This window comes from Bacillus sp. AY3-1, from assembly GCF_008368785.1.
GTDB lineage: Bacteria > Bacillota > Bacilli > Bacillales > Bacillaceae_G > Bacillus_A > Bacillus_A wiedmannii.
Window position 1 is genome coordinate 115,344 of the sequence record NZ_QORZ01000019.1, and the last position, 57,671, is coordinate 173,014.

General features: G+C 35.9%; 52 protein-coding genes, 5 pseudogenes and 1 riboswitch (2 of these 58 cut by a window edge). Of the genes and pseudogenes, 48 read left to right on the forward strand and 9 right to left on the reverse strand.

Going from position 1 to position 57,671, the window contains the following annotated elements:
• The 17 genes from fdhF to DN389_RS20680 all read left to right on the forward strand — a co-directional run.
• Positions 1 to 1,421, forward strand: partial view of a formate dehydrogenase subunit alpha gene (fdhF, locus tag DN389_RS20600; protein WP_098191196.1) — the end only. It extends 1,519 nt beyond the left edge of the window; 1,421 of the gene's 2,940 nt are visible here — the last part of the coding sequence; its start codon lies beyond the left edge, outside the window; the stop codon is at positions 1,419 to 1,421.
• A gap of 12 nt (positions 1,422 to 1,433) precedes the next feature.
• Entirely contained in the window at positions 1,434 to 1,916 is a 483-nt protein-coding gene (locus tag DN389_RS20605) for a helical membrane plugin domain-containing protein (protein WP_087981472.1), read from the forward strand.
• Positions 1,917 to 2,034: 118 nt separating this feature from the next.
• Positions 2,035 to 2,379, forward strand: coding sequence for a Na-translocating system protein MpsC family protein (locus tag DN389_RS20610; RefSeq protein ID WP_000039582.1), 345 nt, complete (start codon positions 2,035 to 2,037; stop codon positions 2,377 to 2,379).
• A 16-nt stretch (positions 2,380 to 2,395) separates the two neighbouring features.
• Positions 2,396 to 3,193: a formate dehydrogenase accessory sulfurtransferase FdhD gene (gene fdhD, locus DN389_RS20615; protein ID WP_097917346.1), complete on the forward strand. Its 798-nt coding sequence runs from the start codon at positions 2,396 to 2,398 to the stop codon at positions 3,191 to 3,193.
• Between the two features lie 20 nt (positions 3,194 to 3,213).
• Positions 3,214 to 4,230 (forward strand): GTP 3',8-cyclase MoaA, encoded by a 1,017-nt coding sequence (gene moaA / locus DN389_RS20620; RefSeq protein ID WP_218943860.1) that lies wholly within the window; start codon positions 3,214 to 3,216, stop codon positions 4,228 to 4,230.
• A 200-nt stretch (positions 4,231 to 4,430) separates the two neighbouring features.
• Positions 4,431 to 5,210, forward strand: a complete 780-nt coding sequence (locus tag DN389_RS20625; RefSeq protein ID WP_033662741.1) for a formate channel — start codon at positions 4,431 to 4,433, stop codon at positions 5,208 to 5,210.
• A 24-nt stretch (positions 5,211 to 5,234) separates the two neighbouring features.
• Positions 5,235 to 6,251: a molybdopterin-synthase adenylyltransferase MoeB gene (locus DN389_RS20630; protein ID WP_149237529.1), complete on the forward strand. Its 1,017-nt coding sequence runs from the start codon at positions 5,235 to 5,237 to the stop codon at positions 6,249 to 6,251.
• 18 nt (positions 6,252 to 6,269) lie between these two features.
• Positions 6,270 to 7,577, forward strand: coding sequence for a molybdopterin molybdotransferase MoeA (gene moeA, locus DN389_RS20635; protein ID WP_149237530.1), 1,308 nt, complete (start codon positions 6,270 to 6,272; stop codon positions 7,575 to 7,577).
• Positions 7,558 to 8,022, forward strand: coding sequence for a molybdopterin synthase catalytic subunit MoaE (moaE, locus tag DN389_RS20640; RefSeq protein ID WP_149237531.1), 465 nt, complete (start codon positions 7,558 to 7,560; stop codon positions 8,020 to 8,022). Before moeA ends, moaE begins: the two co-directional genes overlap by 20 nt.
• Positions 8,023 to 8,026: 4 nt before the next feature.
• The gene (gene moaD / locus DN389_RS20645) at positions 8,027 to 8,263 is read left to right on the forward strand and encodes a molybdopterin converting factor subunit 1 (protein WP_000628496.1); all 237 of its coding nucleotides are present in this window, start codon (positions 8,027 to 8,029) and stop codon (positions 8,261 to 8,263) included.
• 60 nt (positions 8,264 to 8,323) lie between these two features.
• Positions 8,324 to 9,373 carry a P-loop NTPase gene (locus DN389_RS20650; protein ID WP_149237532.1) on the forward strand — a complete coding sequence of 350 codons (1,050 nt, stop codon included), beginning with the start codon at positions 8,324 to 8,326 and terminating at the stop codon, positions 9,371 to 9,373.
• 15 nt (positions 9,374 to 9,388) lie between these two features.
• Positions 9,389 to 9,613: a group-specific protein gene (locus DN389_RS20655; RefSeq protein ID WP_098191202.1), complete on the forward strand. Its 225-nt coding sequence runs from the start codon at positions 9,389 to 9,391 to the stop codon at positions 9,611 to 9,613.
• Between the two features lie 42 nt (positions 9,614 to 9,655).
• A complete protein-coding gene (locus tag DN389_RS20660; RefSeq protein ID WP_060487358.1) occupies positions 9,656 to 10,054 on the forward strand; it encodes a nucleoside triphosphate pyrophosphohydrolase family protein in 399 nt (132 codons plus the stop codon).
• 158 nt (positions 10,055 to 10,212) lie between these two features.
• On the forward strand, positions 10,213 to 10,461 hold the full coding sequence (locus DN389_RS20665; protein WP_000871331.1) for a DUF1294 domain-containing protein: 249 nt from the start codon (positions 10,213 to 10,215) through the stop codon (positions 10,459 to 10,461).
• 91 nt (positions 10,462 to 10,552) lie between these two features.
• Positions 10,553 to 11,494 (forward strand): EamA family transporter RarD, encoded by a 942-nt coding sequence (gene rarD, locus DN389_RS20670; protein WP_000535553.1) that lies wholly within the window; start codon positions 10,553 to 10,555, stop codon positions 11,492 to 11,494.
• A gap of 78 nt (positions 11,495 to 11,572) precedes the next feature.
• Positions 11,573 to 11,998: a divergent PAP2 family protein gene (locus tag DN389_RS20675; RefSeq protein ID WP_000447816.1), complete on the forward strand. Its 426-nt coding sequence runs from the start codon at positions 11,573 to 11,575 to the stop codon at positions 11,996 to 11,998.
• A 99-nt stretch (positions 11,999 to 12,097) separates the two neighbouring features.
• Positions 12,098 to 13,951, forward strand: coding sequence for a terpene cyclase/mutase family protein (locus DN389_RS20680; RefSeq protein WP_075311542.1), 1,854 nt, complete (start codon positions 12,098 to 12,100; stop codon positions 13,949 to 13,951).
• A gap of 73 nt (positions 13,952 to 14,024) precedes the next feature.
• Here DN389_RS20680 and DN389_RS20685 read toward each other — a convergent pair whose 3' ends face one another.
• Positions 14,025 to 14,174, reverse strand: coding sequence for a YfhD family protein (locus tag DN389_RS20685; RefSeq protein WP_060487356.1), 150 nt, complete (start codon positions 14,172 to 14,174; stop codon positions 14,025 to 14,027).
• A gap of 133 nt (positions 14,175 to 14,307) precedes the next feature.
• On the opposite strand from DN389_RS20685, the gene fabG reads away from it, so the two are divergent.
• The gene (fabG, locus tag DN389_RS20690; RefSeq protein WP_000395032.1) at positions 14,308 to 15,048 is read left to right on the forward strand and encodes a 3-oxoacyl-ACP reductase FabG; all 741 of its coding nucleotides are present in this window, start codon (positions 14,308 to 14,310) and stop codon (positions 15,046 to 15,048) included.
• A 51-nt stretch (positions 15,049 to 15,099) separates the two neighbouring features.
• On the opposite strand, the gene dhaS is transcribed toward fabG, so the two are convergent.
• Complete coding sequence (dhaS, locus tag DN389_RS20695) at positions 15,100 to 16,584, reverse strand: aldehyde dehydrogenase DhaS (protein WP_149237533.1); 1,485 nt, start codon at positions 16,582 to 16,584, stop codon at positions 15,100 to 15,102.
• Positions 16,585 to 16,856: 272 nt separating this feature from the next.
• Between dhaS and DN389_RS20700 the strand changes: the two genes are divergently transcribed.
• From DN389_RS20700 to DN389_RS20725, 6 genes are all read left to right on the forward strand, one after another.
• Positions 16,857 to 17,135 carry a YhdT family protein gene (locus DN389_RS20700; RefSeq protein ID WP_000800722.1) on the forward strand — a complete coding sequence of 93 codons (279 nt, stop codon included), beginning with the start codon at positions 16,857 to 16,859 and terminating at the stop codon, positions 17,133 to 17,135.
• A 3-nt stretch (positions 17,136 to 17,138) separates the two neighbouring features.
• On the forward strand, positions 17,139 to 18,578 hold the full coding sequence (gene panF / locus DN389_RS20705; protein WP_097858310.1) for a sodium/pantothenate symporter: 1,440 nt from the start codon (positions 17,139 to 17,141) through the stop codon (positions 18,576 to 18,578).
• A gap of 119 nt (positions 18,579 to 18,697) precedes the next feature.
• Positions 18,698 to 19,630 carry a nucleoside hydrolase gene (locus DN389_RS20710; protein ID WP_000756440.1) on the forward strand — a complete coding sequence of 311 codons (933 nt, stop codon included), beginning with the start codon at positions 18,698 to 18,700 and terminating at the stop codon, positions 19,628 to 19,630.
• A gap of 117 nt (positions 19,631 to 19,747) precedes the next feature.
• The gene (locus tag DN389_RS20715) at positions 19,748 to 20,857 is read left to right on the forward strand and encodes a serine hydrolase (RefSeq protein WP_149237534.1); all 1,110 of its coding nucleotides are present in this window, start codon (positions 19,748 to 19,750) and stop codon (positions 20,855 to 20,857) included.
• A gap of 252 nt (positions 20,858 to 21,109) precedes the next feature.
• Complete coding sequence (gene argH, locus DN389_RS20720; protein WP_149237535.1) at positions 21,110 to 22,618, forward strand: argininosuccinate lyase; 1,509 nt, start codon at positions 21,110 to 21,112, stop codon at positions 22,616 to 22,618.
• A gap of 66 nt (positions 22,619 to 22,684) precedes the next feature.
• Positions 22,685 to 23,518: a GNAT family N-acetyltransferase gene (locus tag DN389_RS20725; protein WP_098803015.1), complete on the forward strand. Its 834-nt coding sequence runs from the start codon at positions 22,685 to 22,687 to the stop codon at positions 23,516 to 23,518.
• Positions 23,519 to 23,553: 35 nt separating this feature from the next.
• On the opposite strand, the gene DN389_RS20730 is transcribed toward DN389_RS20725, so the two are convergent.
• On the reverse strand, positions 23,554 to 24,303 hold the full coding sequence (locus DN389_RS20730; RefSeq protein ID WP_149237536.1) for a (S)-benzoin forming benzil reductase: 750 nt from the start codon (positions 24,301 to 24,303) through the stop codon (positions 23,554 to 23,556).
• A 116-nt stretch (positions 24,304 to 24,419) separates the two neighbouring features.
• Between DN389_RS20730 and DN389_RS20735 the strand changes: the two genes are divergently transcribed.
• Both DN389_RS20735 and DN389_RS20745 read left to right on the forward strand, forming a co-directional pair.
• The gene (locus tag DN389_RS20735; protein ID WP_149237537.1) at positions 24,420 to 31,892 is read left to right on the forward strand and encodes a DUF7507 domain-containing protein; all 7,473 of its coding nucleotides are present in this window, start codon (positions 24,420 to 24,422) and stop codon (positions 31,890 to 31,892) included.
• 74 nt (positions 31,893 to 31,966) lie between these two features.
• Positions 31,967 to 33,320 (forward strand): annotated as a pseudogene (locus DN389_RS20745) (IS3 family transposase).
• Between the two features lie 68 nt (positions 33,321 to 33,388).
• Here DN389_RS20745 and DN389_RS20750 read toward each other — a convergent pair.
• On the reverse strand, positions 33,389 to 33,946 hold the full coding sequence (locus tag DN389_RS20750) for a CatB-related O-acetyltransferase (protein WP_000898177.1): 558 nt from the start codon (positions 33,944 to 33,946) through the stop codon (positions 33,389 to 33,391).
• Positions 33,947 to 34,081: 135 nt separating this feature from the next.
• Between DN389_RS20750 and DN389_RS20755 the strand changes: the two genes are divergently transcribed.
• The 9 genes from DN389_RS20755 to DN389_RS20790 all read left to right on the forward strand — a co-directional run bounded on the left by DN389_RS20755 (position 34,082) and on the right by DN389_RS20790 (position 39,208).
• Positions 34,082 to 34,423, forward strand: coding sequence for an ASCH domain-containing protein (locus DN389_RS20755; RefSeq protein ID WP_088081830.1), 342 nt, complete (start codon positions 34,082 to 34,084; stop codon positions 34,421 to 34,423).
• Positions 34,420 to 34,815: an NUDIX hydrolase gene (locus DN389_RS20760; RefSeq protein ID WP_098191208.1), complete on the forward strand. Its 396-nt coding sequence runs from the start codon at positions 34,420 to 34,422 to the stop codon at positions 34,813 to 34,815. Before DN389_RS20755 ends, DN389_RS20760 begins: the two co-directional genes overlap by 4 nt.
• A gap of 86 nt (positions 34,816 to 34,901) precedes the next feature.
• Positions 34,902 to 35,522 (forward strand): acetate uptake transporter, encoded by a 621-nt coding sequence (locus DN389_RS20765; protein ID WP_000070936.1) that lies wholly within the window; start codon positions 34,902 to 34,904, stop codon positions 35,520 to 35,522.
• Positions 35,523 to 35,661: 139 nt separating this feature from the next.
• On the forward strand, positions 35,662 to 36,105 hold the full coding sequence (locus DN389_RS20770; RefSeq protein ID WP_001062763.1) for a flavodoxin: 444 nt from the start codon (positions 35,662 to 35,664) through the stop codon (positions 36,103 to 36,105).
• 16 nt (positions 36,106 to 36,121) lie between these two features.
• Positions 36,122 to 37,021, forward strand: coding sequence for a WD40/YVTN/BNR-like repeat-containing protein (locus DN389_RS20775; protein ID WP_000449522.1), 900 nt, complete (start codon positions 36,122 to 36,124; stop codon positions 37,019 to 37,021).
• Positions 37,022 to 37,237: 216 nt separating this feature from the next.
• Entirely contained in the window at positions 37,238 to 37,438 is a 201-nt protein-coding gene (cspB, locus tag DN389_RS20780; protein WP_001179147.1) for a cold shock-like protein CspB, read from the forward strand.
• Positions 37,439 to 37,630: 192 nt separating this feature from the next.
• Positions 37,631 to 38,476, forward strand: a complete 846-nt coding sequence (locus DN389_RS20785) for an exonuclease (protein WP_000426513.1) — start codon at positions 37,631 to 37,633, stop codon at positions 38,474 to 38,476.
• Positions 38,477 to 38,668: 192 nt separating this feature from the next.
• The gene (locus DN389_RS28500) at positions 38,669 to 38,830 is read left to right on the forward strand and encodes a hypothetical protein (RefSeq protein ID WP_088122787.1); all 162 of its coding nucleotides are present in this window, start codon (positions 38,669 to 38,671) and stop codon (positions 38,828 to 38,830) included.
• 30 nt (positions 38,831 to 38,860) lie between these two features.
• A complete protein-coding gene (locus DN389_RS20790; protein WP_142343681.1) occupies positions 38,861 to 39,208 on the forward strand; it encodes a hypothetical protein in 348 nt (115 codons plus the stop codon).
• A 239-nt stretch (positions 39,209 to 39,447) separates the two neighbouring features.
• On the opposite strand, the gene DN389_RS20795 is transcribed toward DN389_RS20790, so the two are convergent.
• Both DN389_RS20795 and DN389_RS20800 read right to left on the reverse strand, forming a co-directional pair.
• On the reverse strand, positions 39,448 to 40,539 hold the full coding sequence (locus tag DN389_RS20795) for a DUF3900 domain-containing protein (protein WP_000345047.1): 1,092 nt from the start codon (positions 40,537 to 40,539) through the stop codon (positions 39,448 to 39,450).
• A gap of 117 nt (positions 40,540 to 40,656) precedes the next feature.
• Positions 40,657 to 40,998 (reverse strand): hypothetical protein, encoded by a 342-nt coding sequence (locus DN389_RS20800; protein ID WP_116300170.1) that lies wholly within the window; start codon positions 40,996 to 40,998, stop codon positions 40,657 to 40,659.
• Positions 40,999 to 41,360: 362 nt separating this feature from the next.
• On the opposite strand from DN389_RS20800, the gene DN389_RS20805 reads away from it, so the two are divergent.
• The 5 genes from DN389_RS20805 to DN389_RS20825 all read left to right on the forward strand — a co-directional run bounded on the left by DN389_RS20805 (position 41,361) and on the right by DN389_RS20825 (position 45,911).
• On the forward strand, positions 41,361 to 42,272 hold the full coding sequence (locus DN389_RS20805) for a VanW family protein (RefSeq protein ID WP_097858319.1): 912 nt from the start codon (positions 41,361 to 41,363) through the stop codon (positions 42,270 to 42,272).
• A gap of 227 nt (positions 42,273 to 42,499) precedes the next feature.
• Positions 42,500 to 42,606, forward strand: a riboswitch (SAM riboswitch).
• Between the two features lie 69 nt (positions 42,607 to 42,675).
• On the forward strand, positions 42,676 to 43,344 hold the full coding sequence (locus DN389_RS20810) for an amino acid ABC transporter permease (protein WP_098191209.1): 669 nt from the start codon (positions 42,676 to 42,678) through the stop codon (positions 43,342 to 43,344).
• A 19-nt stretch (positions 43,345 to 43,363) separates the two neighbouring features.
• Entirely contained in the window at positions 43,364 to 44,125 is a 762-nt protein-coding gene (locus DN389_RS20815) for an amino acid ABC transporter ATP-binding protein (RefSeq protein WP_179955902.1), read from the forward strand.
• Positions 44,126 to 44,136: 11 nt separating this feature from the next.
• Positions 44,137 to 44,928, forward strand: coding sequence for an amino acid ABC transporter substrate-binding protein (locus tag DN389_RS20820; protein WP_016718186.1), 792 nt, complete (start codon positions 44,137 to 44,139; stop codon positions 44,926 to 44,928).
• Positions 44,929 to 45,002: 74 nt separating this feature from the next.
• Positions 45,003 to 45,911, forward strand: a complete 909-nt coding sequence (locus DN389_RS20825; RefSeq protein WP_098191211.1) for a VOC family protein — start codon at positions 45,003 to 45,005, stop codon at positions 45,909 to 45,911.
• A 21-nt stretch (positions 45,912 to 45,932) separates the two neighbouring features.
• On the opposite strand, the pseudogene DN389_RS29205 reads toward DN389_RS20825, so the two are convergent.
• Positions 45,933 to 46,971 (reverse strand): annotated as a pseudogene (locus DN389_RS29205) (GNAT family acetyltransferase).
• Positions 46,968 to 47,486 (reverse strand): GNAT family N-acetyltransferase, encoded by a 519-nt coding sequence (locus DN389_RS20840; protein WP_098090590.1) that lies wholly within the window; start codon positions 47,484 to 47,486, stop codon positions 46,968 to 46,970. Before DN389_RS20840 ends, DN389_RS29205 begins: the two are co-directional and overlap by 4 nt.
• A gap of 273 nt (positions 47,487 to 47,759) precedes the next feature.
• On the opposite strand from DN389_RS20840, the pseudogene DN389_RS28885 reads away from it, so the two are divergent.
• The 5 genes and pseudogenes from DN389_RS28885 to colA form a co-directional block, all read left to right on the forward strand.
• A pseudogene (locus tag DN389_RS28885) lies at positions 47,760 to 47,924 on the forward strand (MgtC/SapB family protein); the annotation flags it as partial.
• A gap of 132 nt (positions 47,925 to 48,056) precedes the next feature.
• Positions 48,057 to 48,461 (forward strand): annotated as a pseudogene (tnpA, locus tag DN389_RS20850) (IS200/IS605 family transposase).
• A gap of 3 nt (positions 48,462 to 48,464) precedes the next feature.
• Positions 48,465 to 49,553, forward strand: coding sequence for an IS200/IS605 family element RNA-guided endonuclease TnpB (gene tnpB / locus DN389_RS20855; RefSeq protein ID WP_149237540.1), 1,089 nt, complete (start codon positions 48,465 to 48,467; stop codon positions 49,551 to 49,553).
• A 126-nt stretch (positions 49,554 to 49,679) separates the two neighbouring features.
• Positions 49,680 to 49,943: pseudogene (locus tag DN389_RS20860) on the forward strand (MgtC/SapB family protein); the annotation flags it as partial.
• Positions 49,944 to 50,147: 204 nt separating this feature from the next.
• Entirely contained in the window at positions 50,148 to 53,063 is a 2,916-nt protein-coding gene (colA, locus tag DN389_RS20865; protein ID WP_098191138.1) for a collagenase ColA, read from the forward strand.
• A gap of 458 nt (positions 53,064 to 53,521) precedes the next feature.
• Here colA and DN389_RS20870 read toward each other — a convergent pair whose 3' ends face one another.
• Entirely contained in the window at positions 53,522 to 54,775 is a 1,254-nt protein-coding gene (locus DN389_RS20870; RefSeq protein WP_149237541.1) for a sensor histidine kinase, read from the reverse strand.
• Positions 54,776 to 55,557: 782 nt separating this feature from the next.
• On the opposite strand from DN389_RS20870, the gene DN389_RS20875 reads away from it, so the two are divergent.
• From DN389_RS20875 to DN389_RS20885, 3 genes are all read left to right on the forward strand, one after another.
• Entirely contained in the window at positions 55,558 to 55,998 is a 441-nt protein-coding gene (locus tag DN389_RS20875; RefSeq protein WP_098191137.1) for a hypothetical protein, read from the forward strand.
• A gap of 440 nt (positions 55,999 to 56,438) precedes the next feature.
• Entirely contained in the window at positions 56,439 to 56,732 is a 294-nt protein-coding gene (locus DN389_RS20880; RefSeq protein WP_098191136.1) for an ArsR/SmtB family transcription factor, read from the forward strand.
• A 438-nt stretch (positions 56,733 to 57,170) separates the two neighbouring features.
• Positions 57,171 to 57,671, forward strand: partial view of an N-acetylmuramoyl-L-alanine amidase gene (locus DN389_RS20885; RefSeq protein ID WP_149237542.1) — the start only. It continues 738 nt past the right edge of the window; only the first 501 of its 1,239 coding nucleotides appear in the window; it begins with the start codon at positions 57,171 to 57,173; its stop codon lies off the right edge, out of view.

The following is a 57,671-nucleotide window of genomic DNA, read 5'->3' on the forward strand; positions in this document are numbered from 1 at the left end:
TTGAAGATTTTAAAGAGAGTCTTACAGAATATACACTTGAATATGCAGAAGAAATGACTGGTATTTCAAAAGAAATACTTATTCAAATGGCTGAAATGATTCGTGATGCAGATGGTACATGTATCCTTTGGGGTATGGGAGTAACGCAAAATACAGGTGGATCGGATACTTCCGCTGCGATTTCAAACTTACTGCTTGCAACAGGTAATTATCGTCGTCCAGGTGCTGGTGCATATCCACTTCGAGGTCATAATAACGTACAAGGTGCTTGTGATATGGGTACTTTACCAGGATGGCTTCCTGGATATCAGCACGTTACTAACGATATGGAACGTGCGAAATTTGAAATGGCTTACGGAGTGAAAATTAATAGTGAACCAGGTCTTAATAATATTGAAATGCTTCAAGCAATTGATGAAGGGAAAATGAAAGCTATGTATCTTGTCGGAGAGGATATGGCTCTTGTAGACTCTAATGCGAACCACGTACATGAAGTGTTATCAAGCCTTGATTTCTTCGTTGTACAAGACGTTTTCTTATCTAAAACTGCTCAATATGCAGATGTTGTATTACCGGCAGCACCGTCTCTTGAGAAAGAAGGTACTTTCACAAATACAGAGCGTCGTGTACAAAGATTGTATCAAGTTCTTCCTACGCTTGGAGATGCGAAGCCAGATTGGTGGATTGTGCAGGAGATTGCGAATAAATTAGGTGCAAACTGGAATTATAGCCATCCAAGTGAAATTTTTGCTGAAATGGCAAGTTTATCACCACTATTCTCACAAGCAAACTATGAAGTACTTGAAGGGTGGAATAGTTTCCATTGGGGAAGTTTTGATGGAACGAATACACCACTTCTGTTCCAAGATGGATTTAACTTCCCAGATAAAAGAGCTCGTTTTGCGATTGCTGACTGGGTACGTCCAGCTGAATTCCCAGCGGAGTTCGATCTTCACATTAATAACGGTCGTATGCTTGAGCATTTCCATGAAGGGAATATGACAAATAAATCAACAGGTATTCAAACGAAAGTACCTGGTGTGTTTGTAGAAGTTTCTCCAGCACTTGCAAAAGAACGTGGAGTGAAAACAGGTTCATTAGTTCGTCTTGTTTCTCCTTTTGGAGCATTAAAATTACGTGCACTTGTAACAGACCGTGTAAAAGCGAATGAGTTATATTTACCGATGAACTCTACAGATAATGAAACAGCAATTAATTTCTTAACAGGTCCTGCTGTGGACGTACGTACGAACACACCTGCTTATAAACAAACGAAAGTGCGTATGGAAGTGCTAGAAGTTGATGGCGCAAATCCGATGCCAAAAGCGAACCCGCGTAACAAAAAACGTCATCCTCAAGCTGGTATTGAGGTAAATCGTAAGTGGGCACGTCCAGGGTATGTGCATTTAACGGATAAGTAGGAGGAGAAAAATATGGCTGCACCTATAAAAGTGATTCAAAAACAAGAATTAACTGAGGAAGAAATAAAACAGCAAAAATTGGATGATTTAAAAGAGCTTCTAGCTAATAATGAAGAGGCTTTAAATCAAATGTTTAATATTGTTGGGGAATTAAATGACATCGGAATGCTAGAAGCTGCAAATTCTATGTTAAAGGCGAAAGAACCGATCGCAAAGATTGTACTTGGCCAAGTGACTCGTGAGCCTGTTACGAATTTAATTAATAATATGATGGGTGCTGCGGGTGCTTTAACAGAACTTGATCCAGAACTTACGAAAAAGCTTATAGGTAGCTTATTAGTAGGGTTAGAAGAAGGTAATGAACATCTAGAGAGTAATAAAAAAGTAGGGGTATTTGACCTTATGAAAGTATTGAAAGACCCAGATATTAACCGTGCTATCGGGTTTGGGCTTCATTTCTTAAAAGGTATGGGTAAAGGGTTAAAAGACGAATAATCTTCATGAAGTGAATCTTTTCGCCCAAATGTTTGTACGAAATATTTTGGGCGGAAGAGGGTCATTTTGGTAAAATATATAATAAAGTAAAATGAGGATTTTTGGGAGGTATAATTGTATGTCAAAAAAAGTACATGAATTTAATGATATGATACGAAAACTTCGAAAGGAACTTTTCGGAAAAGGACCAGAACGAATTCATACTGTTTTTGCTGAAAATATGGCGATTGCGACCCTTTACGGAAACTTAACACCTACTGAAAAATTCATTTCAAGTACGATGGACGGTGCGGAAATGGTTCATATGGCTAGAACGAAAATGATTCAAGAAGTGTATGCTGCGAATTCCCGTGAACATTTGGAGGAACTTGTAGGTGCGAAATTAGTGAATTTATTTTCAGATATGAAAGTAGAAGAAGATATTGCAGTTTCGGTATTTGTTTTTGATAAAAATATAACGTGAGAGAAGGATACTGATCGTGAAACCGATACAGGTAGAAAGAGAAATCTTTCGTTATGAACAAGGGGCGTTTAAACATATAGAGGACAGTATTGTAACAGAGTTTCCTGTCACGATTAAAATGAACGGACAGGAGTTTGTTACAATGGTTAGTACTCCAGAATATATAGAAGATATGGTAATCGGGTTCTTGGCATCTGAAGGGATTATTCGGAAGTATGAAGATATTGATGACATATGGGTACAAGAGAAAGAAGGATTTGTACATGTCACAACGAAAAAGGTGAATCCGTATTACGAACAAATGCAAAATAAACGTTATATTACTTCATGCTGTGGTATGAGTAGACAAGGGTTTGTTTTTGCAAATGATGCACTAAGCGCTAAAAAAATGAATGGTGTCCATGTACAGGTTGCTGCAGAAGACTGCTTTCGATTAATGAAAGAAATGCAGCAATCTGCAGAGACATTTCAACATACAGGTGGCGTTCATAATGCATCTTTGTGTGATGTGAATGGCATTATTTTAAGCCGAATGGATATCGGTAGACATAATGCATTAGATAAAATTTACGGTTATTGTTTAAAAAATAATATTTCTATAAAAGATAAAATTATTGTTTTTAGTGGTCGTATTTCTTCGGAAATATTATTGAAAGTTGCAAAGATCGGTTGTGAAATTATATTGTCAAAATCAGCTCCAACCGAGTTGGCTTTGCAGCTAGCAGAAGAATTAGGTATTACTACGATAGGGTTTATTCGGAATCAATCCTTAAATGTATATACGCATCCAGAGCGTGTTATAAATATAAAATAAGTAAAAGCGAGGCAATAAATATGAAATCTGTCACATTAGACAAACTACAACGCCCTTTAAAGGATTTACGTATTTCTGTTACTGATCGCTGTAATTTTCGCTGTCGCTATTGTATGCCAGAAGAAATATTTGGTCCGGATTATTCGTTTTTGTCTAATGATAAAATTTTATCTTTTGATGAGATTGAAAGGATAACACGTATTTTTGTTTCTTTAGGTGTAAGAAAGTTACGAATTACGGGCGGAGAACCGTTACTTCGAAGAGGTCTTCCGCAGCTTATTGAGCGCCTTAATAAAATAGATGGTGTGGAGGATATCGGTTTAACAACCAATGGATCACTACTGAAAAAGTTTGCTCCTGATTTATATAAGGCGGGTTTATCACGTGTGACAGTTAGTTTAGATTCCTTAGAAGAAGAGCGATTTTTCTATTTGAATGGTAATAGAAGCAAAGTGCAAAGGGTTCTGGAAGGAATACAGGCTGCAGCTGAAGTTGGTATGAAAATTAAAATAAACATGGTCGTTCAAAAAGGAAAAAATGAACAAGATATTTTGCAGATGGCGCAATACTTTAAGGGAAATAAACATATTCTTCGTTTTATTGAGTATATGGACGTTGGGAATTATAACGGTTGGGAATTAAAAGAGGTCGTCTCGAAACAAGAGATAGTAGATGCCATTCATCAAGTTATGCCATTAGAACGGATAGAAGCGAATTATGCAGGTGAAGTTGCTACTCGCTATCGTTATATTGGAAGTGATGAAGAAATAGGTATTATTTCATCAGTAACAGATTCCTTCTGTTCATCATGTACGAGAGCACGTATTTCTGCAGAAGGAAAATTATATACTTGTTTGTTCGCTTCTAAAGGAAATGACTTGAGAGAACTACTTCGATCTGGATACACTGACGAGGAAATAACATATATCGTACGTGATATATGGAACAACCGAGAAGATCGTTATTCAGATGAACGCTTAAATAATACAAGTAAAAAAAGAATACCTAAAATTGAAATGTCACATATTGGTGGTTGATATATATAAGTGACGCTATGAGGAAGTATATACAAAATGGAAAGTATGCAACGTTTGTAGATTTTCTATTTTATAGTAAAAGTGATGATTGATATCTCTGTAAAAGATGTGCAGAGATATTAAGCAGCATTCAAAAACCTTTATTTTGAGGAGGTTTTTTGAAGCTGCTTTTTTATTTGGAGAAAATGGAGGAATTAGTAATGGCATTTCATAAACCGGAACAAATTGCTGAACTCGTAATTGAGGCCGGTGTTCAAAAAGTAAGTCAGACGTTGCCAGCAATGCTTATTCTCGGTTTTTTAGGAGGAGCGTTTATTTCGCTCGGTTTTTTGCTTAACATTCGTGTTTTAGGTAATTTACCTGAGCGCTGGGGGAGTTTAGTCAATGTATTAGGAGGAGCAGTTTTTCCTGTTGGACTAATGCTCGTCGTATTAGCGGGAGGAGAATTAATTACTGGAAATATGATGTCACTTTCTATGGCGCTATATGCAAAGAAAATTACATTGGTAAGTGTACTAAATAATTGGGTTTGGATTACTTTCATGAATTTCGTGGGAGCTATTTTTGTTGCGTATTGTTTCGGTCATCTTGGCGGATTAACAGAGGGAGATTATTTAAATAAAACGGTAGCGATAGCGGAAGGGAAATTACATGAATCATTTGGGAGAACTTTAATTTTAGCGATTGGATGTAATTGGCTCGTTTGTCTTGCGCTTTGGCTCGCTTATGGGACGAGTGATTTGGTCGGAAAGATAATCGGAATTTGGATCCCGATTATGGCATTTGTAGTGATTGGATTTCAGCAAGTGGTAGCAAATATGTTTGTCATCTCGGCAGTTATTTTTGCAGGTCATCTGACGTGGATGGATCTTGCTAGAAATTTTGTTCCTGTCTTTATCGGAAATGTAATTGGAGGAGCTGGATTTGTTGGATTTGCTTACTTTGCTTGTTATCAAAAACAACATTCTAATATGAAATAGAGTTCTTGAGAGGAAGGGTATGTAATGGCTGAGCGGTATTCACGACAACAGTTGTTCAAACCGATTGGGAGTAGAGGGCAAGAAAAAATTCGAAATAAACATGTGTTAATTGTAGGAGCAGGCGCATTAGGAAGTGCAAGTGCCGAAAGTTTCGTACGTGCAGGTATTGGCAAGTTGACGATTATTGATCGTGACTACGTTGAATGGAGTAATTTACAAAGGCAACAATTGTACTCTGAACAAGATGCGAGAGAGAAAATACCGAAAGCAATTGCTGCTAAAAATCGGCTAGAACAAATTAATTCGGAAGTACAAATACATGCTTTCGTAATGGATGCAGTTGCAGAAAATATGGAAGACCTATTAAAAAATGTAGATGTAATAATTGATGCAACAGATAATTTCGATATTCGATTTGTAATAAATGATTTATCACAAAAACATAATATTCCTTGGATATATGGTTCTTGCGTTGGATCGTACGGTATGAGTTATATGGTTATTCCGCAAGAGACACCGTGTTTACATTGTGTGCTGAAGAACGTTCCTGTTACAGGTGTGACATGTGATACAGCTGGAATTATTAGCCCGACTGTTCAAGTTGTCGCAGCATATCAAGTGGCGGAAGCATTCAAAATTTTAGTAGGAGATTTCTCAGCAATTAGAAAAACATTTTGCATGTTTGATATATGGAGTAATCAAAACCATTTTATAAAACTAGGGAAAATCAAAACAGACGATTGCCCTTCGTGCGGTTCGCATCGAACTTATCCTTATTTATCATACGAAAACCAAACGAAGGTAGCTGCTTTATGCGGAAGAAATACAGTGCAAATTAGGCCGGTAGAAAATAGGAAGTACGATTTTGACGATATAGAAAAAGTATTAAACAAACTAGGGAAAGTAGATCGGAATCCGTATTTACTATCTTGCCAACTAAATGATTACCGCGTCGTTATTTTTCGAGATGGTCGTGTTTTCATTCATGGTACAAATGATATTTCGAAAGCGAAACAATTATATTATCGCGTATTCGGTTAATAGAAAGGGTTGTCAATAATGGAAAGAAGAGTACCAATTACGGTTGAAGAAGCTGTTCGTAAAGTAATGGGATTTGCTAATGAGGGATTAAAGGAGTTACTACCTATTGAATTAGCTTACGGACGTATATTAGCGGAGGATTTAATAGCTGACCATGATGTACCTTCATTCAATCGTTCACCGTATGACGGATTTGCTATTAGAGCAGAAGATACGAATTTAGCGGGTTATGAAACGCCAATTGTGTTTGAAGTAGTTGGTGAAATTGGTGCGGGATCAATATTCCACGAGAAAGTAGGTCCGTTTCAAGCGGTTCGAATTATGACGGGAGCACAAATTCCGAATGGGTGTGATGCGGTTGTTATGTTAGAGCTGACTCGTCAATATGAGGAAGCTGGCAACAATTATATGGAAGTGAAGCGATCATTCAAAATGGGCGACAATATTTCTTTTCAAGGTGAAGATGCTCGTAAAGGAACGGTTCTTGCAAAAAAAGGATCATACATTCATCCAGGGATTTCAGCTCTTCTTGCTACGTTCGGATATAGTGAGGTACCAGTGGCGAGAAAGCCTGTAATTGGATTGTTAGCGACTGGTAGTGAATTACTGGATGTAAATGATTCATTACAGCCAGGGGAAATCCGAAATAGTAATACGTATATGATATTGTCTCAAATTCGAAGAGCGGGCGGAAGAGTAAAATATTTTGGTAAGTTTAGCGATGATTTTCATACATGTTTCACAGCTGTAAAAGAAGCGTTAAGCCAAGTGGATATGCTCATTACAACAGGCGGTGTATCAGTGGGGGATTACGATTATTTACCAGCTATTTACGAAAAGTTAGGTGCATCGGTTCTTTTCAATAAAGTTGCAATGCGGCCAGGAAGTGTTACGACTGTAGCGCAATTAAATGGCAAGTTATTATTTGGTTTATCAGGAAATCCATCTGCTTGTTACGTAGGATTTGAATTATTTGTAAGACCGTGTATTCGGACGTATATGTTTAGTGAAAAAGCACATGTAAAAAGAGAAAAAGCGTTATTAGGAGAAGATTTTTTAAAACCAAATCCATTTACTAGATTTGTGCGAGCAAAACTGACATATAACGAAGGGCAATTAATCGCTTATCCGTCAGGGTTTGATAAATCTAGCTCGGTTTCTTCTCTAGCAGAGACAAATATATTTATTGTACTTCCAGGTGGTACGAGAGGTTATAAAAAAGATATGTTCGTAGATGTTCTCTTGCTGGAAGATAACGAAGGTAGTGAATGGCCTTGGTCATTTTATAAAGTGAGAGGTGTTTCTAATGGGACAAGCGCTATTTGAGATTGTAGATATACGGATTGTAGTTGAAGAAGTAACGAATAAAGTCGCAAGAAGAGAAGTAGGTGCAATTACAACTTTTATTGGTACGGTGAGAGAGTTAACAAAAGGAAAACGAACATTACATTTAGAGTATGAAGCATATAAACCGATGGCAGTAAAACAACTTACGAAAATTGGTGAAGAAATTAATGGAAAATGGCCGGACGCAAAAGTAGCAATTACGCACCGAGTAGGGCGGTTAGAAATCATGGATATTGCGGTCGTTATTGCAGTTTCATCACCGCATCGTAAAGTAGCGTATGAAGCGAATGAATACGCGATTGAACGTATAAAACGAATCGTCCCAATTTGGAAAAAAGAATTTTGGGAAGATGGGACGATGTGGATTGGAGATCAACTTGAAAATACGGCATATCCAGAAGGAAAACCGAAGAAAGAAGAATGAGAAGATGATTACAATTTTATTGTTCGCAAATTTACGTGAGGAAGTCGGATCGGATCGACTAGTAATTTTAGAAAAGCAAGAAATGACAGTTCAGCAATTAAAAGAATGGCTCAAAGCAAGCTATTGCTTACAATCGCTTGATAGAGTGATGGTGGCTGTTAATGAAGAGTTTGTAACGGATGAAGAGATGATAAAAGCTGGAGATATAGTCGCATTAATCCCGCCCGTTAGTGGGGGATAATAAGCTTTTTCGTCAAGAAGATGTTGTATATAAATTCGAATACGAGAAGGGATGAGTTCTATGATTACTCAAGAACAAATAATGAACGCATTAAAACATGTAGAGGATCCGGAGTTACACAAAAGTATTGTAGAATTAAATATGGTTAGAAATATACAAATGAATGGAACAGAGGTTAAACTTGAAGTAGTGCTAACGATTCAAGGTTGTCCATTAAAGGCAAAAATTCAACAAGATGTGGAAGAGTCTCTTCAGACAATTGGTGCATCTAAAGTAGATTTGACATTTGGTTCTATGACACAAGAAGAACGAGCTGCGCTAACAGAGAAGTTAAAGAAAAATAGTAGAACAGAAACTGGAATGCCGAGCATGCTTCGCCTTGATTCAGGGGTACGATTTATTACTGTAACGAGCGGTAAAGGTGGAGTTGGAAAATCAACGGTGACAATTAACCTTGCCACTGCTTTAGCTCGTATGGGCAAAAAAGTGGGGATATTAGATGCAGATATATATGGTTTTAGCATTCCAGCTATGATGGAAACGAATCAAAAACCGACGATGATTGATCAAACAGCAATTCCAGTTGTTAGTCACGGTGTTAAAATTATGTCGATGGGATTTTTTACGGAAGGAAATAACCCAGTTATGTGGCGCGGACCGATGTTAAATAAATGGATTCAAAATTTCCTTGCGAATACGCACTGGGGAGAATTAGATTATTTACTTCTTGATTTACCACCTGGCACAGGAGATGTAGCTATTGATGTTGCAGCAATGATCCCGCAGGCGCAAGAAATTATCGTTACAACACCACACAACGTAGCTTCATTCGTAGCATCTAGAGTAGGTGTTATGGCAAAACATACGAAACACGAGATTTTAGGGATTGTAGAAAATATGGCTTATTATGAAGAACAAGATGGATCAAAAAATTATCTCTTCGGAAAAGGTGGCGGCGAAATGCTTGCAGAACAATTGCAAACAGAAGTGATTGCACAAATACCTTTTGCAAAACGAGAAGAAAATAACGGTTCATCTGTATATGATGAAGAGTCTCTTGTAGGAGAAGTGTTTACATCGTTAGCGGAGGATATTATTTATAAAGGATAGAGGGGGAAGTTTAGTATGGCGTGTAATATCGATCATTCTATGGAAGATGTAATGAAGAAGCTTGAAAGTCAGAAGAGTTTTTTGCCTAAAGAGATTTTTACAGGATTGAAGGGATTTTTGCGAGGGAATCATTCACAGGAAATATTAAATGATGTCTTTCATCTTCTAAAGAAGTATGACTTAGTTAGTGAAGAAGAACGAGAGATGAAAAATACTCAATTATTGCTGATTATAAAATAAATACGCTTTGGCTTTTGTTTTTTTGCAGAAGGGGTGAATGTAATGAATATGAAAAAGATGATTGAAACGATAGAAGCAACTAAAGTGACTAACGAAGAATTATCGATTTCTACTTTACATCAAAAGCTTGTGAAGTTGTATAGTCAAAAAGATAGTGCGGAGTATACGGAGATATTAAAATATATTTTATCATTATCCGTGCAGCTGAACCTACATTTCGTATTGAAATATTTTGGTGTGCGCCCGGTTGTTGCTGCAGATGAACGTATGCAATTTCAAGAGATATTTAAATGTTTAGCTAAGAAAGATGATAATGGGGAATGGTTTCTAAATTTCGTTTCTTTATATGTAGGACTAATTGTAGTTCTTCATTTTGATGAAAAAGAGATTGAGAGAAGTTTTTTCGATGATATGGTAGTGGATGAAGGGAATGCAATATAAGATTCTGCTCATAATATCTTTCTATTTAATTGCTGTAACTGCGATTTTAGTTCGTTATTTAAATATAAAGGTAACCAATTAATAAAAAGTGTTCTTCAGTTGTTTCCATCGTTTTTTCATGTTACCATTAAGCGAATTTTTCATAGGGAGAGAAAGCGATGAAATGGATTTATTTTATTATTATTAACGTTATAGCTTTTAGCCTTATGGGGCTTGATAAACGAAAAGCGAAGAAGAAACAGTGGAGAACGCCAGAAAGTACGTTGTTTTTATCAGCGGTAGCTGGAGGCGCAGTTGGTGCTTGGATTGGTATGTATATGTTTCACCATAAAACACATAAAAAGAAATTTGTTTTCGGTATACCGTTACTTGTCGTTATAACAGTATGTTTACTTTTTGCTGTATGAGAAATGTCGAAAGAATTGCAGATTGATTATTGGTAAAGTGAGCATGCGGGACCGTATAATGGAGAAAAATGAGAAGAGGAGAAAAGGGAAGATGGGGAGTCAATCAGCACAGCAAAAAAAAGGAATTATATATGCGGCTGGTGCTTATACGATGTGGGGAATCCTACCAATCTATTGGAAATGGGTTGAGGAAGTTCCAGCAGATGAAATATTAGCACACCGCATCGTTTGGGCGTTCGTTTTTATGTTACTTGTGTTAGGTGTTACGAAGAGGTTTCGTCAGTTTATTGGGGAGTTCGTGAATCTTTTTAAACGACCTAAATTATTAATGTCATTAACAATAGCTTCAGTCTTGATTAGCGGAAACTGGTTTGTCTACATATGGGCCGTTAATCATAATCATGTCATTGAAGCAAGTCTTGGATATTATATTAATCCGCTTATTAGTATTTTACTTGGTACAGTCGTTTTAAAGGAAAAGTTAAACTTTTGGCAATATGTTGCAGTTGGTTTAGCTGGAATAGGGGTTATCATTTTAACAGTCCGTTTCGGATCTATTCCGTGGGTTTCTTTATCACTTGCCTTTTCATTTGGATTATATGGATTAACAAAAAAATTGTTAAACTATGATGCGACAATTGGTCTTACGATGGAAACGATGTTAGTGACGCCGTTTGCGATTATCTATCTCGTTATGACAGGAGCGCATGGATTCGGTTCATTTGGATCTATTTCCATGTCATCGACGTTACTATTAATAGGAGCGGGCATTGTTACAGCTTTACCACTTTTTTATTTTGCAAAAGGAGCACAACTTATTCCGCTGTATATGGTAGGATTTTTACAATATATTGCACCAACGATTAGTTTAATTTTAGGTGTATTCGTATTTGGTGAACATTTCACATCTACTCATATGATGGCATTTTTCTGTATATGGGTTGCATTATTTGTGTTTTCAATAGCGAAAACAAAGTTTTTAGTGCAGAAACAACCGAAATTTATAAAAAATAAATCAGCAAAAGTATCATAATGCGTAGTATTTTCTACGCATTTTTCTTTATACTGATACTATATAGATTTCCATTATAGTCAGTAGGGAGCTGAGAACGTGGAAACAATTTTACATAATGATCCGCTTATGGCCGCTGTAATTTCATGGTTTCTAGCACAATTAACGAAAGTAGTCTTTAAATTATTCAAAACGGGTGAATTTGATTTTGCAAAGTTTTTCGCTTCAGGTGGGATGCCGAGTTCTCATGCTTCAACTGTTACAGCACTTGCGACAGGTGTTGGCGTTGTGGAAGGTGTGGAAAGTACCTTATTTGCTATTGCTGCTATCTTTGCAATAATTGTTATGTATGATGCTTCAGGAGTAAGACTTGCAGTTAGTAAACAAGCGAAAATATTGAATGAGTTCTTTCACGGTAGACAAACAGAATATAAGAAGTTAAATGAACTTGTCGGGCATACACCGTATGAAGTAGTAGTCGGTGCTTTAGTAGGGATTATTGTCGGAGTGGGATATTGCTTATGAGCAGAACATTTTATATGTTCTGTTTTTCTTTGTTTTCATACATATTTAGCTACCTTTTTGAATATCGTTATACGGATTTCGAAAGGGTGGGTGAGTAACTTGTTATTATATGAAAAAGTGCATGAAGAAATAGCGAGAAGAACAACTGCACTTCAAACGATGCAACGGCAAGATGGTACGTGGCAGTTTTGCTTTGAAGGAGCACCATTAACAGATTGCCATATGATTTTTTTATTAAAATTATTAGGTAGAGATAAAGAGATAGAACCGTTTGTAAAAAGATTAGCATCACTTCAAACAAATGAAGGAACATGGAAATTGTATGAAGATGAAGTGGGTGGCAATTTATCTGCTACAATTCAATCTTATGCTGCCTTACTAGCTTCAAAAAAATATACAAAAGAAGATGCGAATATGAGGCGAGCCGAAATGTTTATTAAGGAACGTGGAGGCGTGGCGCGTGCTCATTTTATGACGAAGTTTTTATTAGCGATTCATGGAGAATATGAATACCCTTCGCTCTTTCATTTGCCAACACCGATTATGTTTCTGCAAAATGATTCACCCCTCAGTATATTTGAATTGAGTAGCTCAGCACGTATCCATTTAATTCCCATGATGGTTTGTTTAAATAAAAGATTTCGAGTAGGAAAAAAGTTACTGCCAAATTTAAATCATATCGCAGGCGGGGGCGGGAAATGGTTTCGGGAGGAGCGGTCTCCGTTGTTTCAAACGTTATTAAGTGATGTAAAACAAATCATATCGTATCCACTTTCTTTACACCATAAAGGATATGAGGAAGTCGAACGTTTTATGAAAGAGCGTATCGATGAAAATGGAACGTTATATAGTTACGCAACTGCCTCATTTTATATGATTTATGCTTTACTCGCGTTAGGACATTCTCTTCAATCATCAATGATTCAAAAAGCTATAGCAGGGATAACATCTTATATATGGAAGATGGAAAGAGGGAATCATTTGCAAAATTCTCCTTCAACTGTATGGGATACGGCTTTACTCAGCTATACGTTACAAGAGGCCCACGCTTCGAAAGATAATAAGATGATTCAACATGCAGCAGCGTATGTATTAAAAAAACAGCATACAAAAAAAGCTGATTGGAGCGTACATGCTCCGGCGCTGACTCCAGGCGGTTGGGGTTTTTCGGATGTGAATACGACAATTCCAGATGTCGATGATACAACAGCTGTGCTAAGAGCGTTGGCAAGAAGTAGAGGGAACGAAAATGTAGATAATGCTTGGAAGAAAGGGGTCAATTGGGTTAAAGGATTACAAAATAATGATGGTGGCTGGGGAGCGTTTGAAAAAGGTGTGACGAGCAATTTATTAGCAAATTTACCAATCGAAAATGCAAGCGATATGATTACAGATCCTTCCACACCAGATATTACAGGAAGAGTGTTAGAGCTTTTCGGGACATACGCGCAAAATGAATTGCCTGAGAAACAAAAACAAAGTGCGATAAATTGGTTAATGAATGTGCAAGAGGAAAATGGATCATGGTATGGGAAATGGGGGATTTGTTATATATATGGTACGTGGGCTGTTATGACTGGTTTACGGTCACTCGGAATTCCATCTAGCAATCCATCAATGAAAAGAGCAGCTTTATGGCTGGAACATATACAGCATGAAGATGGTGGGTGGGGGGAATCGTGCCACAGTAGCGTGGAAAAAAGGTTCGTTACTTTACCATTTAGTACACCATCCCAAACAGCATGGGCGTTAGATGCTCTCATTTCTTACCATGATGAAGAAACACCAGCTATTCGAAAAGGTATTTCATATTTGCTTGCGAATCCTGATGATAATGAACACTATCCTACCGGAACAGGTTTACCAGGTGGGTTTTATATTCGTTATCATAGCTATGCATATATATATCCGCTACTTACTTTGGCACATTATATAAAAAAATATAGAAAATAAACCGAGAGGATATCTCTCGGTTTATTTTATTGGGTAGTAGGTCCCTGTTGAAAAGAATAAGGTTGTGCGTTCCTTATTTTTCTATTGACTGGCGTTTTTGACGTGCATCAGCGGCATTTGCACGTGCGTTCGCTTCTAAGTCATTGTGGTCAGCGAGTTCACGAGAGAACTCAACATCAATGCCATCAGCAGCTTTGTTTTGCTTGAAATTTTTTTTGTTCATTCGACACAATCTCCTTGTGTTTTATGCGACGTTGCAAAGTTAGTTTGACACAAATAGACTTTTTTATACAAAGAGGAATTGGGAAGCAAAGAGCCGAAATATACAGTATAAGTAATAGAAATGGGGGATAGGGATGGAGTTTTTAAATGGGAAAACAGCTGTAGTAACAGGAGCTGCACAGGGAATTGGAAAAGAGATTGCAAGGGTTTATGCAAAACTAGGGGCTAAAGTATTAATTAGCGATGTAAATGAAGAGAAGCTACAAAAAACGACACGTGAGTTATCAGATGAAGGATATGAAGTGAAGCAGTATCGTTGTGATGTGAGTAATCAAAATGATGCGAAGTCCTTAATTGAATACGCTGTCCAAACATTTGGTACACTGCACATTTTAGTAAATAATGCAGGAATAACGCGAGATGCTATGTTACATAAAATGGAGAAACCAGAATGGGAACAAGTACTGCAAGTAAATTTAACAGGTGTTTTTTATTGTATGCAGCCAGCGCTTCTTTACATGAGACAACAAGGGTATGGACGCATTATTAATATATCTTCAATTAGTAGAGAAGGAAACATAGGTCAAGCGAATTATGCTGCTACAAAGGCAGGAGTTGTAGGTTTAACGAAAACAGCGGCGAAAGAAGTTGGAAGCTTCGGCATTACGTGCAATGCGATTTGTCCAGGGTTTATGGATACAGATATGACAAAAACGATACCAGATAAAGTGAAAGAAAAGATGGTTGGCGCGATTCCAGTTGGTAGAATTGGAACGCCAGAAGATATTGCGAACGCAGCTGCCTTTTTAGCGTCAGAATACGCATCCTATATTACAGGAGAAGTATTGAATGTGAGCGGAGGGCTACAAGTTTAAAGGAATACATAATGAAAAGAACCTGACCGGATAGGCCAGGTTCTTTTTTCATTAATTTAAGTTGAGCCAAACGCTCTTCACTTCTGTATAGTTATTTAATGCGTAAGATCCCATTTCACGGCCAAGACCAGATTGTTTAAATCCTCCGAATGGAGATGCTGCATCAAAGACGTTATAACAGTTTACCCATACAGTACCAGCACGTACTTTACTTGCAACATAGTGTGCTGTTTTAACATTTTCTGTCCACACACCAGCCGCTAAGCCGAATTGTGATTTATTTGCACGTTCAATTACTTCATCAATATCGTTAAAAGGTATTGCAGAAATAACTGGACCGAAAATTTCTTCTTTTGCGATCGTCATTTCGTCATTTACGTCAGCGAATACTGTAGGAGAAACGAAGTAGCCTTGATCGAATGGATTGCTTCCTCCGCAAAGTACTTCAGCGCCTTCTTCAATCCCTTTTTCAATGTAGCCCATTACACGTTTTTGTTGTTCTTCGGAAACGAGAGGACCGATTGTTGTTTCAGGGTTAAGACCGACACCTTGATTTAGTTTTTTAGAATAGAGGACGAGATCGGCCATGACATTATCATACATTTTCTTCGGAACAAATAAGCGTGATCCAGCAGAGCATACTTGTCCTTGGTTAAACATAACACCAGAAAGTGCACCAGGAATCGCGCGAGATAAATCAGCATCTGGCAAGATGATATTTGGTGATTTACCGCCTAACTCAAGTGTAACGCGTTTTAATGATTCAGATGCTTGTCGCATAATTTGTTTACCGACTGGAGTAGAACCAGTAAATGCAATTTTATCAACGAGTGGATGATTAACGAGAGCTTGTCCAGCTGATTCACCGAATCCAGGAACGATATTAATAACACCTTTCGGGAATCCAGCTTCTTCAATTAATTCAGCTAAGTATAGAGCAGATAGTGGAGTTTGCTCTGCAGGTTTTAAAACGATTGTACATCCTGTAGCAAGCGCTGCTCCCATTTTCCACATTGCCATAAGAAGTGGGAAGTTCCAAGGAATAATTTGACCGACGACACCAACAGCCTCATGGCGTGTATAGTTAAAGTAATTACCAGAAACAGGAATTGTTTGGCCAACGATTTTCGTAGCCCAGCCAGCATAATAGCGCATATGTTCAATTGCAAGTGGTATGTCTGCTGCCATTGTTTCACGGATTGGCTTTCCGTTATCTAATGTTTCGAGCTGTGCGAGCTCTTCTTTATGTTCTTCCATTAAATCAGCTAACTTGTACATAAGACGGCTTCGCTCAGCAGTGCTCATGCGAGACCAAGGACCTTCGTCGAAAGCCATGCGAGCTGCAACGACAGCTTTATGAATATCTTCTCGACCAGCCTCAGAAACGACGGCAAGTGTTTCGCCGGTTGCTGGGTTAGGTGTTTTAAATGTTTTTCCGGAAGCGTTTTCAATGAAAGATCCATTCACATATAACTTTTTTGTACCTTGAAGAAACTTTTCTACCTTTTCATGAAGATTTACAGCTAGTTGACTCATTGTATAACCCCCTTGAAAATATAATGTAAACGCAGTACGAGACGGCGTTTATTCCGAAATCAAGGATGTGGGAACTAGATGGAAAGCCTCTAATTTTAATCATAATTAACAAATACTGAAAATTCAAATTTCATTTGTGTTACAATTGTAAAAAATATGTAATGTAAGAGAAACTTCTATATGATTATAAAAAATCCTGCTTGTTTTTGCTTTCTAGTAGGAAAAACTAGAAGAACAATGGTACAATAATACATCGTGAGAGGAGGGAGAAAATGAAGAATTATCATGATGATCCACGCTTTCGAATTGCCCATAGAGAAGCGTTAATTGGTCTTGGACTTGCTATTATCAATTTTATAATATGGTACGGATTTGCTTATGGGCTTGGTAGTAAAAATCCAAGTGAATATACATATGTATTCGGTTTTCCAGCATGGTTTTTTTATAGCTGTATCGTTGGATTTATCGTTATGGTTATTTTACTTAGTTTAGTTGTTCGTTTTGTATTTCAAGATATTTCACTCGATGAGGAAGAAAAAAGTGAGGAATAATAGATGAATTGGTATGTAATCATTCCAATGATAATTTCATTTATCGTTGTGTTTTTAATTGGTGTATATGCTTCAAGACGCGTACAAGCGACTGCTAATAATAAATTTTTACAAGAATATTTTCTTGGTGGGCGCGAACTTGGCGGTTTATTATTAGCGATGACAATGATTGCTACGTACGGTAGTGCTAGTAGCTTTATTGGTGGTCCAGGTATTGCGTACAATATGGGCCTCGGATGGGTATTATTATCGGCGATTCAAGTTGTAACAGGGTATATCGTTTTAACGGTTATCGGTAAAAAGTTTGCAATTATCGCTAGGAAGATGGAAGCCATTACTCTTATCGATTATTTAAAGGGAAGATACAATAATAAAGCAGTTGTTATACTTTCTGCGTTATGTATTATTATCTTCTTATTTTCAGCAACAGTAGCTCAATGGGTCGGCGGTGGCCGATTAATTGAATCACTAACAGGTCTATCTTATACAACAGCACTATTTTTATTTACTTTTTCTGTACTTGTGTACGTATTAATTGGTGGATTTCGTGCAGTTGCTTTATCAGATACGTTATTAGGGATTATTATGTTAGTTGGAACGACAATCATTTTAATTGCTACTGTCATTGCCGGTGGTGGAATTGAAAAAATTATGCAGGAACTTGTTCAAATCAATCCGAATTTAATTACACCATTCGGAGCGGATGGTAGTTTAACGAAATCATATGTGACATCATTTTGGATTTTAATTGGGATTGGCGTTGTTGGTTTACCGCAAATTAGTGTGCGTGCTATGTCTTATAAAAATTCAAAAGCTATGCATCAAGCGTTAATAATCGGAACGGTTGTTGTAGGTACAATTATGATTGGTATGCATTTAACAGGTGTATTTGCGCGAGTCGTACTTCCGGGTATAACGGTACCGGATAAAGTCATGCCGCTACTCGCGATGGAAGTGTTGCCACCTTGGCTAGCTGGAGTTTTCTTAGCTGCGCCAATGGCAGCAATTATGTCTACAGTAAACTCATTATTGTTACTTGTAAGTTCATCAATTATTAAAGACATATACGTAAATTACATAAATAAAGATGCAGCAGACAGTACGATTAGAAAAGGAAGTTTGTGGATTACTGGTATCGTAGGGCTACTCGTTTATGCAGCAGCAATTAAACCACCAGATTTTTTAATATGGTTAAATTTATTTTCTTTCGGTGGGTTAGAAGCAGCATTCATTTGGCCAATCGTATTAGGTTTATATTGGAGAAAAGGAAATGCAACAGGAGCGCTTGCCTCTATTTTAGTTGGGGTAGGGTCATATATGTGTATTCATCTTTTCTATCCAAATCCGTTCGGTATACATACAGTTGTCTTCCCAATTTGTTTTGCGTTTATAGCTTATATCATTGGAAGTATGGGTGCTGTGAAGAAAAACAGTATAGGTTAGAGGAAGAACGTAGTCCTTATAGAGGACTACGTTTTTTTGTGTGAATTTATTCTTTTTTATTCTGTATATGTAAGGTTATTCATAAATTAATAACAATTGAGGGGATGGAGTTGAGGTCGATGAAAAAAGTATTATTTTTGGGAGACCCAGGAATTGATGACTCTTTAGCCATCATGTACGGAATTATGCATCCTAATATTGATATTGTTGGTGTTGTAACCGGATATGGAAATGTAACACAAGAAAAGGCGACAAGTAATGCAGCATATTTGCTACAAATGGCAGGGCGGGAAGATATACCTGTTATTAATGGTGCGAAAATTCCTTTATCCGGAGATGTTACAACGTATTATCCAGAAATTCATGGGGCAGACGGTTTAGGACCAATTAAACCTCCAAAAGCTTTTTCGCCAAATATAAAACCTTTTTGTGCTTTTTTTGATATTCTTGAAAAGTATAAAGGAGAATTAATCATTGTTGATGCTGGTAGGTCAACGACACTAGCGACAGCATTTATTTTAGAAAAGCCGATGATGAAGTATGTGAAAGAATATTATATAATGGGTGGTGCTTTTTTAATGCCCGGCAATGTGACACCAGTCGCAGAGGCGAATTTCCATGGTGATCCGATTGCGTCCCAATTAGTTATGCAAAATGCCAAGAATGTGACATTAGTGCCACTTAACGTTACATCTGAAGCAATTATTACGCCAGAAATGGTGAAATATATTACGAAACACTCTAAAACGAGTTTTAATAAATTAATTGAACCGATATTTACGTATTATTATAAAGCGTATAAAAAGTTAAATCCGAAAATAACAGGTAGCCCAGTACATGACGTTGTTACAATGATGGTTGCGGCGAATCCGTCTATTTTGGATTATGTGTACCGTCGTGTTGATGTGGATACAGTAGGAATTGCAAAGGGAGAAAGTATTGCTGATTTCCGTCCACAACCTGATGCAAAATCTTTAAAGAATTGGGTGCGAATTGGTTGGTCATTACATTATAAAAAATTTCTCGAAGACTTCGTGAAAATTATGACGTAGACATAATAGGAGAATACAAGTTAAAATAATGGAGATGATTACTAAAATAATCATCTCCATTATTTTGTTTGAAAGAGATAGATAGAGAAGAGTTATACAATAGGAGAGGAATTTTACTTGAAAAAAACTATAGTATGCGCAGTGATTGTGGGTATTTTCGTTTTGCTAATATCGGGTAATTTTTTAGTGAAAAAAGTGTGGAGTTCAAATAATGATGATGCACAGTATATCGCATCCTTTATTGAAGAAAATAAAGATGAAAAAAATAGTGCGCTTCTCGTGAAGAGAAATGATAAAGTTGTTTATTCTGTAAATCCGAATGTTGTATTGCCAGTTGCTAGTACGATGAAGTTAATTGTGGCGCTTGAATATACGAAACAAGTTACGGAAGGGAAAATTGATCCGTCTAGTTTCGTTTCCATTAATGATATAAATCGTTATTATGTGCCGAATACAGATGGCGGTGCACAAGATAGATGGCAAAGGTATTTGCAAAAGACAGACAAGATAACAGAAGGGGCAGTTTCTTTAGAAGAAGTGGCAAAAGGAATGGTTAAGTTTAGTTCGAATGCGAATGCTGAATATTTGATGGAAGTGTTAGGATTAGATAATATTAATCGTAATTTACAAAGTTTATCGCTTCCAGCACATCAGCCGCTATTTCCGATTGTTTCATCTTTATACATCCCTGGGTATTTGCATAAAGAACTACATGTTCCGAAATATAAAATAGAGAAAAAGTTAAAAGAAATGTCTCAAGAGCAATATCGTGAATATGCGATAATTATTCATGAACGCTTAAAAAAGAAGGGGCCATTATTACAGAAGGAAATACCTCTTTATTTAGAGGAACGTTACGATAAAATTTGGTCAGATCGATTACCAGCAGCTTCTGCAAACGATTATATGGTACTGCTTCAAAAGGCAAATCATAAAGGTGGACTGACAGAAGCCGAAGAAAAAGTGTGGGCGAATATCGTTGAAACAGATATGAGTGCTAAGAAATATCGTAAAACATTTAGACATGCAGGGCAAAAAAATGGCTATACGCCATGGACTGTTACAAAAGCAGTTTATGCGATGGATAAACGCGGGAACTGTACAGAAATAGTGTTTTTAGCAAATGATTTAAATGAAGACGACAGTGCAGAAATACGGAAACATTTAGCAAACTTACATTTTCAAGTGTTGCAAAGTGATAAGTATGATGCGACTTTTATTAAGTAACTCGGTGCAGAGAGCACCGAGTTTATTTTTATCCCGCTTTAATGGGCAGTAAGACCCCCACCTCAAAATTCAGCGAAAGCAAAGAAGTTAGGTGGGGGATCAACTGCCCCTAAAAGTCCGATTGGTTCAACTAATAATCAGTGGGGGATTAAGAAAACCCCCACTGATTAAAGTTTCACTTTATGTACAAGCACTTTTTTCCTATCTCTGGGTATGATGGGTAGTAATACTTAGGTGAGAGGGGAAAAGGTGATGAAACAAAGTAAAGAAGAGTTTATAAAGAGTGAAGGCGCTGATTTCCCTGGAAAAACATATGTGGATTGCGTATTACAACATGTATTTCATTTTCAGCGAAATTACTTATTGAAAGATATGTTTCAAGTGCATAAAGCGCATATTGTGATGCTAACAGAAGAAAGTCTAATGAAAAAGGAAGAAGCTAAAGTTATATTAAACGCTCTTAAAAAGATAGAGGGAATTCCAAAAGATCAATTGCTCTATACAGAGCGGCATGAAGATCTCTTTTTTTTAGTGGAACATTTAATTTCTCAAGAAGCGAAATGCGATTTTGTAAGTAATATGCATATTGGTAGAAGTAGAAATGATATGGGTGTAACGATGTATCGCATGAGTTTAAGACGATATGTATTACGATTAATGGAACATCATTTATTATTGCAAGAAAGTATATTACAACTTGCCGATGATCATAAGGAAACGATTATGCCAGCTTATACACATACACAACCAGCACAGCCCACAACATTTGGTCATTATACGTTAGCGATTTATGATACGATGCAAAGAGATTTAGAACGAATGAAACGAACGTACAAACTTTTAAACCAATCTCCAATGGGAGCTGCCGCTCTTTCTACAACAAGTTTCCCAATTAAACGAGAGCGAGTTGCCAATTTACTTGGGTTTACAAATGTAATTGAGAACTCATATGATGCTGTTGCTGGAGCGGATTATTTATTAGAAGTTAGCTCGTTACTTATGGTAATTATGACGAATACGAGTAGATGGATTCATGACTTTTTACTATTAGCGACGAAAGAATATGATGGTATTACTGTTGCAAAGCCATATGTACAAATAAGTAGTATTATGCCGCAAAAGCGAAATCCAGTTTCCATTGAACACGCCCGTGCGATTACGAGTAGTGCTTTAGGAGAAGCATTTACAGTATTTCAAATGATTCATAATACACCATTTGGTGATATTGTCGATACGGAAGATGATTTGCAGCCGTATTTATATAAAGGAATTGAAAAGACCATTCGTGTTTTTTGTATTATGAATGCAGTTATTCGAACAATGAAAGTAGAAGAAGAAACGTTAAAAAGTCGTTCTTATAAACATGCAATTACGATAACTGATTTCGCAGATGTTTTAACAAAAAACTATAGCATTCCATTTCGGCATGCGCATCATGCAGCGAGTGTTATTGCGAATATGTCATTGGAGCAGAAAAAGGAGCTACATGAATTACATTTCAAAGATGTAAATATATACTTACAAGAAAAATTTAAAGTACATTTGTTAGAAAAAGAGTGGGAAGAAATTGTATCGCCAGAAGCTTTTATTCAAAAAAGGAATGTATACGGTGGACCGAGTAAAAAAGAAATGGAGCGTATGATTAAAAATCGAAAAGAGTCATTTCAAAAAGAAGAAGAGGTATTTGAAAAAGAAAAACAGAGAATTTTACAAGCTGAAACTGATTTGAATATGTTAACTTCGAATTATATTGAATCGTAAAAGAAGGATTTAATGAATTAATCGCCAATACTTAATTAAAATATAGATGGAGAGAAGAGATTGTCGATGATTCAATTACACGTATATAAAGAGATTCTTCATTTTAAAGAAGATGTTACACCATTTTTAGAAAAGAATGAGCAGGAAAATAATCTCATATTAGGTGTATTACAAATGGTCCAAGAGCCGATATTTATGGGAGTAGCAAAACAAAGAGAAGAAATTAAAGTTGTATTTCTTCAAACAGAAGAGAAGAAACAAATCATTGTTGCTACGTCTGAAATTGCGGAAAAGGATATCGTGGAACTTGCAAAAAAATTAACGAAAGCATATTCAAATGTTCCTGGATTGATTGGTAATAAGAAAATTGTACAGAAATTAGCGGAAGAGATTGCTGTGTTAGAAAATAAGAAAACGAATGTTGTAATGGAACAAGGTGTGTATGCATTACAACAAGTTAAGAAGAAGTGGACCGAGGATGGGGCTTTTCGAGAAATAGGTAGTGATGAGCTACCATTAATAGAACAGTGGATTTATCAATTTTGCGAAGATGTAAGGCTTCCTACTACGAAAGAAGAAGCGAAACAAACCGCTCATACATTAATTACGAACCGTCGGCTATTTGGTTTAGATGTAGATGGGAAGCTTGTTTCTGTAGCTGCAAAAACGAGACCGACTACAAACAATATAACAGTTAATTTCGTATATACACCGAAAGAAGCGCGGAAAAAAGGGTACGCATCTAGTTGTGTCGCTGCACTTAGTCAACGTATGTTAGATGAAGGATATAAGACGACTACGTTATATACTGATCTAGCGAACCCTACGTCTAATAAAATTTATCAAGAAATTGGTTATGAACAAATTGCGGAGTCTGTGCTCATATTTTTAGAGAAGTAGAATAAAAAGGCGTGCTATTTTAGCACGCCTTTTTATTATTCATCAATTCTAATAACCTCGCCTTGCGGGAAGTTCTCAGTTTCTAGTAAGCTACGAATAGCTTTTGCCACATATTCAGGTGATAATAGCTTTCCTTCTTCTTTTAGTGTGATGAATCGTTCTAAATTAGTGAAGTCTTCTTTATTTGTTTCACGAATTTGTGCTTGCATATTTGTATCCACAACACCAGGTGCAAAAGCGACGATTTTTACTGGATATTCTTTTTCCTCTTCTTCAGTCGCTACGCATTGTGTAAACATATTTACACCAGCTTTCGTTGTACAATAAGCGCCCCATCCAAAGTAAGGATTTTTTCCTGCACCAGATGAAATGTTAATAACACGTTTATCTACTTTCCAGTCTTTCGTATGTTTCATGAATGTAGATGTAAGAATCATAGGGGCAAGTAAATTAATGTGAACGTTCGTAATGAATTGTTCGCTTTCTGCTTTTTCAATCGGCTTCATAGGTGCAACTGTACCCGCATTATTAATTAAATGAATAGAAGATACATTGTCTTCTTTAATGGATGAAATGATTTCGTTAAAGTTAGTTTCTAAATGATGTACATCTTGAAGATCTAAGGAATGGAAAATGCAATTGCTGTTATATTGCTCTGCAAGTTTAGTAAGCTCTTTATTTTCTCTTCTAGAAATAGAGATGATGGTTGTGTTTTCCTCTAATAATTGCGTGGCGATTGCCTCACCTAAACCTTGTGAAGTTCCTGTTACGATAACGTAGCGCATAGTTTTATAAACTCCTTTCGTATGTGCGGAATTTTGTTGGACAACGTACATTGTATAGTTTGTCTACATTTTATAGTATAGAGCACTTTTTACTATAATTGAAATGAGATGATTGTGTGCCTTTTATAAATCGTTTTACAACAACAGTACCTGGTGCCGTCACGTTCACTGGGAATACGTTAGGGCTTAGCCCTACATCACCTGCACCAGGTAATATTTTTGGTACACTTGCTGTGTTTACGACAGTAAATACAGCGCTACAAGTACCAGGATTCCCGGTAGGGACAACAGATGAATGGCAATTGAATTCTTCAAGTGCAATTTTAAATCTTCCAGCGGGAAGTAGTGTGTTATATGCAGAATTAGTTTGGGCTGGTACTTTCCGGACTGATACGGAAGATGTTTTACCGTTTTTAAATGATAATATTACATTTACAACACCGGCTGGGACTTTTTCTGTTACGCCAGATCCTGCTACTGCGCAGCAAGGTTCAGTAGGGAATCAGTTTTATTATGCGCGCTCTGCCAATGTAACGAATCTTGTTAGTGCAGGCGGGGCAGGAACTTATACTACAGGTGCAGTGCCAGCTGCAGGAACTTCATCTGATCCAACTATTAGTCGTTCGGCTGGATGGACGCTTGAGGTTGTGTATCAAAATGCTAGTTTGCCACTTCGGAATTTATCAGTTTATGCAGGTCAAGAAATTATCGATGCTTCATCACCACCAGTGGATGCTACTATTTCAGGATTTGCTACCCCAGCGACAGGAGCTGTAACAGGGCGAGTGCTCGTAACTGCTCAAGAAGGTGATTCTAACATTGTTGGAGATCAACTTCGCTTTGGACCGAATGCAAATACTACAGTTGCATTATCCGGCCCGAGAAACCCCGCAAATAATTTTTTTCAGTCACAAATTTGTAACGATATTGGAGAGTTAGATACAACTGGAACGTTTGGAGATTTGAATCAGCCTTTAGGGATAGCTTTAGCCGTCCGAAGACAAGGGTGGGATATTACAAATGTAAATGCCTCTGCATCATTAGTAAATAATCAAACGTCAGCAACGGTTCGATTCGTTACTAATGGAGATGGATATGCTGCAGCTGGTTTTGGGGTTCAAATTGATGCAACGGGGCCAATTATTAATCCTGTTAAATCGGTCAATAGAACAGTTGCAGGAGTTGGAGATATTCTTACCTACACAATTACAGTTCCTAATACAGGTACGGGAAGTGCAGAAAATGTTATATTACAAGATAGTATTCCGAACGGAACGACGTTTGTTACAGGTAGTGTAACGGTAGGTGGAGTAACACAGCCGAATGCGAACCCTGTTAATGGAATTAATTTAGGCACAATCCCAACTAACGCGCAAAGAGTTGTTACATTTCAAGTGCGAATAACATCGTTTCCGAACCCAAATCCTATTCCGAATCGCGCAATGGTGTCATATCAATTCCGTCCTTTCGTCGGTAGTCCACCAATTACAAGTATGTCTTCTTCAAATTCAGTACAAACGACAGTGAATCAAGCAACTATAAGTATGCAAAAATCTGTAGATTTACAGACAGCAACCCTTAATGATGTATTAACATACACAGTTAATGTGACGAATAATGGAAATGTCACTGCAAATAATGTTGTTTTTGTTGATAGTATCCCTGGTGGCACAACATTTGTTCCAAATAGTGTTACGGTAAATGGGGTAGCACGTCCAGGAGCAAATCCAGCAAGTAGTATTAATCTAGGAAGTATTAATGCTTCGCAAACGACGGTAGTGCGTTTTCAAGTTCGAGTAACATCTAATCCGCTTGTCAATCCAATTCCAAATCGTGCGAGTGTAACATTTAACTTTACTCCAGTACCTGGTCAACAACCAATTTCAGGACAGGCGACAAGTAACACTGTATTTACTACAATTAATGTAGCTGATATAAGAACGAGAAAAGCAGTGGATAGAGCTTTTGCGACAGTGAATGACGTTCTTACGTACACTATTACAATTGAGAATGCCGGAAATGTACTTGCGACAAATGTTATTTTTCAAGATCCAATTCCAATTGGAACAACTTTTATCGCAAATAGTGTGACTGTAGATGGGGTTTCACAACCAGGAGTAAATCCTTCGACTGGGTTTGCGGTAGCAAATATTTCTCCAGGTGGAAGTAGGACAGTGCGTTTTCAAGTCCGAGTGACATCTACGCCATCAGGAGGTACGATTGCGAATCGTGGAAATGTATCTGCTAATTTCGTCGTTATTCCGAATCAACCACCAGTGACGATTAATAGACAAACGAATACAGTTGTGACACAAGTTAATACAGGCGGTTTAAATGTAATAAAAGAAGTGAATACAACGCAAGCGGCAGTAGGGGATACTTTAACATACACAATTGCCGTCCAAAATACAGGAAACGTTCCGTTAACAAATGTATTTTTCCAAGACACTATTTCTTCAGCGGTTTCTTTCGTTGCAAATTCTGTAACCGTTAATGGAGTATCGCAAAGTGGATTGAATCCGAATACAGGATTCTCTCTTCCGAATATTCCTGCGGCTCAAACAGTTGTAGTCACATTTGACGTATTAATTGTACAGGATCCAGAAAATGAAGATATTTTAAATCAAGCAAATGTAACAGCGAGTTTTCAAGTGAATCCGAGTGAACCACTAGTAACAATTAATGTTCCGAGTAACATTGTGAATACAACAGTACAATCAGGGAACTTTGAAGTTGTGAAATCAGTGAATACGAATGTTGCAACGGTAGGGGATGTTTTAGTATATACAATTGAAATCATAAATGCAGGTAGTGTACCAGCTACAAATGTATTTTTTCAAGATTCAATTCCACAAGGGACATTATTTATTGAAAACAGTGTAGTTGTTAATGGTGTTTTACAAGAAGGGGCAGATCCAGAACTTGGATTCTTATTAAATAATTTGCCTACTGGCGCGAGTGTAATTGTTACGTTTGAAGTATTAATTGATGAAATTCCTCAAGGAAATAATGTTGTAAATAATGCGAATGTAACTGGAGATTTTCTTGTAAATCCAACAGAGCCACCAATTACTGTAACGGTGCCAAGTAATACTGTTAATACAGTGGTGAATTCTTCAGGGCTAAATGTAATAAAAAGTGTAAGTGCTACTGAAGCAGGTGTAGGAGATACGCTAACGTATACAATTCGTATACAAAATAGTGGAACAGTAGCAGCGACAAATGTATCATTCGTTGATCCAATTCCATCTGGAACAACGTTTGTAGCAAATAGTGTAACGATAAATGGAACGCCTCAACCAGGTTTAAGCCCAATAATTGGATTTCCACTTGCTAATATTCCGGTAGGAGGGATGGTAACAGTTACTTTTCAAGTGACGATTACGAGTGTACCACCAAATAGAGTTCTTCCGAATAATGCGAATGTAACTGCTGATTTCCAAGTAAGTCCTCTCCAGCCACCAGTTACAATTGTAACGATTAGTAACATTGTTGTGACGCGAGTGAATGTAGGATCACTTAATGTAATGAAGAGTGTAAATACACCACAAGCAGGAGTAGGAGATACGTTAACGTATACGGTTCTTATTCAAAATACAGGAACTGTTCCTGCAACGAATATTATTTTTCAAGATCCAATTCCGTCTGGTACTGCGTTTGTAGCAAATAGTGTGACGATAAATGGAGTTGTTCAGCAAGGCGCGAATCCTATGGTAGGTTTCCCAGTACCAAATATTCCGGTCGGGCAAACATCTACGATTACGTTTCAAGTTACAGTGACGAGTGTTCCGAGCGGTGGAAATATAAGAAACCAATCGAACGTTACTGCAAGTTTTCTTATAAATCCAGCAAACCCTCCAATAACGACTGTTACGAATAGTAATTTCGTTGTGACGCAAGTAAACACTGCTCGATTAAATATACAAAAATCTTCATCTGTACAACAAGCTGCACTTGGAGAGACTTACACGTATTCTGTAGTCATTCGAAATAACGGCACAGTAACAGCAACGAATGCTTCCTTTATTGATCCAATTGCTCCAGAAACAACATTTGTAGCAAATAGTGTAACGATAAATGGAACATCTCAACCTGGATTGGATCCAAATGTAGGTTTTCCGCTTCCTAATATCGCAGCTGGAACATCATTGACTGTAACGTTCCAAGTAACAGTAGTTGCGCCATCCACGCGCGGGGCCGTATTAAACACGGCATCTGCTACAGCCACTTTTTTATTAAATCCTTTACAGCCGCCTGTAACAACGACAAATTCAAGTAATACGACAGTAGTTACGATACCGTTACCTCCTCCTGGTGAAGTAACAGCAACAAAAACAGTTGATGTTGCTGCTGGAGCGGTTGGGGATGTATTAACGTATACTGTGCTAATTTCAAACGTAGGAATTATACCAGTTACAGATGTGTTCTTTCAAGATGTCATACCAGAAGGAACGATATTTGTAGCAAATAGTGTAACGATAGGTGGGGCGCAGCAACTTGGCTTAAATCCAGAAACAGGATTTCCAGTTAGTCCGTTATTAAATGCAGGTGCAAATATTGCTGTGACGTTCCAAGTGACGATTACGGAGATTCCAGATAATGAAGTCATATTAAATGATGCAGATGTTACATTTACTTCACAACCAAATCCGCAGGAACCACCAATTACGGAAACGATATTAACGAATCTAGTCGTTACGACAATTAATATAGCGTCTATATTTCCATTAAAACTAGTCGATAAAGAGGTAGCGACGGTTGGAGAAATATTAACGTATGATGTATTAATCTTTAATTTCGGTACAGTGGTAGCAACGAATGTTAAATTTATAGATACAACTTCCGCCGGTGTAGCATTTGTACCGGGAAGTGTGAGCATAAATGGGGTGCCGGCACCAGGATTAGATCCTTTCATTGGCTTTACAGTTCCAGATATACCTGTAGATGATTTTGTACTTGTCACATATCAGGAAGTGGTTACGAGCATACCTGAGGGGGGGACGATTGTTAACTTTGTAGACGTTACAGCTACATTTGCTGTAAGTGAAACAGAGCCGCCTATTACAGAAACAACGACAAGTAATACGACATTAACAGAAATTAATGAACCTGGTTTAAATGTTTTAAAATCAGTGAGTCAGCCGGTTGTTGCAGTAGGTGATACAATCACATATACAACAGTAGTTCAAAATACAGGTACAGTGGTAGCGACAAATGTTCAATATAGTGATGTATTACCGTCCTCGATCACATTTATACCAGATAGTGTAACGATAGATGGTGTGCTACAACCTGGATTCAATCCTAATAATGGATTCCCGCTTCCAGATATAAGCCCAGGTGAAAGTGTAGAAGTTACGTTCCAAGTAACAGTTGTCAGTGTTCCATCGAACGGAACAATTGCTAATACTGCAAATATTACGGGAAGCTTTATATTAGTACCAGGAGAACCACCAGTTGTAGTAAACCAACCGAGCAATACAACACTTACAACTGTAAATAGAGGACGATTTAATGTTATTAAACAAGTAAATAGGGCTGCTACTCTCGTTGGAGATGTATTAACGTATACAGTTCAAATAACGAATACAGGAACAGTAACAGCTAATGATGTTCAGTTTATTGATACGATTTCATTAGGAGCGTCATTTGTACCAAGTAGTGTAACGATAAATGGAGCCCCGCAACCAAACTTAAATCCGATTACTGGCTTTGGAGTTGGAGATATACCAGTTGGAGAAACAGTTATCGTGACGTTTCAAGCGACAGTTACAAACATTCCGTCATCAGGAACCATTACGAACGTTGCAAATATAACAGGAAGCTTTACTTTAGTACCAGGAGAGCCGCCGGTTGTAGTAACTGAACCGAGTAATACGACAATAACAAGGGTAAATAGAGGGAGATTTAATGTTATAAAAACCGTAAATAAGCAAGCAACACGATTAGGGGATACGTTAACTTATAGTGTGCAAGTTACAAATACGGGAACGGTATTAGCGACGAATGTTCAGTTTATCGATGTTCCGTCACCTAGTTTAGAATTCATTCCTGGAAGTGTACAAATAAATGGAATTTCGCAAGTAGGTTTAGATCCATTTGTAGGCTTTTCATTACCAGATCTTGCAGTAGGGGACAGTATATTAATTACATTTGAAGTAAATGTAATCGCAATTCCGCCTTCTAGTAGCATTATGAATACAGCGAGAGTAACTGGTGATTTCGAATTGATTCCAGGAGAACCACCGTTTACAATTACGAACTCAAGTAATACGACAGTCACACCAGTAAATCGAGGTAGTTTAGATATGCTGAAAGAAGTAGATCATCCGATTGTTGGAGTGGGAGAAACGGTAACGTATACTGTTCGTATATTAAATACTGGTACGGCTGATGCGATGAATGTTCAATTTATAGACGTGTTATCTCAGGAAGCTGAGTTTGTTCCAAATAGTGTAACGATAAATGGAGTTCCGCAACCAGGGTTAAATCCACAGGCTGGATTTACGATACCAGACATCCCAGTGGGTGAGACGGCACTTGTAACATATGAAGCTACAATTACAAGTTTTCCAGATGGTGGTACAGTAGTAAACGTTGCTGGGGCGTTAGCAGAGTATATTTTAGTACCAGGAGAGCCACCGGTTACAGTAATGGACACGAGTAATACAGTTATTGTAACGGTAAATACTGCAATTTTATTTGTTGCAAAAGGAGCGGATTTTGAAGTAGCGATGGTAGGAGATGTTGTCACTTACGGAATTGCTGTTATAAATGATAGTACAGTTCCTGTGACGAATATTGTTTTAACAGATATCATTGATCCGAATACGTTATTTATAAATGGCTCGGTAACGGTAAATGATGTACCTTTTCCATTTGCCAACCCGAATACAGGTATTCCGTTAGGTGATTTTCAGCCAAATGATGCAGCAATTATTAATTTCCAAGTTGTAATAACAGGAGGGCAAATAAATAACTTAGTTACAAATACAGCTACGGCGAGTGGGCTTGCAATTGTGAATCCAAATGAACCGCCTGTAGTAGTTGAAGGCGATAGCAATACAGTTGTTATCCCGTTTATTCCTCAAAATGTCTCAACGACAGTCGTAAAAACAGCGGATCATCAAACAGCAACAATTGGAGATGTTATTACGTTTACGACAGTTATTACAAATACGGGGGATACAGCGATACAAAATATTCGTTTTCAAGATATGTTAGATAGTAGTGTTCAATTTGTCCTTGGAAGTGTAACGGTTGATAATACGCCCGTGCCAAGTGTAAACCCAGTATCAGGATTTCTTATAGGAAGTTTAAATCCAGGTGAAGCACGCACAGTCTCGTTCCAAGTAGTAGTTCAGAGCGCGCCAAGTGGTTCAGGAAATTATATAAATCAAGCGAGTATTCGCTTCGAACATCAAGTAGGTACAGTGTTACCACCTGTTACACAAATAATAGAAAGTAATATTGTGGTCATACCGTTCGTCCCAACGATCGAACAAATTTGTGAAACAAACTTTAATTGCTTAGATAAAATTCCATTTCAATGTTCTCCGTGTAATCATTTGCACGAACATAAAAAATAAAACAAAAAAGAGCATCCTGTGAACTGCACCCCAATTGTTAGACACAGTCTAACAATTGGAGGTGCAGTTTTTCTATGGCTAAATTTACAGCTGATGAAAAAATACAAATCGTTCTACGTTATTTGAACGGAAATGAAAGTTATCGAGAAATGGGTAGAGCGATCGGTATAAGTGGCACAATCATTTTGAATTGGGTAAACCAATATAAGCAAAATGGTGTGGAAGCTTTTCTAAAACGATGTACAAATTACACACAACAATTTAAACTAGACGTACTAAACTTTATGATTGAAAACGGTATGTCCTTATTTGAGACGGCAGCTATCTTTAACATTCCTGCCCCTTCAACGATTTCTGTTTGGAAAAAACAACTGGAAACACAAGGAATTGATGCCCTTCAATCTAAGAAAAAGGGGCGTTCATCCATGAAAAAAGATTCAAATAAACAATTAAAACAAGCTTTAGCTGAAGGGTCAGTCGAAGCACTTGAAGCACGTATTAAACAGCTTGAAATGGAAAATGAGTACTTAAAAAAGTTGAATGCCTTAGTTCAAAACAAGGAAAAATCACAAAACAAGATAAAGCGCAAGTAGTCTATGAATTAAGGCATAAATATTTGGTGAAGGCACTCGTGGAGCTAGCTGGTATTCCACGAAGCACGTATTATGATTTAGTAAAAAAAATGAATCGCCCAGATGTAGACGCCGATTTGAAAGCTGAGATTAAAGCGATTTATGAGGAGAATGAAGGTCGTTATGGTTACCGTCGCATTCGTGATGAATTAACGAATCGTGGTCAGAAAGTGAATCACAAGAAGGTGCAACGCATTATGAAAGAGCTTGGCTTAAAGTGCGTTGTGCGCATGAAGAAATATAAATCTTATAAGGGGAAAGTCGGTAAAATTGCACCCAATATTTTAGAGCGTAATTTTTATGCAGATGCACCGAATCAAAATGGGTAACAGACATCACAGAGTTTAAATTGTTTGGAGAAAAACTGTATGTATCACCTGTATTAGATTTGTATAATGGTGAAATTATTACCTATACAATTGGTTCTAGACCGACGTATTCGCTTGTTTCAGAGATGTTAGAGAAAGCATTAGAACGTTTACCTGAAAACCACCAGCTACTGATGCATTCGGATCAAGGATGGCATTATCAAATGAGACAGTACGTCCGTACACTTGAATCAAGAGCTATCGTACAGAGTATGTCTCGAAAAGGAAACTGTTACGACAACGCAGTAATAGAGAATTTCTTTGGGATTATGAAGTCGGAGTTCCTCTATATAAAAGAATTTGAATGTATTGAGCATTTTAAAATAGAATTAGAAAAATATATAGATTATTATAATACGAAACGGATTAAGGCAAAATTAAAAATGAGCCCGGTACAATACCGGACTCATTTGGATCAAGTTGCCTAATGAAATAACCGTGTCTAACTTTTAGGGGTCACTTCACCTGAAAGAATAGGATGCTCTTTTTGTATCAATCACATAGATTCATTTTCGGGTGAGGTAAAAAACTCGTTGATTTTGTTGGAAAGTAGAAATGGAATGGCTCCTTTTATAATAGAAATATCCCAGTCCCACCATGCGAGATTTTCTAGTTTGTCAATCGTTTCTTGCGGGAAACGATATCGAATAAATTTTGCAGGATTACCAGCTACAATTGCATATGGGGGTACGTCTTTTGTAACAACACTCTTTGCCCCAATAATGGCTCCGTTACCAATTGTAACACCAGATAAAATGCAGGATTGATAACCAATCCATACATCGTTGCCGACTACGATGTCACCTTTTGAAGAAGGATGACCAGTAATATGTGCTCCTTCATTAAAAAATGCATTAAATGGGTATGTCGTTATCCAGTCTGCGCGATGTTCACCGCCAAGTATAAAAACGACTTCTTCTCCTAATGAGCAAAACTTACCTATTTTTAATTTCGTTGCATCATTCCAAGAAAAAATGGTTGGACCTACTTTACTATAAGTATAATCACCAATATCATATTTATTATATTCAGGTTTTTGATTTAAAAATAACATAACAAATTTAGCATCCTCTCTAAAGCAAGTAATGGATATGGAACATTATATGCAACTTGGAATAAGTGGAACTGTGTTATATGAATTGGTAATACACAATTAGTAGGTGCAACGAATAAAAAGGGAGTGGAATGAATGATATACGAAATGGGGCTATATAATAAACCTTTTCAGTCAATTCAATCAGGAAAAAAAGTATATGAAGTACGTTTATACGATACAAAACGTCAACTTATAAAACAAGGCGATAATATTGTATTTACGAACCTTACGACAGCAGCAATGATGACTGTAAAAGTAACGGAAATAAAACGATACGCAAGCTTTAAAGCAATGTACGAACAAATTGATCATAAATTATTGGATTGTGAAAATGATAGTTTAGAGGAAATGCTAGAAAGTACATACAAAATATATACGAAAGAACAAGAAAAAAAGTGGGGAACAGTTGCGATTCGTATTGAGGTAATAAAATGATAAGAAATCGGGGCGGGGCTATCATTGTACAGGAAGGGAAAATTGCTCTTATAAAACGTATTCGAGAAGGGGAAACATATTATGTTTTTCCAGGCGGAGGAATTGAAGAAGGAGAAACAGCTGAAGAAGCAACAAAGCGAGAAATTTATGAAGAATTAGGGGTACATATAAAAGTGGAGCATCTGATTGCAAAGGTGGAGTATAAAAGTACGGAGTATTATTTTAATGCCCATATTATAGATGGAGTTTTCGGAAGTGGTAAAGCTGAAGAATTCAAACTGAAAGATAGAGGGAGTTATATTCCGTTATGGTTGCCGATGCACGAGTTGGAAAAAGTGAGTATAAAACCGTATGAAGTGGTCGGAAGTATATTCAATCATTATAAAAAGTAAGGTCTGACAACATACAAAAAAAACCATTGACATAGTCTTCTGATTTAAGTATTGTATTCGAGTATGTTTATAATCAGGAGGTTTATATGAGCAATCAAACTACTACACATCATGTGAAAATGACAACAGCAGATCCATCTGGAATTGGTCTATTTGGATTAGCGATGGTAACACTTGTAGCATCATCTCAAAAGTTAGGCTTAACAGATGGCGTTTCACTTGTATTACCGTGGGCAATCTTTTTAGGAGGATTTGCACAAATCTTTGCGTGCATTCACGATGCAAAGCATAACAATACGTTCGGTACAACAGCATTCGGTGCCTACGGCCTATTTTGGTTAGGTGTTGGAATGACTTGGTTAATTCAACTTGGAGTATTTGGCGAAAAACTAGCACAAGCTGCAGATTCAAAACAGCTGGGTGTAGCCTTTATTGGATATTTGATTTTCACAATCTTTATGACAATTGGTGCAATGGAAACACATAAAGTATTATTTATGATTTTCGTCCTTATTGATTTCTTATTTATTGGTCTTTCATTAAGTACTTTAGGTGTTATGCCGCATGCAATGCATAATTTAGCAGCGTATTCTGAACTATGTATTTCATTATTATCTTTCTATGGTTCAGCAGCAGCAGTGTTAAATACACACTTCGGTAAAGTTGTATTACCAGTTGGAAAGCCGTTTGGTATTTTTAAAAAGTAATAAAAAAGCACAGGTGATTGTATAGTCATCTGTGCTTTTTTGTATGGAATAAATAAAAATGAAAAATATAATTGAAATTGATTCTCATTATTAATATAATGAGAATGAGAATCATTTATTGTAAGAGGGGGATGCCGAAGTGGCAAAAATTTTAATAGCTTATGCAAGTATGTCAGGAAATACAGAGAGTATTGCTGATTTAATAAAAGTTAGTTTAGATGCTTTTGATCATGAAGTAGTATTGCAAGAAATGGAAGGCATGGATGCTGAAGAATTATTAGCCTATGATGGAATCATTTTAGGATCTTATACGTGGGGCGATGGTGAATTACCGTTTGAGGCGGAAGATTTCCATGAGGACTTAGAAAATATAGATTTATCAGGGAAGAAAGTAGCGGTATTCGGATCAGGTGATACGGCGTATGAACTATTTTGTGAAGCGGTAACGATATTTGAAGAAAGACTTGTAGAACGCGGTGCAGAGCTTGTACAAGAAGGATTGAAAATCGAACTAGCTCCAGAAGATGAAGAGGATGTTGAAAAATGCAGTAATTTTGCAATTGCATTTGCTGAGAAGTTCTAAGAATGGGAGTGTCAACGTGGAGACAATGTTAAGTGCGACCGCTATTACAAAGTTAAGAGATGGAAAACTTATGTTAGCTACTACATATAATGGCTTATTTATTGAACGAGACGGAGAATGGAAACAAATATTAAATGGTTTTCAAAAACGAATTAGGGATTTACATAGCGAAGATAATGTAGTGTATGGTGTAGGTGACGAAGGGATTTTTATTCGTAGTATGAATGGTGGGGAGAACTGGACGGTTCAGCGTTTTCCAACAAAAGCAACGAGTTGGAATGTGTGTAGTAATGTACAAGGAACAGTCATTGCTCATGGAGATAAAACGTTGTATCGTTCTAATGATTTTGGTTCGACATGGGAAACCATTCATCCATTTCTTGAGTATGGTGGCGGGGCACCATCTATTCGATCGTTATTTTTATATAAACATTACTTATTTATTGGTACGAAAATACATGCTAAATATGGTGGTGTTTGGCTCTTTAATTTGGAGACACGTAAATTAAAGAGGATTAAAATCGTGATGAATCAGATGATCTCAGCGTTGACTGTACACAATTCTTATATAGTAGCAGCGAGTGGATCGTGCAAGGGGATTAGCGGGAATATTTCTTTTTGTAAAATAGATGAAAGTATTGAGAGTGAAAAAACATATTGGCACACATGTCAAAGTGAGCAGAAAGCAAGTAGCTATTTAGCCTTGAGTGTAGATCAACATGTGCTATATACAACGTCAACGCAAAATAAGGCGGGGATTAGTACGGTTTGTCGTGTACTTTTAGAAGAAGGACTTGTTACAGTATGTGACTCAGTTAAAGGGCATGGCTGGCGCATCGTTAACCAAAAAGAGGGTTATGTTGTAGCTGGATCAGGTGAATCAAAAGCGATGCAATGGAAGAAAAAAATTATATAGCAAAAAAAACTTTACTTTTATTATATTGATATGATATAGTTACTTTAAACCATTTTACTTTTAATAATATAGAGATTTAAATGAGCTGTAACTTCCGAGGAGGATAGCAATGTTAAATCTCCTCTGGGGTTGCAGTTTTTTAATTTTTGAAGTATTATTGTAAAGTGGTTGAAAATGAATATGTACATATAGGTACATTGTAGGAGGATTTTTTAAATGCAAAACGGTAAAGTAAAATGGTTTAACGCAGAAAAAGGTTTCGGTTTCATCGAGGTTGAAGGCGGAGAAGACGTATTCGTTCATTTCTCAGCTATCCAAGGCGACGGCTTCAAATCTTTAGAAGAAGGTCAAGAAGTTACTTTCGAAGTAGAACAAGGTAACCGTGGACCTCAAGCTACAAACGTTAACAAGAAGTAATTATGGAAAAAAGAAGGGCTTGCCCTTCTTTTTTTTGCATTTTTATTGAATAACCTCCTATGTACATATAATAATGAGATTAAATTTTCGTTTATTAGACGAAGTATTTCATGCATAAAGTGTATGAATGAATAAATAAATACTGAAAATAGAGTATGTGTGTGAAAAGGAATTTAGAAAGAGGTAAATAAATTGGAAAACGCTACACATTTTATTGTGTTCGATATAGAGAGAAATTTCAGGCCGTATAAATCAGAAGATCCGTCAGAGATAGTTGATATCGGAGCTGTAAAAATAGAAGCAAGTACAATGAAGGTAATTGGAGAATTTTCGGAGTTAGTAAAGCCGAGTGCACGACTCACTCGTCATACGACAAAATTAACGGGAATTACAAAGGAAGATTTAATTGGTGTGGAGAAATTTCCGCAAATTATAGAGAAATTTATTCAATTTATCGGAGAAGACTCTGTATTTGTTTCATGGGGAAGAGAAGATTATCGTTTTTTATCTCATGATTGTACGTTACACGGTGTAGAATGCCCATGTATGGAAAAAGAGAGCAAATTTGATTTGCAGAAGTTTGTTTTCCAAGCGTATGAAGAGTTATTTGAGCATACACCAAGTTTACAATTTGCAGTAGAACAGCTCGGTTTAACGTGGGAAGGGAAGCAGCACCGAGCTTTAGCGGATGCTGAGAATACAGCGAATATACTTCTTAAAGTATATAGCGAGAGAGACATTCATAAACGGTACAAAAGACATGGTGAGCTTGAACTTGTAGAGAACGGAAAACTAACAGAAAAAGCGAAAAAAAAGATGCGAAAATGGGTATTTAAAGAAATGAGAAAAAATACAGAGCGTCCTTTCGTTTGGAGTGCATTTGAAAATAGTGACACGTGGGAAAGTATAACGGAAAGATATTATATAAGTGAAGCTACAATAGCACTTCTGAAAAAGCATTTTCCTACGGCGGTGAGAAAAGCGGAAAGGCAGATTAGGTATTTGGCTGAGATGGAGGAGAATGTAGAGGTTAAATGACATTCTCCTCTATTTCTAGCTACATAAATTTAACGTCATTGTACTGATGGATGAATAAAGTATTCATATTAAATAGGAATTGATTTGTTGTGATTGGGCCATTATAATTGCTTTGAAAATTAAGGTGTGGTAAGAATTTTTAAATACATTCATAAAATTAGAGCCCATAGAAATGAAAAAGGATAGAGTTAAATGGAAGCAATCTTTAACATTGTAACAGTTTTAGTTTTTGGGATAATATTTACCACGCTATTAGCAGTAATTGCACTTCCTTTCATAGCAAAGAAGAAGAATTGGAAAAAGCTTAATATAACTTTAAAGCGTGGTGTATTAAAGATTAAAATCGAAGAGTAAATATGAGTTTTATACAAGGGAGGTGTGATAGTGATAGACTTGGATATTAAAGACGTCACCGTACAGATGGAATTAAACGGTGTCTTTTGGAATAAGGATGGGCTTGCTGAAATGACGGTGACTACAAAAGCTGAGCATTCTCTTATTCTTCGTCTAGTAGTTGACTTAGAAAGTAAAACTATTAGGGCGACGAGTGCCGAAATAGTGAATGGATTCTGCCCTCTGTGCAAACAGAAAAGGGACGAATGTAGTGAACTTAATGACTTGCAAAACAAAATGGATATTTTAGAAGAAGCCTATGATTGGGTAAGAGAGCATCCAGAATATCGTTTTCAATTATCTTTTTACGAGTACAATAAATTTGAGGTAGTGAAGTGAAATTTTCATTTTACCAACATACATAGTGACTACTCTAATCGAAATACGCTTGTACAACAAGGAAGGAATCTACTGGATTCTGCAACAATTGTTATCTTGGATTAAAAATAAACATATTTTGTTATAAAGCAGAAAAACCGATTCTACTAAGAATCGGTTTTTAATATAAACGTCAACTAAGTTCAAAATAAAAGAGCGCTTATTAACAGCGCTCAGTAAAAATAGATATATGGAAGGATTTATTCAATCCCGTTCGGATCATAAGAATACTGCTGCTTATTCTCAATCCGCTCAATTACGTCTTGCAATTCATCTGGCTTCAGAAACTCAATAGGAGAGAAGCCTTTTTCAAACGTAAGTGTATCAGCCTCAATCATTAATACGTATCGGTCATTTACCTTCGCGATATGTATTTGATCTCCGAAATCAGCAAGCAGGGCCTTCACAGAGATATGATCTGCTTTTAGCTTTAATTCCACTTCTGGGGCGTGCTCGACGATTTGAGCGGTAGCTTCCATTACTTCTTCGGTTGAAAATTGTTCCATAATTTCGCGTTTCGGACTGGCAGCCCATACTTCCATCGCTTGGTCGAATTGTTCGCGTTCTTCCGTACCTTCTTCAAATACATCTTCAATTTGGTCGTATACCATGTCCATTACTTGTGTTTTCATAATTTCAGGCATAGAGCGTTCATATTCGACGAATTTTAAGAAGTCTTCAAAGTAGCGGGCATGTGATGCTTGATGTATTTTTAGCTCACCCACTTCGACCATACCTTCTTCAGGCATGTACGGATATTGGATAGATTTCATGTTTTTTGTTGTGATGGCCATTTCAACGTTACGAATCAGTGTGGATTCATCTGAAATAGAAGCGACTTTCGGTTCGAAGTCACATTTCATAACGAAAACGAATGGATCATCAAAGTATTTGCGTAGTTTTGCTTGCGCAATTAAAAATACACCACCGCGTACAGCGCTTGTGTCCAGATATGTATAAACGAGAGGTTCACTCATATCTTTGAAGTTTTCTTTTGTTTCCGCAAAGCGAATGCGATTAAAGAGGTTGTAATGAGGGTTTGAATCAAGTTCGTGCCCTTCTTCTACAATGAAGCGACCAATCTTTGTCGGAGCTTGTTCTGTTTTCGCATGACGTTCTACTTTTCGCTTTGAAATTTTTAATAATTCACCATTCAAAAATTCTTTTAAGGAGCTATCTTCATACTCTTCAGCGTCTAACGTTTGAAAATGTTTGTAGCGTTTATCAACAGCTTCACCTTTTCCTTCTACTTGTACAACATAAAAGGAAAGATAATTTATTTCAAAATCCATATTTATCACCTTGTTTCATTTCATTAACTCTTATCAGTATAGAGATGGAAAAAACTTTCGTCAATTTATATAAAGGAAGGGGGAGCCCCTTCCTTTATATATTTTTTACTTTCGAAATTAAAATCCGTCTTCTAATGCTGAAAATGGAATGTTTAGTCTGTTTTCTATTGTACGTAAACGCTGGTTTAAGCGGTTTAATCTACGTGTATGACGCTCAACCGTGTTTTCTAATTGACGTACTCTTTGTTCAAGCTCATTTACTCGTCTTTCTAGTTGACGGTTTCCAGTACCAGGAAAAGAGATTGGAAGTTGGAATTGTCGATTTTGATCATATGGATTAACTTGTTCTGCTGGATCTATATATTGTTGGTATTGTGCTTGTAAATCATATTGAGGTTGATAACCATTTTGGTTATATGGATCGTATGGATTGTAGGGGTACATAAAAATATCCTCCATTTCTTTAAAATAGGTTAATTCACCATAATGTATGTGTAAAAGCGGAGTGTGGCACGGCAAATACCTATTTATGTTCACAAGGTGTTTCTTTATAAATAAGAATATGGAGTTTTACATTTGTATTTCTTTCGTTTTATGGTATATACTGGATAAAAAGGTGAGGTTACATAAAGGTTACAATTCTATCGAACTCCAACTTTTATGTAAATATGTATAGACATTTAGAAAAGAAAAGAGTAATTTATATAGAGTAAAAAATAGCTTGTAACATTTTATAAATATATTGTAAAATGATTGTAATAAAACATACATAAAAATGAAATAATACATAAAAGTAATATTGGGAAAAAGGGGAGAGTATATTGTTCCGTAAAGTAAAGGGTATATTAGTTGGGGTGTTATGTGTAGCTATAGTGAGTGGTTGTGGTGCAAAAGTAAGTGATGTTGCATTAGTAAGTGACATTGGTGGCCACACGGTAGAGGCTAAAGCAGAGGTGCAGGATTCTATTAGTTTAGTAGATGGTCGTACTGGTACGGAAGTGAAAAAGCTAGATTTATCGAGTCTAGGTTATTTTGAAGATGAAGCAAAATTTAAAAAATCGGTAACGAAGGTTGCTAGTGAGGTTGGGAAAAGCGTTGATAAAAAGATGGTTCCTTCACGCGTAGCACCTGATGGAAGTTGGCAAGAAGGAAAACCTGCTTATGAGTTAATGGAAAAAGAATTAGTAGATAAATTATTAAACGTTGGTATGTGGGATTCTTCATATCAATTACCTATTGTTGAGAAAAAGCCTATCGCAACATTAAGTGATGCGCAAGGAAGTGGTACGGTAATTGGTAGATATGAAACGAATTTAGGTGGCTCAGCAGGTGGCCGTATTGAGAATATTCGCTTGTCAGCAGCGAGCATAAATGGAGTTGTATTAGCAAAAGGAGACAGTTTCTCTTTCAATGCATTAATTGGTGATACAACGCCAGATAAAGGATATCAACTAGGAAAAGAAATTGTAGATGGTAAATTAGTAGATGGATACGGTGGTGGTGTTTGTCAAACATCATCAACATTATACAATGCAGCAGATCAAGCTGGTTTGAAAATGATAGAGAGAACGACACATTCTAAAACGGTAGGTTATGTTCCACAAGGAAGAGATGCTACAATTGCGTATCCATACTTAGACTTAGTGTTTGAAAACACGAATGATGCACCTGTGAAACTTTATATGGGCATTCAGGGTGGAAAGTTAGTTGCCGAAGTACATAAAATGAGATAAGAATAATTAATCTATAAAAAAGCCATTATTTCTATTAAGAATAGAAATAATGGCTTTTTCTGTGCGATTTATCCAGTGTAAATTATACACCTTAAGACTGGGTGAATGTGAGGGATAAGCTATTCGAAAAAGTGTTGAATTTAATTCTTAGTTTTCCTATTGACATTATATATAATTAACTGTATTCTTCATATTAACAACTAAATAAATGGAAATATTTATTAGTTTTCTTATCAAGAGAGATGGAGGGACTGGCCCGATGAAATCTCAGCAACAGGCTACAAAAGTACTGTGCTAATTCCAGCAAACGTATGAAGCGTTTGGAAGATGAGGGGAAATGGATTAACATTCAACTCTTCTTATATGTGTAAGAAGAGTTTTTTGTTTAGAGAGGGGGGATAAAGTGAAGTTTGATGTAACGTATTTTTTAGAAAGTTTTCCGCAATTATTTAAGTATGTATACATAACTTTAGGGATTACTGTAGTTTCAATGATTATTTCTTTTGTTATAGGGATTGGCTTGGCGATCATAACGAAAAACAAAACGAAATTTTTATATTCTATTGCAAGAGTATATATATCTTTCTTTAGAGGAACACCTTTATTAGTTCAATTGTTTGTGTTGTATTTCGGATTGCCGCAAATATTTCCAGCCTTTACAGTACTTACAGCGATGCAAGCGACTTTAATCGGTCTCAGTTTAAATAATGCAGCATATTTGTCAGAGATTATTCGGGGCTCATTAAATGCTGTGGAATCAGGACAAATGGATGCTTGTTTATCAGTTGGAATGACAAAGGCGCAAGCGATGCGACAGATTATCTTTCCACAAGCTATTCGTGTCGCAGTACCGTCACTTGGAAATAATTTTGTCGGATTGTTAAAAGAATCTTCGTTATCTTTTGCACTTGGGGTGGCTGAAATTTTAGCGCAGGCGAAGATGCTAGCGGCACAATCGTATCGTTATATGGAAAGTTACTTAGCGGTAGCGATTGTATATTGGATTATTACAATAGTAATTAGTTGGGGACAGAAAAAGTTAGAAAAGAAACTTGATGCACCGTATTTGTAATAAAAATGAGGTGATATGTGTGATTGAGATAAGTGATTTGTATAAATCTTACAAAAGTAATGAAGTATTAAAAGGAATCTCACTTACTGTAAATAAAGGAGAAGTGGTAGTCATTATTGGGCCTTCTGGTTCAGGTAAATCGACATTATTAAGATGTTTAAATTTATTAGAACAACCAGAGGATGGAAGTATTAGAATTGAAGATTTAGAGATTCATGCAAAGAAGCTTTATAAAAAAGAAATAATACAATTACGTCAAAAAACAGCTATGGTTTTTCAAAACTATAATTTATTTAAAAATAAAACAGCATTACAAAATATTACAACACCATTAACAGTTGTACAGAAAAAAAGTGAAGAAGAAGCGAAAAGAATAGCAAGAGAAATATTAAAACAAGTAGGTTTAGCTGAAAAAGAAGATTTCTACCCAACGATGTTATCAGGTGGGCAACAACAAAGGATTGGAATTGCAAGAGCGATGGCATTAAATCCAGCTATATTATTGTTTGATGAACCGACTTCAGCACTTGATCCAGAATTAGTGAATGAAGTATTACAAGTAATTAAAGATTTGGCAAGACAGCATATAACGATGGTTATTGTTACACATGAAATGAATTTCGCAAAAGAGGTAGCGGACCGCATTATATTTATGGCTGATGGCATTATTGTAGACCAGGGAACGCCGGAGGAGATTTTTAGGAACCCACAAAATGAACGTACGAAAAAATTTTTACGACAATTGAATGCTTCAGAAGAAGGCAATCATTTCGTTATTTAGGAGGAAGAATTATGAGGAAATCATCATTATTACTAACATTGGCATTAACAGTATCGGTTGGGCTTTTATCTGCTTGTGGTTCAGATACAGCGAGCAAAAAGACAGATGAAAAAGTAGTGAAAGTTGGGACGTCTGCAGGTCGTAGCCCATTTATTTTTAAAGAGGGTGAGAAAGTAAAAGGTTTTGATGCTGAAATTATTGAAGCTGCTGCTAAAAAGGCTGGATATAAAGTTGAATGGAATGTTTCTGATTTTGAAGGGTTATTTGGTCTATTAGATTCAGGTCGTATTGATACGATTGCAAATGAATTATCGGTTTCTCCGGAAAGAAAAAAGAAATATGATTTTTCAATTCCATATGTATATTCAGGATCTGTTTTCGCGGTGAAGAAAGATAATAATACAATTAAATCGTTAGAAGATCTAAAAGGAAAGACTGTAGGTGTTGGGCTTGGTACAGCTGGGGAACAAGAATTAAAAGCTTTAAATAAGAATAATGCTTTTACAATTAAAACGTTCTCAGAGGATCCAACAGCGGAATTAAATGAAGTAGGACTTGGCCGTGTAGATGCTTACTATAATGATAAAGTGCAAGTAGAAACAACAATTAAAAAAGCGGATTTAGATAATGTGAAAGTAGGATTTGGTCCACTTAAATGGGGAGAGATTGCATTTCCATTTGCCAAAAAGAGCGAAAAGTTAGAAGATATAAACAAGTCGTTGAAAGAATTAGAACAAGATGGGACATTAAGCGAAATATCAAAAAAATGGCTGAAAGTTGATGCTACAAAAAAACAAAATTAAAATATGTTCGTTGAATGTGGCTATTGTCCATCAACTTATATAAAAATAAAAGGGAACTGGAGAGGAAGTTATTCATGGTACAAATTCATCCGAAAACACGTATTGGTCATGTTGAATTTAAAGTGCAAGATTTAGAGCGCCAAATTGCATTTTATGAGAATGTAGTGGGCTTAGAAGTAATTAAGCAAGAGGAGAATAAAGCATATTTATCAGGAAAAGGTGGAAAGAACACGTTACTTGTTCTTGAAAAATTAGAGGACGAGGTACTGCAAGAACCGCGTACGACTGGTATATATCATGTAGCCTTTTTAGTTCCGACTCGTGAGGCTTTTGCTTCGGCATTATTTGGTGTGATTCGTAATAAGAATGTAATTGATAGTCCGGCTGAGCAAGAAGGACGTTATACATATTCAAATGAAATTTTACCGATTTCAAGGTTTAATAGTGCAAGTGATCATACGTATAGCGAAGCATTTTATTTACAAGATTTAGAGGGAAATGGTATAGAAATTTATGCAGACCGCCCACGTGATCAATGGGGAGAAGGACCAGGAGGAAGTACGCCGCTAGATTTAAAAGAACTGGCAACGCTCGTTGATTATGAGGTTGATGGATTACCTGCTAATACTGTCGTTGGGCACGTACATTTACGAATAGCAGATGTAGAGAAGTCACACGAGTTTTATGTAGAGACAGTAGGATTTGAAGTACAACAGCGTGAAGATGACTGCTTATTCATTTCTGCAGGAGGATATCATCACCATATCGGTGCAAATACGTGGAACGGAGTAAATAATCCGCACCCACCAGCTCATGCAACTGGACTTAAAGTGTATACAATTGTATTACCACATAAAGAAGCGTTAGATGAAGTGAAAGAAAGATTAATAGAAAAACAACATAAAGTAAACGAAAGTACAAACGGATTTACAGTAGTAGATCCTAGTGGTATTACAGTGCAGTTTGAAATAGAGAAAGCATAAAAGAAGTCGGAAGGTGTATAATCACTTTCCGACTTCTTTTTGATACGTAATCCAAGTAGCACAAGGATTGAAAGGAAAAGATTTTAATATCTCCATTGCGTATATACTCGTTGAATCGAATTCAGCTTGAATGAAAGAATAACCGTGTTTACTTGCATACATAGCTTGTTTGAAAACGAGAAGTTTCAGTAAGGATAAATTTTCTGTAGTGTGAGTCCCTCACCATCCTAGTTCTACCGTATTATCCTTTTCTGATGTATGGAGGAAAGAGTACGCAATAATTTTATTCTCTTCATCTATCATTACAAAGCTCCCATCTAGTAACACATCATCAGTTAAGATCTGTTCTTTCCAAGTTTCGAGCGGGTATGAGGCAACGGGATTTGCTAAGTGAGTATCCTCATAATTCGTTTTTACTAAGTGAGCTAGCTTTTCAAAGGAGCTATTATTGGATAGGATGATTGATAAGCTTTGTACATCATAATTTGAATGAAGCTTTGTATCGATAGCTATGATTTTGCGTACTTCTAATATCGGCATATATGTTCTTCGGATTTCCATAAAATTATGTTCTTCACAATAGGCTTTTAAATGAGCCGATGTTCCTCATATAGAGGTTTGTATCGATAGCTATGATTTTGCGTACTTCTAATATCGGCATATATGTTCTTCGGATTTCCATAAAATTATGTTCTTCACAATAGGCTTTTAAATGAGCCGATGTTCCTCATATAGAGGTTTGTAATGGTAGTTTGAAGTTTTCTCGTTTTTGAATCTCGTTTAATAAAAATTGTTCAATGTGTACCTCTGAATAGAACGGATTTGTATACATTCGAAAGTATGTGCAGTATGGATGGAAGTTACTGTTCCACGTGAAAAAGACGCCTACTACATCTTTTTTATAGTAGGCAATATACACACATTTTGTTTTATTATCTCGTAATAAGTTAAATAGATAAGAGTCTTCATTGTATAAATCAATAAGTTGTTTTACTTTTAGCTCATTACTTCTACTATATTTCTCTATAACAAGATTATTTTCATCGGATGACTTCTTCATAGCTCAATCCAAAATCTTCTTACTACATTTCCATCTTCCTCAATGAAATCATCATCACGAAGCCCGCCGTTATGTAAAATTGTTTTTTCTGAAGCTGTATTCACTTCGTCGCAAACGACAAGTGCTTTCGTAATGTTTAATTCCTTCGTTTTTTCTAGCGATAATTTTAATAACTTCGTAGCATAACCTTTTCTTCTTTCAGAAGGGCGAATGCCATAACCGATATGACCTCCAGCGTTAAATAAATGCTCGGTTAAACTATGACGTATATTAACAGCTCCTACAATTTTATTTTCATCTGTAACGAGCCAATACGTAGAGTCTGGTACCCAAGATTCAGGGAGGTTTATTCCGTTATGAGCATCGTGAAGTTCTTGAATCATTGCCGTGAAATTAGAGGGATCTTTTGAGATAACCCACGGAATCATTGTTTCACCGCTATCTTTCCATTCGTTATAAAAATCTAAGTATTCTTCTTGTAAATCGATAGTAGGTGTAAGTAAAGAGACGTTCATTGTTAGTAAGCTCCTTTATTTATTTAGTATGTATAAAAAAATACGGTGTAAAATGTAAGCGTTTTCTAAACTTTCTCAACCTCATTTCATGTAATCTATCTTTGTTTTTTAAGGAAATTAGAAGTTATTTATTTCATGTTAATATTTAAAATATTAACATGAAATGGTCGGGGTATTAAGTGTATTTTAGCAAAATTCCTTCATATCGATAAAAGGATGTGAGTGATAATTTTTGTTTTATCTATCTATAATGAATGAAAGGGGGAAGGGCTCGTGAGTGTAAATTTTGATTTGATTATACGAATCGGTGTTGCAGGTTTGTTAGGAGCAATAATCGGTATTGAAAGGGAAATTCGATCAAAAGAAGCGGGATTAAAAACACATTTCCTAGTAGCGGTAGGGAATGCTTTAACGAATTTTCCGAAAGAATTCTCCTTCCTCAAGCGTGTGAAGGGCATAGCCCAACGATAGGTGGGAGATGAATTTCGGTTTGGCGCAGCCAAAAGGCTTTGCCTTTTATTTTCACCTCCAATATAATCAATCTTATAAAGGGTAAAGGTTGGTATATCAATGAAGTTAGATAGCAATAATCATTCATTGTTCTTATTGTATTATCACCTTGTATTGGTCGTGAAATACAGAAGAAATGTATTTGATGATGATATATCGGACTATGCAAAAGATATGTTTGTCCAACTATCTGAAAACTATAATATTACATTAATCGAATAGAACCATGATGTAGACCATGTGCACATCTTATTCAAGGCACATCCGAATACAGAACTGACAAAGTTCATTAATGCTTATAAAAATTCAAGTTCTCGACTCATCAAGAGAGACTTTCCCCATGTGAGAAAGAAACTTTGGAAAGAAATGTTTTGGTCAAGAAGCTTTTGCTTGATTACTATGGGTGGTTCACCGATAGATGTAGTAAAGAAATATATTGAAAATCAAGGGGAAAGTGAGGTGTAGGGAATGTTAAAATCATACAAATATCGTATCTATCCAAATAAAGAACAACAAATGTTTTTCTCAAAAACATTTGGATGTGTTCGATTTGTATACAACAAGATGCTTGCAGATAGAATCAAATCTTATCAAGAATCACAGGATAAACTTGATAAATCTGTTACATATCCTACGCCTGCACAATATAAGGCTGAATTTCCATTCCTAAAGGAAGTTGATAGTCTTGCGTTGGCGAATGCTCAAATGAATTTGAATAAAGCATACGCTAACTTTTTCCGGGATAAATCTATTGGATTCCCGAAATTCAAAAGTAAGAAAGATAACCATCGTAGTTATACAACAAATAACCAAAAAGGCACGGTTTACATTGAGAGTGGTTATATCAAGCTGCCCAAACTAAAGACCTTGGTAAGGATTAAACAGCACAGACAATTCTTTGGATTAATTAAGTCTACTACAGTGTCTCAAACACCTACTGGTAAATACTTTGTATCGATTTTAGTAGAAGAAAATGTGCAAATGTTTCCTAAAGTTGATGCAAAAGTTGGTATTGATGTTGGGCTAAAAGACTTTGCAATATTGTCTAATGGCAAGAAATATGAGAACCCTAAATGGTTGAGAAAAGCCGAAAGAAGATTAGCTCTTCTGCAGCGCTCTTTGTCGCGCAAAAAGAAAGGTTCAAACAATAGAAACAAGGCCAGGTTACAAGTTGCAAGACTTCATGAGAAGATTGCGAATCAACGCAATGATTTTCTTCACAAGATAAGCAATGAAATCACAAACGAAAACCAAGTAATTGTGATTGAGGACTTGAAAGTGAAGAACATGCAAAAGAATTACAAATTAGCAAAAGCAATCAGTGAAGTATCTTGGGCAAAATTCAGAGAGCACCTTGACTATAAAGCAATATGGAAAGGTCGCGATTTGATAGTCGCACCTAAGAATTATGCGAGTAGCCAATTGTGTTCTTGCTGTGGTTATAAAAATAAGGAAGTCAAGAATCTAAGCCTTAGAGAGTGGACTTGTCCTGAATGCAATAGCCATCATGATAGAGATGTAAACGCAAGTATAAACTTACTAAAATTAGCCACGTAATTGGTATTTTCTTTAGGGGTAGGTACTACCCTTATAGCTTGGTAAATATAGATAGCTAATAAAAGTATCTACTTCCCAAGAAGCTCCCACTTCAAATAGTCCGTAGGGACGTTAAGTGGTGAGTAGTTCACGGTGCAATTTTTATTTCCGCAAAATATAACGGTGCAAATATGTATAAATAAGCGTGAGGCGGTACAACAAATATTAGAAACACTACAAGTGAAAGGCATTCCAATACTTTCATATGAAGTAGAAGCTTTACAGCAAGAAGCAGAAATAGTTTATAAGGTAGGGATGCAGCTGAAAAATATATCGTCAGAAGAAAAGAATGAGTTTATTCAGCATATGCAAACATTACCGGAAGTTACGTTTATAAAGTTAAAATCATAGCATTGAAAACGAAGATAGATGTAGCAGGAATTTCGCTATTATCTATCTTTTTTTTGATATGAATTGCACGAAAAGTCAAGTGTTAATTTTGCACGACATGGATACATATGTGAACGTTCCCTTATTCTTTCTCAATACAGAATAAAAAGTAAGAATAGTAAAATAATGGTGCGGGACACTAAAAAATGTAAGGTAGGGGAGAGCATGAAAGGCTATTCAAAAAAAGTGTTAGTAGGGGTAAGTTTTGCTAGTTTAATGTTAGGAAGTTTTCAAGGGAGCACATTGGCAGAAAGTAAAAAGGGAGAGCAAGTTTCTTATCGGAATGTGCTCAAAATGGAGCCAATTGGTGTACAACTGCCAGTGCAAGAATTAGCTCATTCATCAAAAGTGCTTGAAAATAAGTCTTTTGAGAAAAGGCTACAATTTGCTGATTTGTCGCAAAGACCACCTGAAGTAAAAAAAGAAAGTAAGCAATTAGCTGCAGCGAAAACTTATACAATTGCTGAACTAAATCAATTAAGCAATCAGCAGTTAGTAGATTTACTTGTAACAATTGATTGGGAGCAAATTACGGGTCTATTTCAATTTAATAAGGATAGCCTTGCATTCTATCAAAATGATAGTAGGATGCAGGCAATTATTGATAAATTGAAGCAGCAAGGACAAGCTTATACGAAAGATGACTCCAAAGGGATTGAGACTTTAGTAGAGGTATTGCGTTCAGGATTTTATTTAGGATTTTATCATACAGAATTAAGTAAACTAAATGAGCGGAGCTATCATGATAAATGCTTACCTGCATTAAAAACGATTGCGAATAACCCAAATTTCAAACTCGGTACGTTAGAACAAAATAGAGTTGTATCATCATACGGAAAATTAATAGGAAATGCTTCGAGTGATGTGGAAACGATAACATCAGCTGCAAAGATTTTCAAACAATATAACGATAATTTTTCTACATTGGTAGACAATCTTTCAGCTGGAAATGCGATTTACGATATTATGCAAGGTGTTGATTACGACATTCAATCGTATTTGTACGATACGAGAAAAGCACCGAAAGATACAGTATGGTACCAAAAAATTGATAGCTATATTAATGAATTAAGTCGTTTTGCTTTAATCGGAACGGTGACAGAGAAGAATGGTTGGTTAATTAATAATGGTATTTATTATACAGGTAGACTTGGTACGTTCCATAGTACAGGAACGAAAGGATTGCAAGTTGTAACAGACGCGATGAAAATATATCCGTATTTAGGAGAGCAATATTTCGTAGCCGCTGAGCAAATTGCGACGAATTATGGCGGGAAAGATGCAAATGGAAATGTTGTGAATTTAGATCAAATACGAGAAGACGGGAAGAAAAAGTATTTGCCGAAAACGTATACGTTTGATGATGGGGCAATTGTTTTAAAGGCTGGAGATAAAGTGACAGAAGAAAAAGTAAAACGTCTATATTGGGCGGCAAAAGAAGTAAAGGCACAATTCCATCGTACAGTTGAAAGTGATAAACCTTTAGAAAAAGGAAATCCTGATGATGTATTAACGATGGTTATTTATAATAGTCCAGCTGAATATCAATTTAATCGTCAATTGTACGGATATGAAACGAATAACGGTGGCCTTTATATAGAAGGAACAGGTACGTTCTTTACTTATGAACGTACGCCAGAAGAAAGTATTTATAGTTTAGAAGAATTGTTCCGACATGAGTTTACTCATTACTTACAAGGTAGATATGAAGTACCAGGGCTTTGGGGGCAAGGTAAGATGTATGAGAATGAGAGATTATCTTGGTTTGAAGAAGGGAATGCGGAGTTTTTTGCGGGGGCAACGAGAACGGATAATGTTGTACCGAGAAAGAGCATTATAGGAGGAATATCTTCAAATCCAGCAGAACGTTATACGGCAGAGCGAACGTTAAATGCAAAGTATGGAGCGTGGGATTTCTATAATTATTCATTCGCTTTACAATCGTATATGTACAATAAGAGATATGATATGTTTGACAAAGTTCATGATCTTATTAGAAAAAATGATGTAACAGCATATGATGCATACCGCTCTGCATTAAGTAAAGATGCGAATTTAAATAAAGAGTATCAAGACTATATGCAAATGTTAGTCGATAACCGAGAGAAATATAATGTTCCATTAGTATCAGATGATTATTTAGTAACTCACGCACCAAAACCAGTTTCAGATATTGCGGCAGAAATTACAGCAGAAGCAAAATTAAATAATGTATCAGTTAAGAAAAATAAAGCACAGTTCTTTAATACATTTACACTGCAAGGAACGTATACAGGTACTACTGCAAAAGGGGAATATGAAGACTGGAAAACAATTACACAAAACGTAAATGATACGTTAAAACGTTTAAGTGCAAAAGAATGGACAGGCTATAAAACAGTAACAGCTTACTTTGTAAATTATCGTGTGAATGCATCAGGACAATTTGAATATGATGTTGTATTCCATGGTATGAATACAGAAGAAGGTGCTGTGAATAAAGCACCAGTTGCGGTTATAAATGGTCCATATAACGGAATTTTAAATGAAACAATTTCGTTTAAAAGCGATGGATCAAAAGATGAAGATGGAAAAATTGTTGCTTATAAATGGGAGTTTGGTGATGGTACTGTAAGTAATGAACAAAATCCAACTCACGTGTATACAAAAGAAGGAACGTACACGGCAAAATTGACAGTAACAGACGACAAAGGATTAACGAATACTGTTACAACGAATGTAACGGTCCAAAAGAAAGAAGATAACAGTGTAGAAAAAGAGCCAAATAATTCATTCCAAACAGCAAATAAACTGCAATTAAATCAAGTTTTACGTGCTAGTTTAGGAAATGGTGATACGAGTGATTACTTTGAAATAAATGTGGAAACTGCGAAAAACCTACAAATTAATGTAACGAAGGAAAATAATATCGGAGTAAACTGGGTTCTTTATTCAGAAGCGGATTTAAATAATTATGTTACGTATGCCCAGAAAGAAGGGAATAAGTTAGTAGGAAGTTACTACACATATCCAGGAAAATATTATTTACATGTGTATCAGTATGGCGGGGGAACAGGGAATTATACGGTAGAAGTGAAATAGCAAAAGAGAAATTGTCTTTCAATGAATGGAAATTAATTTAAGTCTATATCAAGTAATACAGGTTACAATATCAGTTATGAAGATAAAAATTGGTATCTTTATGAATGTTAAAAATTTAATATTTAAAATAAAAAAATAACTATAGGTAATGTATCTAATGATATTAAGAAATCAAGTATCAAGAGATCTTATCTTGAAGTTAAGTAGACCTAATCAGTAAATGAGATACAATCGATGAATTATGATTTCATAGAGATGTGAGCAAAGTAATAAAATTTAAGTATATTTGATTTAATTAAAGGACTAGGGTATATCCGTAAAAACAGATATACTCTGGTCCTTATTACGTTTAATTTATTCACGAAATCAAGATGATTAATGAGTTAAGTAGTGGCATTTTTGAAATTTATTTTATAAGTCAAATAGAAAAAATTAATTATTTAAATAATTACGTCGTATTAGCAAGGGATACTAATGGAAAATCGTGTACCTTGGCCTAATTTACTCTCTATTTCTATATCACCGTTTAATTCTTTAATAATACTATAAGCAATCATAGTACCAAGCCCAGTTCCTTTTTCTGTTGTTGAATAGAATGGTAAAGCAATCCGCTTTATTTGTTGAGAGGACATTCCAACCCCTGAATCAATAATATCGATTATAATATTACCTTTAATTTTCTGTATATTTATTTGTAATACTCCACCATTTATCATGGCCTCAATTCCGTTTTGTATGATGTTGTTTAGACAGATCCTGAATTTTTCGGGGTCTCCATTTATATAAAAGGAATTTGTACTATTTTGTATTATTTCAACTTTGTATGATAGAGCGAGTGGTGAAATAGTGTCTTTCACTTGATTTAAAATATGATTAATATCTATTTTCTCTTTTAGGGTGTTCTGTGGTTTTGTTAAAGATAAATAGTTATTAATAGTAGATTGTATATGTTGCATTTCAATTAACATGATTTCTAAGTACTGATTCTGAGGTAGCTTAGAGGCATGTTTTTCATTTAACAATTGAGTGAATCCATGTACTGTGGTTAGTGGATTGTGGATTTCGTGTGCAATGGACGCGGCTAGTTCGCTAGCTATATAAAATTTTTCAGCCCGTTGCAGCTTTTCTTTCATTTTATATTTCTCAATCATTCCCTCTATTAAATACACTGATAATAATACTGTAAATATATTAATGATTATATAATTTAATAAAAATTCTATGAGAGTAGAGTCAATTTTACCACCTGTATTTATTTGAGTTACAATACCGCAGATAGAAAGTGAAGTTGTACATACTAAAATAAGAAGCAAGCTTAATAATATCTTTTTTTCTTTAACATACATTGGTAATAAGTAACGAAAGAGCATTGTTATAACAGAAATAATAGTAAAGATAATAAATGATGGAAGAACTCCATTTCCGCCTAAGAAAAATCGATAAGAAAGATATAAAATTCCTATAAAAACAATGTTTTTTGTATTTCCATATAGAAAGACTAATATGATAGGAATAAAACGTAAATCATAAATAAATCCAGCATGTAAATGAAAAGGAAAAGTCATGCAAAAAATAATAGCAATGGAGGAAAGGATAGAAATCAATATATTATTACATGTTTTTTTTTCTTTAAATTCTAGCCAAAATATGTGGTAGCTAAGGATACAAATTATTATTATAAAGGTATTTAATAAAAGAGTAGATATTCCCATAGGTTTGCATCTCCGATAGTTTGTATATTGGATTATGTATGAGTTAAACTTAGATGTTTAGTTATCAGTAGACTTTCTATCTAAAAAAGGAAGAGCGCTTGAAAAAGTACTATAATATTACTTTTATCCCGCATTAACGGGCAGTAAGACCCCCACCTCAAAATTCAGCGGAAGCAAAGAAGTTAGGTAGGTGATCAACTGCCCGTAAAAGCCCGATTGGTTCAACTAATAATCAGTGGGGGATGAACAAAACCCCACTGATTAAAGTTTCACTTTATTAGAATTGATAAGGAAGTTAGGAAAAATAATAGATAAAAAAATCTACTTAGATATTTATACATATGAAACTAGAAATTGACTTTTGTATAAGGAAAACTAGGATTGAGTTACTAATAAAATAATAGGATTTTAAGTATGAATATTCTATGAAAAAATATATTTTGTGGATTCTATTTGTAGCCTTCGTTATATTAACATGGAATATACCAAATTATAAAGTGTAAATTTCAAAATTTTTTATTAGTATATTTTATCTAAAATGGAAACGCTATTTATTTGAGTGCTTGGTACTTAATTGTATGAATTCTCGTTAAAAAGATTTTGAAATTTACATGTTTTTTATGAATCATAATACTGTAGCTTTATCAATGTGAGTTTTTCAGTAACTATTAAGGTGTAAAGTTAAAATATATAGGTTTAAAGATATGAATTATTACATAAAAACGCACCTGAAAAAGAATGTATGATGGTAATAGATTACAAACATCAAGGGGGAACTTAAAATGAAGTTAAATAAACTAGTGCTTAGTTGTGGAGTAATTTCAGCATTAACACTTGGTGTGTTAGGAAATAATACTTATGCTGAAGAAATACACAAAACGAATGATACAATTCATATAGTCGAACATGTTCCTGTAGACTTATTATTAACTCAAACAATGGATTATAGTGGAGAGGCTGTAACTTCTTTTGTATATAATGGGAGTGAAAATTTAAGCTTCTTTATGAAAAATAATGGCCAAAATACAATGGGATATAGTGTGAAAGGTCCAAATATGGAGCTAATTGTTGGTGGTTATATAAAACCTGGAGAACAAAAAATTAATGTTACAAATGTACGGAATGCTTTATCTCCATTACCAATTGGAACATATAAAATTTACGTTTCAAATGATGATGGTTCTAAGGGACAATTCCAAGTTGCAGTAAGATCTATGAATTAAATTTAAAACGCTTTGTTTTAAGTTGATTTAATCTTTCCTTATTGGAAAGAAACTAAATTGAATTGAATTGAGAATTACCGATCAAAATGAAAACGAGCACCTTATCTAATTTGAGAGGATGTTCGTTTTTTGCTATTAAACAAAAAACAATTACTTCCAACCGCTTATTAATACATTTTCATATTTCCATCGCTAATCTACTAGTTTGTGTCAACGAGAGAATGTCTACTATAAAATAATTTTTTAAAAACAAAATATAATTTGGCTAAAAATTAGAGGGCATCAATTCATTGGAACAGTAAAAACTGTTCATAGGATTGGTGTCTTTTTTGTTTAAGAACGAGAATATATTTTCTCAACAGGACAAATGGTAAATATCTATAAGTACTACTTATGAGGATAATTGGAAAATAGAAATTAATAATAAAGGGGAATGCGAAATGACAATATTAATATCTAATAGAGATCTAGCTAACATCCGAGAGGAAGATGTAGATGTATTAAAGGTAATGGCACATCCCGTTCGATTAAAAATTGTAAATGAATTAATGCACCATAAACTGTGTAATGTTACACAGTTGACAGAAATATTAGGACTCCCGCAATCTACTGTTTCACAGCATCTATCAAAATTAAAGGGAACCGTGCTCCGTGCAGAAAGACGAGGGTTAGAGATGCATTATTATATCGATAATGTTAAGGCTCGTCAGATTGTAGGAGTTCTAGGTTTGTAGCTAAAAAGAGTACTTTTCAAAAGTGCTCTTTTTAAGATGTGCATTAGGACTTGAAGGAGGCACCAATGCTAGTTTAGAGGGAGTGTGCTTTGAATCAATCTTTGCTTAAAATACGAGATAATTGTTTACATCGTTTAATAATTACTTAATATATTATTAAGTTTGTTACCTTACAAAAATGTAAGATTGTTTTAATTGACACTCATATATATAAGTAACTATACTAGTTACACAATGTTGGTGAATATATGTAATAGTCTCAATCTATAAGTGTATGCCGAAGGGTTCTTTTCGGAATGATAATTCTATACTAGATTCTTTATCTTATAATAGTGATGACGCCAACTTAATCTATACTTTATTCGAATTCATATTATTTAAAGATTAACTATATTTTACATAATTTACCGACTTGTAATAATTTTTTAGAGGTGCTAAATTTTCAAGAACAAATTAATTGCTACAGGAATTCTTGCTGGAAGTTTACTATCTTATTCTACTAGTATTTTTGCAGATACTCACAAATTTCCAGATGTTCCTGCATGGGCTGACAAATCCGTTAATTATTTAGTTGATAAACAAGTATTGAGTGGTTATCCAGATGGAACTTTTGGTTCAAGTGATACACTAGATAGAGCTTCTGCAGCAACCATTATGACAAGGGCTCTTGGTATACACATTGATTTAAATGCAAAACCATCTTTTAAAGATTCACAAAACCACTGGGGAACCCCTTATATCGCCGCAGCTGAAAAGGCAGGAATAATTAAAGGTGAAGGAAATGGAATATTTAATCCTTCTGGAAAAGTTACTCGTGCTGCTATGGCTACTATGCTAGTGAATGCATATAAACTACAAAATAAAAACACTAGCAATGGACAAAGTAAATTTGAAGATTTAAAGGGACATTGGGGTGAAAAGTTCGCAAATACTTTAATT

Coding starts and splice junctions, on each gene's coding strand:
- DN389_RS20605 (WP_087981472.1), top strand. CDS start 1,434: ATGGCTGCACCTATAAAAGTGATTCAAAAACAAGAATTAACTGAGGAA.
- DN389_RS20610 (WP_000039582.1), top strand. CDS start 2,035: ATGTCAAAAAAAGTACATGAATTTAATGATATGATACGAAAACTTCGA.
- moaA (WP_218943860.1), top strand. CDS start 3,214: ATGAAATCTGTCACATTAGACAAACTACAACGCCCTTTAAAGGATTTA.
- DN389_RS20625 (WP_033662741.1), top strand. CDS start 4,431: ATGGCATTTCATAAACCGGAACAAATTGCTGAACTCGTAATTGAGGCC.
- DN389_RS20630 (WP_149237529.1), top strand. CDS start 5,235: ATGGCTGAGCGGTATTCACGACAACAGTTGTTCAAACCGATTGGGAGT.
- moeA (WP_149237530.1), top strand. CDS start 6,270: ATGGAAAGAAGAGTACCAATTACGGTTGAAGAAGCTGTTCGTAAAGTA.
- moaE (WP_149237531.1), top strand. CDS start 7,558: ATGGGACAAGCGCTATTTGAGATTGTAGATATACGGATTGTAGTTGAA.
- moaD (WP_000628496.1), top strand. CDS start 8,027: ATGATTACAATTTTATTGTTCGCAAATTTACGTGAGGAAGTCGGATCG.
- DN389_RS20650 (WP_149237532.1), top strand. CDS start 8,324: ATGATTACTCAAGAACAAATAATGAACGCATTAAAACATGTAGAGGAT.
- DN389_RS20655 (WP_098191202.1), top strand. CDS start 9,389: ATGGCGTGTAATATCGATCATTCTATGGAAGATGTAATGAAGAAGCTT.
- DN389_RS20660 (WP_060487358.1), top strand. CDS start 9,656: ATGAATATGAAAAAGATGATTGAAACGATAGAAGCAACTAAAGTGACT.
- DN389_RS20665 (WP_000871331.1), top strand. CDS start 10,213: ATGAAATGGATTTATTTTATTATTATTAACGTTATAGCTTTTAGCCTT.
- rarD (WP_000535553.1), top strand. CDS start 10,553: ATGGGGAGTCAATCAGCACAGCAAAAAAAAGGAATTATATATGCGGCT.
- DN389_RS20685 (WP_060487356.1), bottom strand. CDS start 14,174: ATGAACAAAAAAAATTTCAAGCAAAACAAAGCTGCTGATGGCATTGAT.
- fabG (WP_000395032.1), top strand. CDS start 14,308: ATGGAGTTTTTAAATGGGAAAACAGCTGTAGTAACAGGAGCTGCACAG.
- dhaS (WP_149237533.1), bottom strand. CDS start 16,584: ATGAGTCAACTAGCTGTAAATCTTCATGAAAAGGTAGAAAAGTTTCTT.
- DN389_RS20700 (WP_000800722.1), top strand. CDS start 16,857: ATGAAGAATTATCATGATGATCCACGCTTTCGAATTGCCCATAGAGAA.
- panF (WP_097858310.1), top strand. CDS start 17,139: ATGAATTGGTATGTAATCATTCCAATGATAATTTCATTTATCGTTGTG.
- DN389_RS20710 (WP_000756440.1), top strand. CDS start 18,698: ATGAAAAAAGTATTATTTTTGGGAGACCCAGGAATTGATGACTCTTTA.
- argH (WP_149237535.1), top strand. CDS start 21,110: ATGAAACAAAGTAAAGAAGAGTTTATAAAGAGTGAAGGCGCTGATTTC.
- DN389_RS20725 (WP_098803015.1), top strand. CDS start 22,685: ATGATTCAATTACACGTATATAAAGAGATTCTTCATTTTAAAGAAGAT.
- DN389_RS20730 (WP_149237536.1), bottom strand. CDS start 24,303: ATGCGCTACGTTATCGTAACAGGAACTTCACAAGGTTTAGGTGAGGCA.
- DN389_RS20750 (WP_000898177.1), bottom strand. CDS start 33,946: ATGTTATTTTTAAATCAAAAACCTGAATATAATAAATATGATATTGGT.
- DN389_RS20755 (WP_088081830.1), top strand. CDS start 34,082: ATGATATACGAAATGGGGCTATATAATAAACCTTTTCAGTCAATTCAA.
- DN389_RS20760 (WP_098191208.1), top strand. CDS start 34,420: ATGATAAGAAATCGGGGCGGGGCTATCATTGTACAGGAAGGGAAAATT.
- DN389_RS20765 (WP_000070936.1), top strand. CDS start 34,902: ATGAGCAATCAAACTACTACACATCATGTGAAAATGACAACAGCAGAT.
- cspB (WP_001179147.1), top strand. CDS start 37,238: ATGCAAAACGGTAAAGTAAAATGGTTTAACGCAGAAAAAGGTTTCGGT.
- DN389_RS28500 (WP_088122787.1), top strand. CDS start 38,669: ATGGAAGCAATCTTTAACATTGTAACAGTTTTAGTTTTTGGGATAATA.
- DN389_RS20795 (WP_000345047.1), bottom strand. CDS start 40,539: ATGGATTTTGAAATAAATTATCTTTCCTTTTATGTTGTACAAGTAGAA.
- DN389_RS20800 (WP_116300170.1), bottom strand. CDS start 40,998: ATGGAGGATATTTTTATGTACCCCTACAATCCATACGATCCATATAAC.
- DN389_RS20820 (WP_016718186.1), top strand. CDS start 44,137: ATGAGGAAATCATCATTATTACTAACATTGGCATTAACAGTATCGGTT.
- DN389_RS20825 (WP_098191211.1), top strand. CDS start 45,003: ATGGTACAAATTCATCCGAAAACACGTATTGGTCATGTTGAATTTAAA.
- DN389_RS20840 (WP_098090590.1), bottom strand. CDS start 47,486: ATGAACGTCTCTTTACTTACACCTACTATCGATTTACAAGAAGAATAC.
- tnpB (WP_149237540.1), top strand. CDS start 48,465: ATGTTAAAATCATACAAATATCGTATCTATCCAAATAAAGAACAACAA.
- colA (WP_098191138.1), top strand. CDS start 50,148: ATGAAAGGCTATTCAAAAAAAGTGTTAGTAGGGGTAAGTTTTGCTAGT.
- DN389_RS20870 (WP_149237541.1), bottom strand. CDS start 54,775: ATGGGAATATCTACTCTTTTATTAAATACCTTTATAATAATAATTTGT.
- DN389_RS20875 (WP_098191137.1), top strand. CDS start 55,558: ATGAAGTTAAATAAACTAGTGCTTAGTTGTGGAGTAATTTCAGCATTA.
- DN389_RS20880 (WP_098191136.1), top strand. CDS start 56,439: ATGACAATATTAATATCTAATAGAGATCTAGCTAACATCCGAGAGGAA.